Here is a 52,660-nt window from a genome sequence, read left to right as displayed (position 1 = left end):
TTTGCATTTTTAAGTTTGATGGGCTTTACAGGAATGTTCGAATATAGTCTTCCGTTACTAGGTAGTATAGGAGTGTATGTCATGATTTACTTTAGTTACTATATGTTAACGGTTCGATCGTACACAAATACAGTATTCAGCGATAGAAAATAAAAAGAAGCAAGCATGGATTTCATGATTGCTTCTTTTCGTTATTTCGTAGAAACTTCACCTTCAGTTTCTGTTTGCGGAATAAAGTATCCGACTATACCACCAATTATTGCTGGAACAATCCAGCCAATACCTAATTCATAAAAAGGAATTGCGTGTACGATATTAGCGATAAAACTTGGTATCATTCCCACATTATCAAGTGCATGAATACAGCTAATAAGGAATGCCGCAATCATCGCTCCGATATAGACAGAAGGTTTACGTTTCGTATATTTATCAATAAAGGATACGAAAATTAAAATGATTGTAATTGGATATAAAATAATTAATACGGGTAATGTAATTTTGATTAATAAACTTAATCCTAAGTTTGAAATAACGAAACTAAAAATACAAACGTATAGTACAAGCTTCTTGTATGAAACATTTGTTAATACTGTTGTGAAATAGTTAGCGAATGCACTTACAACACCGATTGCAGTCGTTAAACAAGCAAAGATAATTGCGATACTTAATAAAACATTACCGCTTGTCCCAAAGAATTGATACATAACAGTAGCTAATAGCTGACCGCCGTTTTCAAATTGTCCTAAGTTCCCGTTTGAAGCGCCGATATAACCGAGTAAGAAGTAAACAATTGTTAAGAAAAGGGCAGCAATGCTTCCGCAAATAATTGTATATTTCGCAATGGATTTCTTATCTTGTATACCGTTTTGACGAATGGCATTCACAACAATTGTTGATAATACGAGAGCACCGATTGCATCTAACGTTAAAAATCCTTCAAGAAATCCTTTGAAAAATGGAATTTCTTTATAGTCACCAACAGGTTCTGCAAATGATCCTGGTGAAAGAATCGCTTTTGTTGCCATAATTGCAATAATTACAAGTAAAATGGGTGTTAATATTTTACCGATATGATCTACTAATTTTGATGGATTTAATGATAAGAAGTAGACGACTGTAAAGAAAATCGCACTAAAGACTAACATAGAGTACCATTGATCTGGGAATAGTGGTGCAATCCCAATTTCGTAAGATACAGATCCAGTTCGTGGAATAACAAATAGTGGGCCGATTGAAAGATAAATAATGATAGCGAATATTGCTGCGAATTTTGGATGAACACGGCTTGCTAAAGTATTAAAACTACCACCAGCAAGGGCAACAGCGACGATAGCTAGTAAAGATAAACCGACATCTGTAATAATAAATCCTGTAATGGAAACCCACATATTTTCTCCGGAAGAAAGACCGAGAAGAGGCGGGAAAATCATATTACCAGCACCGAAGAAAACTGCGAATAGTAGTAAACTAATCGAAAGTATTTGCGCTGGTTTTAAAGTTGTACGCATATAAAGAAAAGCCTCCTAATGAGTGTTTTTGTCGAAAATTCAAATAATTTGTCGAGTAACTGTTATTATTTTAAAGGTCTGATGACTAGAAAGCAAGAGGGAATTTTATAAATATTAAAAAATAATGCATTAAATTGAATAAATATACTATTTATATGTTAATTAGGAAGGATTTAACTTTAAATATAAAAACACACATATCGTTACGATATGTGTGTTAAAAGAAAATCTTTTTATCACGTTCTTCCTTTAAAATTTCAACCGCTTCTCGGAAACGTTGTGAATGGACAATTTCTCGTTCACGTAAAAAGCGCAAGCTGTCGTTTATGTCGGGGTCGTCAGATAAATCAATTAGCCATTGATAAGTTGCTCGTGCTTTTTCTTCAGCGGCAATATCTTCATATAAATCTGCGATAGGGTCTCCTTTTGCTTGAATATAAGTAGCAGTAAAAGGAACGCCACCAGCATTATGATAAAACAAAGCGCTATCGTGGTTAGCATATTGTGCGTCTAATCCAGCAGCTTTCATTTGTTCTGGTGTCGCATCTTTCGTTAATTTATAAATCATTGTCGCAATCATTTCTAAATGGGCGAACTCTTCTGTACCGATATCGGTTAGTAAGCCAACGACTTTGTCAGGAATTGTATAACGTTGATTTAAGTAGCGAAGAGCAGCAGCCAGTTCGCCGTCCGCACCGCCATATTGTTCAACTAATAATTTGGCGAGTGCTGGATTACAAGTACTCACTTTAACTGGATATTGTAATTTTTTTTCATAAATCCACATAGTTTCTCTCCTTTATCCCGCTATTTGCTGCCCGTAAACTCCACTTGATTAAAGTTTTATTTTATATTTGCCATGGCCACGGTCCTTGGCTCCATTGCCATGGAGCGTTAGAATAACTATTTCCGAACTGCTGAAGTGGCCCGTATTTTTCTTCAATTTTTTGTTGTAATACTCTTCGTTTATAGGAGAAATCATTGAATTGATTTATAGCTGCAGTATCGTCGGGGTGCGTATCTAAATAGAGGGTAAGTTCAACTAATACAAAGTCTAGTTCTTGTAGTTTTTCAATCCATTTGTAATATTCATCAGGCAATGTTTGTGTCACGTTTTTATTCACCGTCCTTTTTTGTGAGGATTTTCATAAAAATCATAAAAAGCAGGCCATAAAGTCCCTTTTCTTAAAGCTTCTTTTGGTGGGAATTGGGGTAAGTTAGGTGGTTGAAAGCCCATAAATAGGTGTGGGGGAGTTGAGTAGTATTTCTTTCCAATTGGAGGGCAAGGATCATTTGGACCGTGATAAGGTATGTAAGATTTCATGAATTTATCCATGTTACACGCCTCCTTTATAAATGAAATATTCATCACTACGTATTGTATTCGTACATAATTGCAAATTATGACTCATATAGAAAACTAAAAGGGGCAGGGGGAGTGCGGATGGAAAGTGTTACAACATGTATTGTATTAGAATCTAAAAACTTAAAGGAAACATTATATTTTTATGAAGGAATTTTAGGGTTTAAACCGAGCAAGGAAAGGCCACAAATACGTGTAACAGGTGTGTGGTATGATATCGGTTCAACGAGAATTTGTTTTGTTGTAAACAGGGGGCTGGGAGAACATAGAGAGACTGTTATATCATCAGTGAAGGACCTATTGTTAAAAACTACAAATATCGAGCGGTTAAAGAAAAAGTTAGCGTTTTATCAAATATCATTTGTAGAAAAGCGCCGCGGTGAAGAAGTTAGAATAATAATTCATGATCCAGATGGTTATACACTCCAATTTATTTCAATAGAGAACATGGAAAAGAGCCTTTTACAATCTAATAATCTGAATGGTGAATGAAAAAAATATTGACAAGCCCCTCCAAATATTTTAATGTGATTGTATAAAATTGTGTATATAAAGGGGAGTAACTTATTACAGTAAAGTCGTCATTACAGGGAGAAACCCTCGGCTTTATTGGCAACGTTTCGTTGTTAGTGAGACCTTTACCAGCAATGGTAAAGGCCCCTTCTTGTCTTTTTTAGGACCCTTACCATATTTGGTAGGGTCCTTTTTGTATACAAAGAGAGGAGAAATAAAAATGAAAAAACTTATTAGTAGATTAAGAGTTGTATTTCATGTCCGCCGTTTTGTTCCATTTCTATTTGACTTTTTTACTTCAAAAGAGGTTTCCATAAAGAAGAAAATCTTATCTATTGCTTTTTTAGTTGGTTATGTAGCGATGCCGCTCGATTTAATTCCAGACTTCTTACCGTTTATCGGTATTTTAGATGATATTGGAATTGTCTTATTCATTTTGAATCGAATTGTAAAGATGGCACCAGTACAATTGCAAGAAAAGCATAATGTAAATGTAGGATAGGAGCTAAAAGTATGGAGCAAATTATTTTAGATATAATCGAGTATTTAAAGCAGTTTTCTTATTTTGGAGTTGTGTTAGCTTTAACTTTTGAATTTATTCCAGCAGAGGTAGTTTTGCCTATGGTTGGATATTGGGTATACGAGGGTGATATGAATTTTTGGCTAGCTGTATTAGCTGGAACACTTGGTGGGACGACAGGGCCTTTAACTTTATACGCGCTCGGTTATTACGGAGGGCGCCCTATATTAGTGAAGTATGGGAAATACTTCTTCATTAAAGAAGAACAAATTCAAAAAGCAGATGATTTCTTTGAGAAATATGGGCCGGTTGTAGCATTTTTAGGACGCTTCATCCCGGGAGTTCGAACGCTTATTTCCGTTCCATGTGGTATGGCGAAAATGAACATATGGAAATTTAGCATATATACATTTGTAGCAATGTTCCCATTAACGACTTTGTATATTTATTTTGGAATGAAATTAGGTCCACATTGGGAAAAAGCAGGGGCTATTGTTGGGGAGTACATGTTACCTATATTAGTAGTTGTCCTTGTAATTGTAGCTTGTATCTTAATCTATAAATATATGAAAAAGAGGGACAAAACGGAATCTATTTAAAGATAAAGGCACATAATTTTTGGTGAATATAGATGAATAATACAGGCAAAGGACTCTTAAGGACATACACATATAAGGAATAAGTAAGAGAGAGGGGAAATTTCTATGGCTTGTGAATGCTCAGGGGCGGCGTTAACTTGTTGTCCAGATAAAAATTTTGTACAAGATAAAGTGTGTAGTCCATGGTCAGGAACTGTAGTTGCTACTGCAATTACAAATGTGCTGTATAACAACAATATTAATCAAAATATGATCGGAACAGGGTTTGTTAGGTATGACGTTGGGCCAGTTCCAATCACGCTGACAGTTCTAGATGGAACAGGGGCTACAATTGACACACAAACATTAAATCCTGGAACGAGTATTGCTTTTACGTACCGTCGTTTCGAGACAATTGAAGTAACTTTACCTGCTGGAACACCTGGAACATATCAAGGAGAGTTTTGTATAACAACACGTTATCCACTTTCATAATAGAAAAGGAGAGGACTAAGATGTGCAATTCTAACTTATCATGCTGTTCCAGTAAAACACTTGTACAAGATCAGGTATGTATAGATTGGGCTGCTACTGGTGCAGTAACTGAAACGGTATATACGAATAATATTACACAAGATTTGTACGCGTCTGGCTATGTAAAATATGATGTAGGTGTAAATCCAATTACAGTAAACTTTCTAGTAGGAGCGACAGTAGTTAATACGATTACTGTACAACCACAAAGTAGTGGATCGTTTACAGTAAGGTATTTTACTACAATTCAAATCGTAACGACAGGGACGGCAACGAGCCAAGGGCAATTATGCCTTACGGTACGTTATCCGATTTCATAAGAAAAGGCATACCACAATGGTATGCCTTTTCTCTATGGTTTGTTGGTTCATAAATGAAGAAGAGAAAACTTATCTTATAAACAAAATGAAAATTGACAACAGTATTTCCCCTCTATATATTGGGTTGGATTATTTGGAATATTAATAATCGCAATGGATTGTAATGACTTCCCTGTGTACGACATCGTGTTGCCAGGAAAAACAGTAAAGGTATTTGTAACTTGGCCGACAATTTGAACAGTGACTTCTCCTGTACTACTAGTACTATTATATATAGAAATCGTACCGGATATCTTAAGCACGCCATCCCCTTCCCAAAGTGGTAATGTACGGAAGGGATTTGGATTCTCTTTGGGAGGTAGTGGAATTTCATTGGTTATGAAAAAATTACCGGCAAATTCATTCATAACTAATTCACAGCCTGGTGGTTCTGGTGGATTAGGCGGATCATAGGGAGGACAGATGATAGATAAAGGAGCATAGCAGCCGATATTTTTTTTACAAGCCATTAATAGTTCCTCCCTTCATAGCTACTATTTATTACTATTAAATGTTGTAAAGCGATAGGTTGTGTTAATAAAGGGGTGAAAAATTTCACGAAAGATGTTTAATAGGCTTACAGCTCGTAATAAGTTATGAGAGTCTGTAAGACAAAAGGTGGTTGTATAAGATAATACAAGTAATGTGGGATGTCACACGAAATTGACTGTATATTTACAAAAAATAAATAAAATTCATTCTTAATTTAAACGAAGTTAATATGAGTTCGATACAATAACCATTGTAATTAATTCATTATATGAGGAGGATTCACGTGGAAAGAACTGCTTTACAAAAAGTAAAAGGCCTTATTGGATTATTGATGGTTTTTGTATTAGCTTTTGTATCATTGCCGTGGAATACACCAATCAAAGCGGAAGAGAAAAAACAAGAAAAGTCGCCAAGTGAGAAGAAACTGGTTTTTCCAGTTGTAAGTGATGTGCATATTAAAGATAGTGGAACAGATGATACGTTCCGCTGGAAAAGAGCGATTGAGCAATTTAATACGCTTGCACCAAAGCAAGATGCATTTGTCATTGTAGGTGATTTTACGAATTTCGGCTTAGCGCCAGAATATGATCGTTTCATGCAAGTGTATAACGAAAATGCAAATAAAGACGCGGTACGAATGACTTCTTTAGGTAACCATGATTATTGGAATGGTTTATCTGTAGAGGGAGCGCAGAAGCGTTTCTTAGAAAAGACAGGAATGGAATCGATTTATTATCATAAAGTGGTAAAAGGTTATCATTTCCTTGTTATGTCTCCAGAGGATGGGACAACTCATGGATATTATTCAGACAAGCAAATTAACTGGTTAAAAGAAGAAATGGCAAAGGCGCAAAAAGATGATCCAGAAAAACCGATTTTTGTGTTTTTACATCAACATATTAAAGATACAGTGTACGGTAGTCAAGAATGGGGAACGAAAGATAGTGCAAAAATTAATGCGGTATTAAAAGAATACCCACAAGTAATTACGTTTTCAGGTCATTCACATTATCCGTTAGATGATCCAAGATCGATTCATCAAAAAGACTTTACGTCTGTTGGAACATCTTCTGTAAGCTATATGGAAGTGGAAGGCGGTAAAGTACAAGGGAATATCCCGCCAGGAGCTAGTACATTAAGCCAAGGTTTATTAGTAGAGGTAGATGACAAAGAGGTAACAATTAATCGCCGTGATTTCCATACAAATTCTTGGACAGGCGATCCATGGAAAATTAAATTACCAACGAAAAAAGAAGGATTCAACTATGTAGAAGATCGTGATAAAGAAAAGCCATACTTTGCGAAGGATGCAAAGCTTGCTGTATCAAATGTAACGGAAAATGCGGCAACAGTAACATTCCCGCAAGCGTTGGACAACCTTCTTGTTCATTCTTATCGCTTGCAAGCAAAGGATAAAGAAACAGGTGAGATTAAAAATAAGCTATTAGCGTTCTCTGAGTTTTATCGTGATCCAGTGCCGAAAGAGCTTACATTTACGCTTGCTGGATTAGATGGCGGGAAAACATATACACTTGAAGTAGTTGCAATTGATTCGTTTGGCAATGAAAGTGCGCAACCGTTAACTGCAGAAATCACAACGAAAAAAGATAATATTGATCCGAATGTGAAAGTACCAAAGGCAGACGTTTTTGATGTGAATTTCTTAGATGGTACATTTAAAGATAACTCACCGTTTGGAACAAAAGGTGATGTGAAAGGCAATGTATCTATTGAATATGATAAAGCATTGAAAAAGAATGTTATGAAGTTAAACGGAAAAGCAAATACATTTGGGTACCTTCCATTTTCAGCAACACAAAAAGAAAAAGTAGCAAATTCATTTACGTTAGAAACTGTATTTTCGATGAATGAAATTCGTGGACAAGGGATTTTGCAAAATACGGAGAGCGGTGGAATTGGCTTTGAGTCTACAGGCGATGGAAATGTAGAATTGTGGGCTCATATCGGTGGTAGTTATAAGCGTGTTGGAACTAAATTAGAAGCAAATAAAACGTATCATTTAACAGGAACGTATAACGGAAGTGAAGTAGCAATTTATGTAGATGGTAAAAAAGTAAATAGCCAGCCAGCTCAAGGGAAAGTGTATCATCCGAATGTGCCATTTGCCCTTGGTGCAGATCCAGATAGCAATGGCAATGGTGGTATTCCGTTAAACGGACAAATTGCATTAGCAAAATTATACAGTAAAGCATTAAGTTCTTCAGAAGTATTAGCAGCGTACAACGAGTTTTCTAGTCGTACAAAATTAGAGCAAGTAAATGCATTATATGAAGAGGTTGGAAAAGTGAAAGAAGTATTGGCAGGTACTTATGAATTTGGTGAGAAGCCAGGTCAATATTCTCAAGAAGCTTTTAAAGAATTACAAAAAATCTATGATAATGCTAAGAAAGTGTTTGAAAATATGGCAAGTACGGGAGACCAAATTGTTCAAACATATAACGAATTAAAAACAGCAAACCAAACATTTGTACAATCTAAAGTAGCAGAAGAACAACCGAAAACACCGAAAGAAAAATTACAAATCAATATTGAAACTGCAAAAACAGTAGTGAAAAAAGCGCAAGCTACAAATGTAACGGACGGTTCAGTGAAATCATTGAGTCAAAAAATCACTGTTGCAGAAGCTGTGTTAAAAGATAAAAATGTAAAAGATGAGTATGTAGAATCAATGAATCGTACGTTAGAGCATGCTATTTCATTGGTTGAAAAAAGTATCAACAAGTAAGGTATAAGAAAAAGAAGCTTATCATGATAGGCTTCTTTTTTGTTATACTAAAAGTAGTATAGAAAAAGGGAGCGAATAATTTGGAACAGAAAAAGCTAAAAAGAATTCTTGAATATGTATGGATCGCCGTTGTGCTCCTTGTAGGATATTATTTATTAAAAGATAAAAGTATATGGGTTCTATTTCTAATGACATTTTTATTAGCGGGATTAGGAACGCTATTTATTAACTTTTTCTTTGATAGTGTAAACGCGTGGAGAAAGAAAAAGAAAGAGACGAAGTAAGTGGATAAGTATGCAAAGGTTGAAGCCTATGTGGGCAGCGGTATATTTTGCAATTTACAATCGTTAACGAAAAAACATAATAAAACATGAAAATAGCTCGCCGTTTCATCGGCGAGCTATTTTGTTATGCTTCTTTCGTCTCATCATTTGTTTTTTCATTAGCTAGATGACTATGTTTTCTAGAGTAGAAGAAATAGACACATAAACCGATTATAAGCCAGACTGCAAAGCTGATCCATGTCGTTTTAGACAAATTAATCATTAAATATAAACAACAAAGAATAGCGACAACTGGTAGTACAGGTACGAGTGGTGCACGGAATCCGCGTTTTAAATCAGGGTGGGTTTTCCGTAAAATAAGCACAGCGCAGCAAACGAATGTGAAGGCTGTTAATGTGCCGATGTTTACTAAATTAGCTAGTAAATGTAAGTCTAAAAGTCCTGCTAATAAAGCTGCAAAGCCCCCAGTAATCCATGTGTTTAGTAAAGGGATTTTTACTTTTTTATTTACGCGTGATAACGCTTTTGGGAGTAAGCCGTCTCGGCTCATCGCATAAGAAACACGAACTTGTCCATACATAACGACTAAAAGAACAGTTGTCATTCCTGTCATCGCACCAACTGCAAGCAGCCCCGCAATTGTATCTTCACCAACGAAATGTAGTGCAAATGCAACAGGATCAGAAACGTCTAATTGCGTATAAGGGACCATGCCTGTTAAAACAAAAGATACGATCATGTATAAAACTGTACAAATAAGAAGGGAACCGATAATGCCAATTGGTAAATCACGCTGCGGTTTTTTCGTTTCTTCTGCCGCGGTTGCGATTGCATCAAAACCTAAAAAGGCGAAGAAGACAGTGGCAGCTCCAGTAATAATACCGTCGTACCCGAATGGAATGAACGGTGTCCAATTTTCAGGCTTTACATATTTTGCACCTGCTACGATAAAGGCGATAATAACTGCTAATTTTATAAGGACCATAATATTATTAATGCGTGCGCTTTCGCGTATACCAAAACTTAAAAGCCCAGTAATGAGAAGTAAAATACAAACAGCGGGTAAATCAATGAGACCACCTTTTCCTGTTCCAGGGGCCGAGGAAATAATGGTGGGAAGGTGTATATTGAACCCTTGAAGTAATGATTGTAAATATCCAGACCAGCCAACAGCTACGGCTGCAACAGCGAGTAAATATTCGAGCATTAAACACCAACCAACGATAAAGGCGACAACTTCTCCGACAGTCATGTATGCATAAGTGTAAACACTGCCTGAGACTGGTATAGAAGAAGCGAATTCGGCATAACAAAAGGCTACACAAGCACAAGTAAATGCAGCAATAAGGAATGATAGCATAATACCAGGGCCAGAATGTTTTGCCGCTACGATACCTGTTAATACAAAAATCCCTGTCCCAATTACGGCGCCGATTCCTAAAAACGTTAAATCGAGTGCCGTTAATGTTCGATCTAGCTGCCTTGGTGATTCAGTACTAAGCGCTTTTTTTCGTAATAATGACTTCATTTTGGACTCTCCTCCCGTTTTTCATCTCCATAACTGCGAATAGTGTGAATCCATTGGAAAAGAGTACGTAAGTGAATGAAGGTACAGTTATGGTATGTAGTTTTTTGAAATTTCTGGATTAATTTTAATATAATTCAGAATATTTTGTCAAATAAAAATGTGACAAATAAAATGCGAATGAACAGGGGAAACTACTTGCAGAAATGGACGAGGGTTAACGGAGTGATAAAACCATTCATTAAAGTTTCACTTTATAAAGTAGGAGAAGATGCTATGTTATTTTATTTTGAACTTGTCGTCATTTTACTTTGTACGAAATTAGCTGGTGATATTAGTGTGAGACTCGGCCAGCCTTCTGTACTTGGTAAATTGATTGTTGGTATTATTATCGGTCCTGCTGTACTCAGTATTATTAATAGTTCAGAACTTATCGATGAGCTGAGTGAAATTGGTGTTTTACTACTTATGTTTATGGCAGGGCTTGAAACAGATTTAGAAGAGTTAAATCGGAATTTGAAATCTGCATTCGCAGTAGCGATGGGAGGAATTATTTTCCCATTCCTTGGTGGGTATTTAGCAGGACTTGCGTTTGGAATGTTACAGTCGCATGCGATCTTTTTAGGGTTATTACTTTGTGCCACTTCGGTTAGTATTTCTGTTCAAACACTAAGAGATTTAGGAAAAATGAATACGAGAGAAAGTACGACGATTTTAGGGGCAGCTGTATTTGATGATGTAATTGTTGTTATTTTATTAGCATTTGTGATGAGTTTTTTAGGTACACAAGATGTAAATGTAACGCTTGTCATTGTAAAGAAAATTATCTTTTTTGTAAGTATCGTTTTCATCTCTTGGAAAGTTGTTCCATGGATTATGAAAATGCTCGTACCACTTCGCGTAACAGAAGCATTAATTAGTGCAGCTCTTATTATTTGTTTCTCATTTTCGTATTACAGTGAAATGATGGGCATTGCAGGTATTATTGGAGCATTTGCAGCCGGAATTGCAATTTCTCAAACAGAGTATAAGCATGAAGTAGAACATAAAATTGAACCGATTGCGTATGCGATATTTGTTCCAGTGTTCTTCGTAAGTATTGGAATGGAAATTACATTTCAAGGTATCGGAAGCCAGCTTTGGTTCATTATTATTATGACGCTCATTGCGATTTTTACAAAGTTAATTGGATCAGGTTTAGGAGCGAGACTAACGGGGTTCAATCTTCAATCTTCTATTAGTATCGGTGCGGGGATGGTATCACGCGGAGAAGTAGCGCTTATCATCGCGGCGAATGGACTTACGGCGAATTTATTAGCGAAAGAAAATTTCACAGCGATTGTAATTGTTGTTATATTGACGACGATTATTACGCCGCCGCTTTTGAAGAAGTATTTTGTATAGTGAGGAAGGGCTTATCTGATGTAGATAAGCTCTTTTTTTATTGGAAAAAAGCAATAGTCATATAGCGTGAATAGGTTGTAATTATGGTAAAATCTACGTATATGATAAGTCGAGGAGAGAAATGTGTGAGGATTACGAAGGGGAAGGTTATAGGTGTAATCATACTTATTGCATTATGTATACCATTTACCGTATGGAAAGAATCAAAAGTGAAAGATTTTCCGGTTTCTATTTTTTCTTCCTATGTAGAAGACGAAAACCCGAAAGATTATAAGTACACTGCTTTTGTACCTGACTTTGCAATTTGGATACATGGATGGGAAAAACAGCGATCTGAAGGTGAAATAACGTCATATAAAAAAGGGAATCGAACTGTAATTGTTCACCATCCACCTGGTAATGATGGTTTTTATCTATATGATACAAATGATATTAGAGAATATACGCAACCGTAAGAAGTGGAGGTTAAATAGTGAAAGCTTCAACATTACTATTTAAAATTGAAAGTAATATGGATCAATTTTCACCAGCTGAAAAGAAGGTTGCCATGTACATAATGGAGAATGCAGAGATTGTTCCGAACTTAACGACGAAAGAAGTGTCAACAAATGCAGGCGCAAGTGAGGCGAGTGTTGTTCGCTTTTGTAAATCGATTGGGATTGGAAGCTTTAAAGCATTTAAAATCGCACTCGTTCGTGAATTAACGATTGCTGATTATAATATTAATGATTTTTCAGTGATGAATACGGAAGATGGACCGTACGATTTGTTTAATAAAGTTACATATGTGAATAAAGCTGCAATTGAGGCGAGCGTTACGGCTATAGATAAAAAGGAACTTGAGAAAGCAGCGGACCTTATTGTAAATGCAGATAAAATTATATTTTACGGGGTAGGCGGATCAGCTACTCCGGCGATGGATGGGGCTTATAAATTTACAAGGCTCGGATTTACAGCGATGATGCTATCTGATTTTCATATGATGTTGCCCCTTGTGACGAATTTAAAAGAAGGCGATATATTTGTTGCGATTTCAACATCTGGTCGTACGAAAGATGTACTTGAAATGGCGCAATATGCGAAGAGACAAGGTGCAACTGTTATCGGAATTACGAAGCTCGATCAATCGTCACCGTTATACAAAGAGGCAGACATTCGTCTTTGTATGCCAGATGTAGAACAAGATTATCGTATTGCAAGTATTGCTTCGAGAATGACACAGCTGAATATGATAGATGCTTTATATGTGATTACTTTTAATCGTATTGGTAATAAAGTGTTGGATCAATTTATGGAGACAAGAGAAGAAGCTTTGCGGTTACGGAAGTTAAAATGAAAAGATGGGGAAACCCATCTTTTTTTGCATACTGACATAAATTCGTCATGAAAAGAAATGAAATTTCATAAAATAATAAAGTGATATCGATTTTAAATTTCTTGAAGTTATAATAAAAGTATGAAATTAAATTTCAAAGCAGGTGGTAATATGTTAGAAAATTTATCGACAGAACATCGTAATGAGAAGACGATGAATTTGGATGAGATGAGCATAAAAGAAGTGCTACAAAGTATGAATCAAGAAGATCGAACGGTTGCGTTAGCAGTTGAAAAAGAGATAGAACAGATTGAAAAAGTGGTCCAAACTGTTATTAAATCTTTTGAAGAAGAGGGCCGTTTAATTTACATTGGGGCCGGTACGAGTGGTCGTTTAGGTATTTTGGACGCGGTGGAATGCCCGCCGACATTTGGCACAGATGATAAAATGGTGCAAGGATTTATAGCAGGTGGATTGAAAGCGTTTACTAAGGCGGTAGAAGGTGCCGAAGACCGCGAAGAGTTAGCAGAAGAAGATTTAAAAAGTATTGGATTAAACGAGAAAGATACAGTGATTGGAATTGCAGCAAGTGGTCGAACACCTTATGTAATTGGTGGATTGAAATATGCAAATAGCGTGGGAGCGAGTACAGCTAGTATTTCTTGTAATAAAAATGCTGAAATAAGTAAATATGCAAAACTAAACGTGGAAGTAGAAACAGGCGCAGAAATTTTAACAGGCTCAACACGTTTGAAGGCTGGTACAGCGCAAAAATTAGTGCTTAATATGATTTCAACAGCATCTATGATTGGTGTTGGGAAAGTATATAAAAACTTAATGGTAGATGTTCAGTCTACAAATGAAAAGTTAGTAGAACGATCAAAACGAATTATTGTGGAAGCAACAGGCGCTAGTTATGAAGTAGCAGCAGAGTATTATGAAAAAGCAGAACGTAACGTGAAAGCTGCGATTGTTATGGTATTGCTACAGTGTGAGTATGGGGAATCACTGGAGAAATTAAAAGAAGCGAAAGGGTTTGTGAAGAAGGCACTATAAAATAATAGGGAGGGGGATTCTATTATGAAGAAAGAAGAGAGAATGGCCAAAGAGATTTCAGAGCAACTTGGGGGAGTAAAAAATATTCGTGGCATTGCTCATTGTATGACGAGACTGCGATTAACGCTTCATGATGAAAGTAAAGTGAATATGGACCTTTTGAAAAAGGTTGAAGGGGTTATGGGCGTTATTGAAGATGAGACGCTTCAAGTTGTTGTTGGACCAGGGACAGTAAATAAAGTAGCAGCTGAAATGGAAGGTTTAACGGGACTGCGAATTGGTGAGGTGGCAGATCATCACCTTGAAGATCTTGGGCAAGAGATGAAGTCAGAGATTAAGAAGAAAAATAATACACCAGTGAAAAACTTTTTAAGAAAAATAGGAAGTATTTTCATTCCGTTAATTCCAGGTCTTGTTGCGTCAGGTATTATAAACGGGGTTGCTAACTTTGCGAAAAACGCAGGTGCCGATCCGAATGCAACGTGGCTACAAATGCTACTACTCATTGGCGGCGGTATCTTTACATTCTTAGGAATTTTAGTCGGCTGGAATACAGCGAAAGAATTTGGCGGGACACCAGTTCTTGGGGCAATTGCTGGTATTTTAATTTTTAACCCGGCGATGGCGAATGTAAAATTATTCGGTGAAGCGCTAGTACCCGGACGGGGTGGATTGTTTGCAGTTATTTTTGCAGCGTGGCTTATGGTTGTAGTGGAAAGACAAGTTCGAAAAGCAGTGCCAAATGCAGTTGATATTATTGTAACGCCGCTTATTACTGTGTTAGTGGTAAGTATCGTAACGATGTTAGCAATTCAGCCGGTAGCAGGTTTCTTATCTGAAGGAATTACAAGCGGAATTAATGCGATTTTAAATATTGGCGGAGCGTTTGCTGGAGCAGTGCTTGCCGGAACATTTTTACCTCTCGTTATGGTCGGATTGCATCACGGTTTAACACCGATTCATATGGAGTTTATTAATCAAACACACGTAACACCTTTATTACCAGTACTTGCAATGGCTGGAGCTGGGCAAGTAGGAGCAGCGATTGCGATTTTTGTAAAAACAAAAATAAACGACTTCGTAACGTAATTAAAGGTGCATTACCAGTTGGATTTTTAGGAATTGGTGAACCGTTACTATATGGGGTTACATTACCACTTGGGAAACCGTTTCTCACTGCTTGTTTAGGGGCAGCAGTTGGTGGTGCATTCCAAGCAGTTATGCAAACAGCTGCACTCGGAATTGGCGTATCAGGATTATCATTAATTCCGTTAATTGCTGATAATAAATATTTATTATATTTCCTTGGATTAGTAGTGGCATATACGTTCGGATTCATTTTTACGTACTTCTTCGGATTCAAAGAAGAAATGGCAGAAAACATATAGAGAAAGGGATTCCTTTCTCTTTTTCTATTCATAGAAAGGGAGATTCATATGATAGGAGTTTCAATTTATCTTGCAAAAGAACGAGTAAAGAAACAAGAAGAGTGGCTAAAAGTAGCGAAGGAAAATGGATTTTCATCTATTTTTACATCACTTCATATACCAGAGGATGATCCTGGTACATATAAAGAGCTAATTCAAATACTGGGGAAACAAGCTCTCGAAAATGAAATGGAATTAATGGTCGATGTTTCTCCAAAATCGTTACACCATTTAGGGATGACGTACGAAAATGTGGAAGAGTTAGTAGAGTGGGGTATTACTGGTTTACGAATGGATTATGGCATCACGCCGAAAGAAATTGCACGCGTATCCCATAAGATGAAAGTAGCTTTAAATGCGAGTACGATTACAGAATCATTTTGGAAAGAGTTACTTACGGAAAATATACGAGTAGATCGTGTAGAAGCGTGGCATAATTTTTATCCGCGCCCAGAAACAGGACTAGCAAAGTCATTTTTACAAAAACAAAATAAGTATTTACATGAGTGCGGAATAAAAACGATGGCATTTATTCCGGGAGATGGGGAAAAGCGGGGTCCCTTATATGAAGGCTTATCAACGTTAGAAAAGCACCGCAATATGCGCTCGCTGGAAGCGTATTTAGAACTTGTGCAAGAGTGTGACGTCGATAAAGTGCTAATTGGGGATATAAGCGGGAGCATAGAAAGTGTACAAGAAATCGCAATTGCGAGTAATGGAATTATTCCAGTGCGATATCAATCATTTATAAATGATAGCGACACTGTACAACTGTTAGAACGAGTGCATACGAACCGGCTTGATCCAGCTCGTGATGTCATTCGCTCTGTAGAATCGCGCGAAGAAAATAAAGTTGTATTACAACCGATGAATACAATTTCAAGAAAGAAAGGTAGTATTACAATTGATAATGAATTGTACGGTAGATATGCTGGGGAGATGCAAGTTGTTATAAATGATTTACCTGAAGATGAGAAAGTGAATGTTGTCGGAATGGTTGTGGAAGAGGACGTGTCTTTATTGCCGTATATTGATGCTGGAAAAAAGTTTCAACTTTTTCTGTGTGATAGAGTAAAAGCTTGAATTAGCGCTATTTTGTAAAAGACATTATTCGTAAAACGAATAATGTTTTTGTTTTCTTTAAAAAAAGCATTTGACGAATGAAAAGAAATACCGTATTGTTTTGTCTTGTGAATAAATGTTCACCATAACAAAACAAAAAAGGGGAGTTCAAAATGAATCAATATATTGGGAATTTAATTATTCGTATCGTGTTAGGAGTTACGTTCTTTGCACACGGTTTAGCAAAGTTTCAATCAGGTATAGATAACGTAGCAGGATGGTTTACAAGCATCGGCTTACCAGGTGGTCTTGCATACGGCGTAGCAACAGTTGAATTAGTTGGTGGTATATTATTAATTATTGGTTTAGGTGTACGATATGTAGGATTGTTATTCGCTCTTATTTTAGCTGGAGCTATCGTAAAGGTAAATGGAGCAGCAGGATTATTAGGAGATGGAAAGAATCCAGGATATGAATTAGATCTTGCATTATTATCAATGGGTGCGTATTTATTCGTTGTAAAAGCAGAAGGATATGTAGATCGTTTCTTAAAAGAGAAAGTAATGAAAACGAAGTAAATTTTATTTATAAATTGTTGACTTAAAGAGTTGTTGTAACTATAATGGTTACAATAACGGAATTAAGAATAAAATAATTTGAATATTTTTTTACACGAGATGTAACTAATTTAGTTACATCTCGTGTAAAAAATAAATAAACGAGGGAGGAAGTACTATGCCTAAATCAAATTTAGAAATTATTCAAGGTACGTATGAAGGATCAGCTTCTTCGAATGCAAAACATTTAGCAGAAGCCCTCTCTGAAAAAGTAGAATGGACAGAGGCAAAAGGTTTCCCGTACGGCGGAACGTATATAGGTACAGAGGCTATAATGGAAAATGTATTTAGTCGTTTAGGATCGGAATGGGATGAGTATAAAGCGAGTGTAAATACGTATCATGAAGTAAACGGAAAAGATGTAATTATTGCTGAAGGTGTTTATTCAGGAGTTTATAAAGAAACGGGAAAATTGTTTGAAGCAGAATTTGTTCATATATGGCAGCTTGAAAATGGAAAAATCATAAAATTTAAGCAATATGTGGATAGTTATATTGTGCGAGAAGCGATGAAGGTTTAAAATGTAATAAGGAAACAAATGGAATCGGCTGTGCGCAGGCGATTCCATTTGTTTATGTGATTATTAGGGGAATGGGGAATACATAATATGAAAAAATGGATTATAGGGACAATTACAATGATTGTAATTGCGATAGGAGTTGTATTCGGTGTTACGAAACTCCTTAATTATATAGAAGAAGAGGAGAAGAGTCTGAAAGCACAAAATGTAACGGGGCAACAAGGGAAGAAAGAAAAGCAAGAGAAGCAACAAGCTAGTGAAGATGAAATTATTTCTACCATGCATAGGATGGTACATCAAAAAGTGAAATCCTCTGAAAAATGGGGATTTATTGAAATGACAAATAAGGAAATTCGTAGTGCGAAGGAAGCAGTAGAAAGCAGTACAAATTTTAAAAATAAATCAAAGTTACTTGCTACTTTGGAGCGCTGGGAGAAAGGGGATTTTTCACAAACGGTTGAGGAGCATAACTTTTTGTGGGAAATTCAAGGTGGTGATACTGGAAAGGCAACAGAACGTTTATCGCCAGAAGAAGAAAAGAAGTATGTGAAAGAAATGAAAGGTAAATGAAAACATCGCCACTTTGGTGGCGATGTTTTTCAGGCTGTGGAGAAAGTCTTCTCCACAGCCTGTTTTTGTGTCTGAACCTCTTTTTATGTGTCAACACTGATAAAAAAGAGGAAAAGGAGAGATTTCTTATGATGGGTGCTTTAAAAAATCATCGCGATGAACGTGTATCTGTTTCTGTAGAAGAGTTAGTTCCACAAGATCATTTCCTTCGTGCGATTGAAGCGACAATTCGTTTTGATTTTATTGAGGAGAAGTTACGCCCTTATTACTGTGAAAACAATGGACGTCCGTCAATCCATCCTATCGTTTTATTCAAAATGATGTTTATTGGATATTTTTATGGTATTCGTTCTGAGCGTCAATTGGAAAAGGAGATTAAAACGAATATCGCCTACCGTTGGTTTTTAGGGTTTTCTCTATCAGATACTATTCCAGATCATTCTACAATCAGTTGGAATCGCCGTACCCGTTTTATTCATACAAATATTTTCGAAGAAATTTTTGATGAGATTGTGAGGCAAGCGACGGAGAACCGGATGGTGGGAGGACGTGCACTGATGACAGATTCTACACATATTAAGGCCAATGCTAATAAAAATAAATTTGTACATAAATATAAAAAAGAAAAGGCAAAGTTTTATATAGATGAACTAGAAGCTGCGGTAATCGAAGATCGTGAGGTACACGGAAAAAAGAATTAAAACCTAGAAAGGAAAGTGATACCCCTACTAAAAAAACTCGTATAAGCACTACGGATCCAGATAGTGGATTTTTAATGAGAGATGGAAAACCGAACGGTTTTCATTTCTTAGATCATCGTACAACTGATGCGAAGTACAATATCATTACAGATACCTATATAACGGCTGGAAATATGGCAGATTCCGAGCCGTATTTAGCACGTCTACAAGCTCAAATTAATAAATTCGGATTTAAGGTGGAAGCTGTAGCTCTTGATGCAGGCTATTTTACAGGTTATATCTGTAAGAAATTATCAGAAAGAAATATATTTATGGTGATGGGGTATCGCCGATTTGGAAAGCGAAATAAAGAAGTACCGAAAAGCCAATTTAAATATGTAGAAGAAATGAATGCATTTGCTTGTCCGATGGGATGTATTTTAGAGTATGCGACAACGGATCGCGAAGGATATCGTCAATATAAATCGAATCCAGAAGACTGCGCTGTTTGTCCGCTACGTGAGGTGTGCTTTTCAAAGAAACAGAAACAAAAGTTATCACTCATCATGTATGGGAGAAATATAAAGATATCGCTAGAAAAAACAAGCTAACAGTTACAGGGAAAAAGTTGTATAAAGTACGCTGTTCAACTATAGAGCGAAGCTTTGCGGACGCCAAAGAACTCCATGGCTATCGATATGCTCGGTTTCGGGGGCTGAAGTCTGTCCAAATGCAGGCTTATCTCACCTCAGCTTGTCAAAATATGAAAAAAATAGCCCTCCATCTGACCAAAAAGGGTCTGGTGGAGGGCTATTTTTCTAAATTCTATTATTTTATGTTGTTTTCATTTGCTAAAATCAAAAAGATTTCAGAGTGTTGGGAACCCTAAAGGGTTTCCCAACACTCTGGAAAACATCGCCACTTTGGTGGCGATGTTTTTTTGATTAAGAATGTCTTCGCATTAAAGCTCTAGTTGGCTGAACAGTAACAGTTTTGAAATGGGAAAATAAATAACATCCTGTAACGACGATAATTGTACCGAAAATTTGAATCCATGTTAGTTCTTCTCCAAGGAAAATAAATGCTAAAATCGCTGTAAAAATGGGATTGAAGTTTAGAAAAATACCTGATGTTGTAGCTCCTAATTTTTGTACGCCAATATTCCAAAACACCATACAAAGAACTGTAGAAATAATTCCTGTATATAAAAGTGATGTAATGAAAGAAGAATTAATATTGGAAACAGTGAAGCTACCTATGTTAAATGGCAGTAATAAAATAACGCCGAAAATACCAGAATATAATGTTGCCATGAGTGGTGTAGTTGTTTTTGTAGCCCATTTACTGCAAACAGAATAGATTCCCCAAATACAAACTGCCGCCATCATCCATAAATCTCCGCTATTAAAATGTAGTGAAAATAAAAGTGAGAAATCACCTTTTAATAAGACAAGAACCACCCCGAAGAATGAAAGAATCATGGATAAAATTTGAAGTGTATTTACTTTTTCTTTTAGAAATAACACAGAAAATAATGCGATGGAAATCGCGTTTAATGTAGAAATAAGACCTACATTTGTAGCTGATGTTTTTTCTAATGCTAAAAATTGAAAGATGTTAAAGAGGGCGACCCCTGAAATTCCCATCAGTATTAACGGAAGTATTGCAGCGCGCGGCGGAATAATTTTCTTTTCTTTAAACCATACCATCGGTAATAAACAAACAATCGCAATCATCCATCTTAAATTTGTCAGTGTCATTGGTGATGCATGATCAACGAGCGATTTCCCAACGACGAAATTTCCTCCCCATAGTAAGCTCGTTAATAATAGTAAAAAGACGTAAAAATAAGGCATGTTAAAATCCCCTTTGTTGAAATAAGAATGAACTGTAAATAATTTTAGCATTTTTCTTTATTATCTAATATATTCTTTTGTATAATGGTAAAAATTCGATAAAATGTTTCGTTAGAAATCTTATTTACAGAAAAACATTTAGTTTTATATAAGTTATGAGGTGTTTCTTCGAATAATCGTCGGTAAGAAAAAAGGGGGGATTTTGATGGAGTCATCTGTTATTAAGGTGCTAGATGATTTGGATATACAAATTTTAGATATATTACAAAAGGAGTCGCAAGTAAGCAATGCGGAACTTGCACGCCGCGTTAATCTATCACCGGCTGCTATGCATGCAAGAATAAAAAGGTTAGATGGGGAAGGTTTCATTGATAAGCAAGTGGCGATCTTAAATCAAGAAAAGCTTGGATTTGATCTGTTATGCTTCATTTTTATGAGCACAAATATTCATCAGTCTGAAAAGCTTGAAGTGCTAGAAAGAGAATTAGAATCTATGCCTGAAGTATTAGAATGTCACTGTTTAACAGGAGAGTATGATTATTTATTGAAGGTTGCAAATCGTGATCGTAAAGAACTGGAGCAGTTTATTAGAAAGCTGAATAAGCTTGGTATTACACGTATACAGACGAGTTTAGCACTTCGTGAAATTAAATATTCGACGGTATTGCCGATACGAAATGAGGAACCGAGCATTGATTAGATTGCTTGGTTTTTTGTTTGGGTAAAATTCAGAAAAGTGATTGACGGAGAGAAAAGAGAAATGTATTATTATATAAAATTATGAATTAAAATTCATTTGGTATTATAAATATTAACACTGGGGGCAAGGGGATATAATATGAAAATCTTTAATGCGGTTACAAGTGATGTGAAAGAAATTTATAATCTCATTGAAATGTATGCAAAAGAAGGAGTTGTTTTGCCGCGTTCTCTTTTGTCTCTCTATCAATATTTACAATGTTTATATGTTATGAAAGAAGGAGAGGAAGTCGTTGGAGTTGCTGGTTTACATGTGTTAGGAGAGGATCTTGCAGAAGTACGATCGTTAGTAGTTTCGCATACATATGCAGGAAAAGGGATAGGGCGTAAGTTAGTGAATCATGTAATGAATGAGGCGGCAAAGATAAAAGTGAACAGGGTAATCTCTTTAACATATGAAACGGAATTTTTTCAAAAGTGCGGGTTTGATTTTGTGAATAGAGAAGCATTACCAGAAAAAGTGTGGATTGATTGTAGACATTGTCCAAAAGTTGATTATTGTGATGAGGTGGCGATGATACGGTATGTTGGGTGAAATTTTTAGAGAGAAAAAGGCCCACTATTATTTAAGAAATAGTGGGTATCTATATTTTAGTAAGGAAAGAGATGTTGTTAAGAATTTGAATTCGTTTGTCTCACTGCAAAATTAAAAATGGGATTTTTAAGCTCATAGTTATAAGTAGAACCATCGACAAGTCCTACAACTTTATCGCTATCATAAAGGTCGAGCATAAATTCTGCCATTTGTTTTGCAGTGTGGAATTTTGGTACAACATTATCGTATTGGAATTCATCAATATCAAATGAGCGTTTCGCGAACTCTGTTTCAGTTGCAGCAGGAGCTAAAACTTTTGCTTTTAATTTTGCACCTTGTTCTTTCAGTTCGTGAGATAATCCTTCTGTAAATGCACTTACATAGAATTTTGTAGCGCAATACGTAACAGCATCAGCCACAATCGTATATCCACCGCCTGATGAAACGTTAATAAGCTGTGTTCCCTCAATCATTGAATAATCTCGAACGAAAAGGGAAGATAGTATTGTTAGTGCTTCTATATTTACATGTAACATCGTTTCTATCTTGTTTAAATTTTGTTCAGCAATTGAGGCAAAATTTCCAAAACCTGCGTTGTTAATCCACGTTTCAATTTGAAAACTTTGTAGACTTTCATACAGTTTATAAACTTCTTCAGTGACGGATAAATCAGTTTTTCGAATGACAACATCCAACTCTGGATGCATTTCGTTAATTTTTAATTTTAATCCGTCTAATTCTTTTTGTCTTCGAGCTACAAGTATTAAATTTTTTCCGCGAGATGCAAAGGCTAAAGCTGCTTCATAGCCAATTCCGGAACTGGCACCAGTAATAACAGTATATTTCATATAAAATCCCCCTAAGTTCAAATTAATTTAGTATGGTTAGATTTTATTTGTTAGAGTATACTCTAAGTCAAATGTTTTTTATAAAGCAGTCAAATATATGATGGTAAATGGCAAGTGGAGGGAGTATGAGTATGTACACAATTAGTGAGGTAGCTAAATTATTAGGAGTGAGCACACATACATTACGTTATTATGAAAAAGAGAACATATTAATTGCAAATCGCGATACAAATGGGAATCGAATGTATGAAGAATCACATATAAAGTGGTTGCAGTTTGTAATGAAGTTAAAACAAACGCAAATGCCAATAGCGAAAATAAGGGAATACGCTAGATTATATACAGAAGGAGAGCACACAACGGAAGCTCGTTTACAACTTTTAGAAGATCATAAAAAATCTATTCAAACTCAAAGAGAAAACTTAGTAATTACAGAGAAGATGCTTGAAAATAAAATTATTGCATACAAAGACTCGTTGGAAAGTAAATAGCGTACAAAATATTTCGTTCTTTGTTGCATGTTGAAAAGGGAGTACAGGTCTTTGTTTTGGAGTTTATCTATGAGTATTTTATTATAATGTGCCGATAAATTAAAAAAGAGCAGTTAGCTAAAAGCAACTGCTCGATTCAAAGGGATCTCCAAGGGGGAATGGAGAAAATATTATGTTACTACCATTATTAACAGATTATTGAGAAATATACATATGGATTTAAGAAATTTAAAATATTATTTGGTTAATAGAATCCGGGTGTTGACACTTTATCAATTGGTCATGTAGAATATTTATGAATGACATTCAGTCATTTTTATATGAAAGGGTGTAGATAAGCAACTTTTATATGTAGTTAGCTTAATAACGGAACAAATATAAGGATAAATGAGGATGATATTGGTTTTTTAAATAGTAGTTAGCGTGAGATTATATTTTTTAATTAAAAATGACTGACGGTCAGTCAGTAGATAATAGAAGGTGAGAGATATGAAAAATAAAGCTTGGTTATATGTCATATTAACATGTATCTTTGAAATATTTTGGGTGTTCGGTTTTAATACAGCTCATACTTGGTGGCATTGGGTCATTATTGTAGGAGTTATCGCTGTTGATTTTCACTTCCTTTCTAAAGCGTGTGAACATCTTGCGACAGGGACAGTATATGCGGTGTTTGCTGGGGCTGGTACTGTAGGTACTTTCCTAATGGATGTATTCCTTTTCGGCGGCAGTTTCAGTGTAGGAAAACTATTCTTTATCGTGATGGTCGTAGCGGGCGTTATCGGTTTAAAATTAGCTGATAATAAAGAAGAAACTGTGGAAGAAACTATGAAAGGAGCTGCTTAAAAATGGGTTGGTTTTTCGTATTTTGTGCTGCAATTAGTGAAATAGTCGGTGTGATAGGCCTTAAAATGTATAGTAAAGATAAGACGTTGACAAATGGAGCGATTTATATAGGTGGATTTGCAACTTCCTTCGCATTCTTATATACGTCTTTCTTGTTCTTACAAGTAAGTGTGGCTTATGCGGTTTGGATTGGTATTGGAACAGCAGGCGCAGTTTTATTAAATATGTTTCTGTTTGGTGAATCGAAAAGTAAGGCACGTTTGATTAGTGTAGCTCTTATCGTATGTGGAGTTACGGGATTAAAGGCTCTTTCATAAGAAATTGATATTAAAGTTGAATCTCCTAACGATTTGTTGGGAGATTTTTATTATGAAAAGTGCACTATGATTGACAGTACAGCTAGTTATTTTATAAAATGAGTGACAGTCATTCAATACGCGTGTGAAAGGGTTTAGATGATGAATAAAAAAGAAAAAATTGTCTATGCAGCTATTGAAGTGTTTCAGGAAAAGGGCGTTGAAAAAACGAAGATTTCTGATATCGTGAAATTGGCTGGCATTGCACAAGGAACTTTCTATTTATATTTTCCTTCTAAGTTATCTGTTATGCCTGCAATAGCAGAAGTGATGGTTGAGAAGATGATACTTGCAGTGAAAGAAAAAGTACAGAACGAGGCACCTTTTTCAAGTAAAGTTGAGCAAGTAATAGATGCGGTATTTAACTTTATAGCTGAATATCGTGAAATACAAGCATTAATGTATGCGGGCCTTGCATCAACTGAACATATAAAAGAATGGGAAGCTGTGTATGAGCCTCTTTATATGTGGCTAAGCGGATTTTTAAGCGAGGCAAAAGAAGCTGGTGAAATTCGTGATTCGGTTCACGCAGAGCGAACGGCCAAGTTATTTATTGCTCTTGTTGAATCAGCAGCGGAACAAGTGTATTTATACGATCACAAAGATGATGAGCAAGTTGAGCTACAAAAGGCAGAAGTACTAGATTTTTTAACACATGCATTACATATAAAGAAATAGTAAGATGAACCTGTCTGAAAAGGTAGGTTCATTTCTGCGAAAAACTGAATGATAGTCATTCACCCTGTATTTATGTATGTGTGGAAGGATAGAGTGAAATTCTAATGAGTGGGGGCATCGTCACTCATTATTAGCCCACAAATAGTAGGATAAAGAAAAAGCTTCTTAGGTATTATTTTTTGAGAGGAACTTATGGGAAGAGGTGTTAAAAATTGAAGAAACTGATAAAAGAACAAAAGATGGTATTGATCATTCTTTTGAGTAATATATTTATCGCTTTTTTAGGGATTGGGTTAATTATTCCGGTTATGCCGTCCTTTATGAATGATATGAATTTAACAGGAAAGACGATGGGCTATCTCGTTGCAGTGTTTGCGATGGCTCAGCTTATTACTTCACCAATTACAGGTCGTTGGGTCGACCTTTACGGTAGGAAGAAAATGATAATCATTGGATTATTTATTTTTGGTGTTTCGGAGCTTCTTTTTGGATTAGGAAAAGATGTGTGGATGCTTTATGTAGCGAGGATGCTAGGCGGAATTAGTGCTGCGTTTATTATGCCGGGTGTTACGGCATATGTTGCGGATATTACATCTATTCAGGAACGTCCAAAGGCAATGGGGTACTTATCTGCGGCAATCAGCACTGGATTTATTATAGGGCCTGGAATCGGCGGGTTTATTGCAGAATACGGTATACGTGTACCTTTCTTTGTGGCAGCAGTGATTGCTTTTGTCGCATGCGTGATTTCTATATTTATTTTGAAAGAGCCGTTAACGAAAGAAGAACTTGCAGAGATTTCTGCTAATACGAAAGAATCCAGTTTTATTGGAGATTTAAAGAAATCATTAAATCCAATGTATGCAATCGCATTTATTATCGTATTTGTACTCGCATTTGGATTATCGGCATATGAAACTGTGTTTAGTCTGTTTTCTGATCATAAGTTTGGTTTCGCGCCGAAAGATATTGCTGCAATTATTACAATTAGCTCAATTTTTGGGGTAGTTGTGCAAGTATTTATGTTTGGCAAATTGGTTGACATGTTCGGTGAGAAAGTATTAATTCAAATATGTTTAATTGTAGGTGCAGTTTTAGCATTCGTTTCAACTGTAGTCTTTAATTATTGGATTGTACTTCTCGTTACTTGCTTTATTTTCTTAGCATTTGATTTACTTCGTCCAGCTTTAACGACGTTTTTATCAAAAGCAGCTGGAAAAGAGCAAGGATTCGTTGCTGGTATGAACTCAACGTATACGAGTTTAGGAAATATTGCAGGACCAGCGATGGGTGGAATATTATTTGATATAAATATTCATTATCCATATGCTTTCTCAGGAGTTGTTTTAATAGTTGGTCTCGGCATTACATTTATGTGGAGAGAGAAACAGCTAGCTGAAAGTTTTGCGAAGTAATAAAACCCCTTACGACGGTAAGGGGTTTTTGTTTTATCCCGCTATTTGCGGGCAGTAAGACTCCCACCTCAAAATTCGGCGAATGCAAGGAGGGAGGTGGGAGTCGGGTTGCCCGTAAAAGCCCGATTGGTGAGGGCTGATTATAGTTTCACTTTATGAAATACGTTGAAAATCTTTACTCATACAGGACTGTTTTAGTTTTTTTGATTTGATCAAATATTTAATATCAGAGATGTTATCATATGAAAGCTGAACATGGTAATAGTTAATATACTCAAATAATGCAAAAACATAAACAAATAGAGCGAATGATAGCCCGCCTAAAGGTAAGTGGGGATACCAAATTAAAAAATCGATAATAAACATAATAAGTCCTGTGATAATCAATCCGATATTTATTTTTTTTAGTCTTTTTAAATATTGAATAATCCAAATAGGTGTAACAGATGTTTTTTCTTTTTTTAGTCTTTTCCACTTTACGTACCAGTAAAAAGTTCCTTGTAATAAGAGAAACTCTAAAAGAAGAAATGAGACCCAAAAAGAATATAGGGAATATAAATATAATGTAGGATAAGCATAATTAATTAAGTAACTTGTAAAAATAAAAGTAATGACTGAAAATAATTCACCTGTATATAGATAGGAAAGCCTTTTTTCTAGGTTGCTTTTCATGGTTCTTCTCCTTTTATAAAAAACTTTGCATTTTAACGCAGGGATGGCTGTATCCATAACTTCGCAAAATTTGCCCAACCGAATGAATCAATTGTTACGTTTTTTAAAGAAGAAGGATATGTTTTTCTTTTTAAAACGTGATAGTTAAATAAAATGATGTGTTCTGCTTGTAAAAACTCTTCGATCTCATACATGAGCTCATAACGTTTTTCTTTATTTTCTTCTAGTAAAAATGTATCTAGTAAACAATTAATTTGTTTTTCGTAGTGTGGGTCCATGAATCGATTTACGAAGCAACTTTTATTTTTAAATACATTTAAAAATGCAATTTCATGATCGGTAGCAAATACTTCTCCCATTAAAATAATATCGGCATGTTTATCAATAGAACGATCCATATAATCTGAAACGAGAAATGGGTGAAGTTCTACGTGCACTCCTAATTGTTCGCAACGTTCTTTTAGGAAGTCTGCGTCATTTGCACTATCTTTAAATGCGAAGAAGTAAATATGTATCGTCTCTCCATTATAGGTGCTCTTTTTCAAATACTCTTTTGCTTTTTCTAAAGAGTAGGATCTTCCCTGAACTTTGCGGCTTCTTTCAGGGGAAAAGCTTGATGCAGCAATTGTTCGTCGCCCCTCTATATTACGAAGTATCGTTTCAACATCATATATTTCTCTCCAAGCTTTACGAAAGTAAATGTCGTGGTGGGGACCAGGTTTTGTAAAGTTGAAGCTAGCATAAATACAGCCTATTTCTTCTATTTGTATGTCATGTCTTTCATTTTCATTCTCATTTGGTAATTCATAATCAGAATGTATTTTCACATGATCTGGAATACGCCAAAACTCAATACGATCTAGTAATGCACGTTCTTTAAAATAATGCGTGAAAGCTTCTAGTACGATATTATCTTCAGAATAATGATTAAGTTTAAAAGGCCCAGTACCTATATAGTGATGATTTTGGATTACCGTATCATAGGGCAAAATTGCGAGTTGTATTGAACTTACATAATGTAAGAAAAACAAATTCGGTTTTGCTAAATGGAACCGTACTTGCAGTGGTGACGGTGTTTCAATTTGGACAATTTCCTGTGTTAACCATGCGTAAGGAGATTGAGCTTGCTGCAATCTTTTAAATGAAAATTGAACATCTTTAGAAGTTAAAAGAGTTTCATTATGAAAATGTATATCTTTTCGTAAATAAAACGTCCACGTAAGTTGATCCGGACTTAATTCCCACGTATGAGCAATGTGCGGTTCCATCTTTTCTGTAATATCGTTATAAATGACTAATGTATCAAAAATTTGGCTAATAAGATGACCCTCTGTTGTTACAGCCGTAAAAGCGGGATCTAATGGTAATATCTTTCTTGATATAGGGATCTTCAATATGTCATACATATCATTTGAAGGTTCGTATCCAAAATGATGATGTAGTTTATTTTCTATCTTTTTTTGAATTGCAAGAGGAAGGGGCTCTTTTAAAAGAAGAAAGACATCTTTTAATTTCTCTTGAGTTAACAGTTCATTTGTATAGGATTCAATCGCTTCTGCTAAAGTATGTGCAAATATAATTTCTGTTTTATTTCCGCGACCACGCCCTGGTGTCCACTTAATGAATTGTTCCACACTCATTTTCTTTAATAAAATCTTCACGTTTTTTGTACTGCAATATAAAACATCTGCTAATTCTTGTAAGCTATTTCGTATATGTTGTTGGTCTTGTGCATGCAACCTTAGTCTAATATAATAATCCATAATTTTCATATGTATACACTTCCTTCTATGATAAAAGGGGAAACTCTTTAGAATATTCTAACCTTTTTCTTCCTCTTTTTCAAAGTAAAATGAATAAGCATAAGGAGGGGGAAACAATGGGTTTTTGGAGTATGCATCGAAATATAAAAATTAGAATTATAACTTCGTTTTTAACACGTACTGTGTCCACGATGATTTTTCCATTTATGGCGATTTATTTTTCAATAAAGTTGGGTAGCGCGATTGCGGGTGCTTTACTATTAATTAATGTAATAGCTGCATTAGTAATCGGTTTATATGGCGGGTATATTGGCGATCGACTTGGGCGTAAAAAAGTAATGATTATCGGTCAAAGTATACAAGTTGTTTCTATTGCTTGTATGGGAATTGCGAACTCAGATTATGTAGATTCACCGTGGCTAACATTTGTATTTATGCTAGTGAACAGCTTAGGATCTGGGCTTATGAATCCAGCAACCGAGGCGATGTTAATAGATGTGAGTACACCTGGAAATCGAAAGGTCATGTACAGCATTAACTACTGGGCTATTAACTTATCCATTGCAATTGGAGCGATATTTGGTGGGCTACTTTTTGAAAACTATAGATTACAATTGTTTATCGTATTAACGGTTGTTGCGATCATTACTTTATATGTGATGGCTGTATATATGGAAGAAGTGTATGTGGCTCGGAAAACAGAAGAGAAGAAAAATGTGTTAAGAGATATGGCGGATAGTTATAAAGTTGTTATGAAAGACCGGGCGTTTTTAATTTTTTGTGCAGCAAGTATATGTACATTATCTTTAGAGTTTCAAATTAATAATTACTTAGGAGTACGCTTGCAGAAAGAATTTGAAACGGTGCACTTTTTATTCGGAAATGGTTTTACATTTGATTTAACTGGTATTCGAATGCTCAGCTGGATATCGGCAGAGAATACAATTTTGGTTGTGTTATGTTCAGCAATTCTTATTAAAATGCTGAAAAGCTTCAACGATTTGAAAATTTTATATGTAGGCTTATTCATTTATACAATTGGATTTACAATACTCGGAGTGAGCAATAGCTTATGGATCTTATTAATTGCAGGGCTTTTCCAAACTGTAGGAGAGATGATGTATGTGCCGGTTCGTCAATCTATAATGGCGGACATGGTACCAAATGAGGCAAGAGGTTCATATATGGCAATCAATGGAATGGTCTTTCAATTGGCGAAAATGAACGGTGCATTAGGAGTTATGTTAGGTTCATTTATTGCATCTTGGGGCATGAGTGCTCTATATTTCATCGTTGGTATGAGCAGTATTTTATTATTTATGAAGGCGATTGGGAAAGAGAAGTATCAGAATGAAGGAAATGTTTCTCAAATTGGATGAAACTATATAAAAAGCGAGCTAGTTATACTGGGACTCGCTTTTTATATAATTTTTAAAATGGATCAACTTCAGCTAAATTAGGATTGGTGTTAGGGTTTGTTAATAAGGTTTTCAGCTCACCTACTTCTGAGAGAGCGACGAGGATATAACCACTAATAAGGACGATGAGTCCGATGACACGTAATGTTTGCAGTGTAATATCACGGCTATTGTTTTCGGAGTTATCTTGGGGCGGAGAAGGTGGATTGTTGTTCATAGTTAGGCTCCCGTCTGTTTTATTTATATGTGTAAAATCATTATTTAACTTATGGATAGGAATTATATAGTCATTTTCACTATATGAGAACTGCCTATGAAAAGTGATTAGAAATTTTGGGACGAAAAAAGAGGCTGTGATGTGCAGCCTCTTTTTCGTTAAAATGAAGAAATTCTCTTCTTCGTTTTTGTTACGATAATAAATTTAATCCAAAGTACTCCGATTACCATAATAATCAAAGCATGTAGTAATTGTCCTGTAGCAATAAGTATAACAACTGAAAATACAACTAATTGAATGCTTATTAATATAAAAATTAAGTTGAGAAATTGATTCATTCTTTCATCGGTGTTAATCGGATATAATGCTACAATAATATTTCCCGAAAAATATTTCCACAGAGAACGAAGCTGCATAGAAATCATATATAGGATGATATAAGCGATAGCACCTTTTACGTATATATTCGGAATGAAATATAGAATGAAAGCGCCGATTAACCCCAAGCGAATATATATACCGAAATAATCATTACCACGTAAAAATGCTAGTGTATGTAAATAGAAGAAAGTTGCTCGTTTTTTATGTAATAAAGGTTCGATCCAATTTGTAAGCCATTTTCTTTTGTTTACTTGTTTTTTAATTTGCGGAACATCGGTGAAGATGCTAGCGAATTGATAGAAGCGTATGTCCATTTTTTCTTCTTGGTCGATTACGTATTCCCACGGTATTCGTTTTGTAGGCTGTTTTTTCGTATATAGAAGCAGGAAAGCAAGTAGTAAGAGTAATCCGGCCAATATGAGAACATTTGCTGAGTAAAACAGCATGTAAATGATTAGGGCGTTACAGGTAATACGAATAATGAACCATATATTTTTTTCATGACTATCACGCCACATCCAATGTATGTACATGTTCCAAGTTTTCGTAATCATTAAAACGATAAAGATTGTACATAAGAAAGGTACCGTTACTTGTAATGATTGCAGTGCAAGTGGAACGAGAATCAGGAACGTAAATAATAATGGGAAAAGCTGAATGATGTAATTATATAGAAGAGATTTTTTAAAATAAGATGTTAGTTTCTCTTCTAATGCAAGCAAATAGACAGCATCAGGTTTTTGAATAAATGTACGGATTGGGCATCTCGTTATAATGAATGTCAGTACAATGGTGATGAGTAGTAAAGATATTCCTTTAGAAGGAGATGTTTTTAGAAACTGAGCATAGTAGTATGCGCCAACGCATGAAATAAAGATAAAGCTATATAGTAAACCGTTAATCATACGTGCAAAGTATGTAATGATATTTTGCATATGTTGTTGGAATCGACTGCTCCATAGCGATTCAATTGACATGTTTTTCACCTCTTTGTTCTATTATATATGTTTTACAAAAGAAAAAACGAGCAAATTGCGTTATGCAACTTGCTCGTTTTTCTTTTCGTTATTTTTTTTCTGATCACGATTCATTAATGGATAGAAAGCAAATCCGATTACGAATAAACCAATTCCGAGAAGGAACGTTTTTATATCGGATGCGCCGGTTTTAATAACCCATAGTGCATAGCAAAGTGCGATCACTGCGACTATACCATCTGTAATTCTTGCCCGCATTTCATTTTTATATGTTTCACCAGTTGCAACTAGTTTTAACTGGAAGATTGGTGAAACGAGATATGGAATGAGGTAGGCCAGTGTTGATACGGTAATAACGAATGTATAAGCTTCCGCAATTGTTCCTGATAGTGTTGAGAATAAGAACACTTGCGACATAATGTTTGTTAGTCGTAATGAATAAATTGGGCTTCCTTTTTTATTTGTTTTCGTAAAGAAGGAAGGGAAGAAACCTTCTTTTGCTGCTTGGTATGGTACTTCCGAGCTTAATAAAATCCAGCCTAAGATAGAACCGAATAGGGAAGTAAGAGCAAGTAATGCCATAAGTTTCCCACCGCCGTGACCCATTGCAGCGTTTAATGCATCTGCTAATGGACGTTCAGAAGCTTGTAATTTATCAACGTGAAGTACACCCATTGTTAAAATTGTAATTCCTAAATAAATTGCAACTGTTATTAATAAACCGGCAACAGTCGCACGTTTTACCGTTTTGGGAGAAGTAGCTCGGTTTGATAAAAGAACGGCGGATTCAATCCCAATAAATGCCCAAAGCGTTGTAAGAGCCGCTAAATTCACTTGTGAAAGGAGACCGTGTGATACGCCTTCTTTATCGATCATCGGTGTGTACCATTGTCCAAACTTTGAAGCTTCGAACGCAAATAACGTAACGACAATGAATAGAAGGAATCCAGTTACTTTCGTTGTTGTTGCTAAGAAGTTTAGTTTCCCAGCTCCGCTTACACCGTTTGTTAATATTAAATGAGTTCCCCAAAGTAAGACGGAACAAATAGTAAATGTAATGAGCTTTCCAACTTCTATATCGAACGAGCCGATTGAAAATAATAGTCGCGTATCTTTCATAATCGGGAAGAAGAGTGATAAATATCCCGCGAAAGATGTAATGATGGCAACGTTACTTGCCCAGTTTGCAACCCAATATCCCCATACCATGCTGAAACCAGCCATTTTCTTTCTTTTTGGTGTTGAGAATAAAGCATATGCATGACTTTGTGGTCCTGTCGTTAAATCAGGACGACGAATTGCTAAATTACCGAAAACAAGAGCTAGCATTAAAACACCAAACCCTGTTGTTAACCAAGCTAAAGTAACACCGAGAGGGCTAGCAGTTTGTGCTAACGTACTTGGCACCATGAAAATACCAGCGCCAACCATGTTACCGACAACGAAAGCTGTTAGTACCCAAAAGCCCCATTTTTTTTGTTGCATAGAAAATACCTCCAAAGTTAGTATAACCAAGTCAAGCGAGGAGATATGTATGTCTTCCTGATAAGGAAGAGAAGGTCCAAACAAAACAAAAAAAGCACGTAATTTGCCGCTACATGCTTTCTATCTTATAAGAAACCCACGACATACCTCTCGATAGCTCTCCACAAACGAAACGTTTGTGACAGTTCTGCACTTATTAAATGCAGACCCAGCAAGCGTGCATGGTGGACACGACTTACTTCGGCAATCATTCCTTTCTCATTCCTTCATCAATGCCACTACATCTCCTGAAATGATACTCTTAATGACTGCAACCTCTACCTCACCGAGATACGAATGAGGATTTAAATATTAAATTAACGTATTTAAGAGTAACAAATGTATTTTTATACGTCAATGGATATGGTAATAATCAGATTATAGAGAAGAGTTTGTGATTAAAAGTGAGAGGGATTGTTATACAATATTTGAATTTTCGTAATATAATACATGTTATTAGCGCTAGAAGATTGAGAAGGGGATGAAGTATATGTCTGTATGTAATAAAAAATCCGTAATAGGTGTACTAGATTCAGGGGTCGGGGGATTAACAGTTGCTAGTGAGATTATGCGTCAATTGCCTAAAGAGAGCATTTACTATATTGGTGATAATGAGCGTTGTCCGTATGGGCCAAGAAGTGTAGAGGAGGTACAATCTTTCATATTTGAAATGGTTGAGTTCCTCAAACAGTTTCCATTAAAAGCTCTAGTGGTAGCATGTAATACTGGTGCAGCTGCTGCATTGACTGATTTGCAAGAAGCACTTTCCATTCCAGTTATTGGCGTTATACATCCGGGAGCAAGAGCTGCAATTAAAGTGACAAAGAAAGGGAAAATAGGGGTAATTGGAACTGTAGGTACGATAAAATCTAACATGTACGAAAAAGCATTACACGAGCTTGATACATATTTGGAAGTGCATAGTCATGCGTGTCCGACTTTAGCTACAGTTGTAGAAAATCACTTAGAAGATACAGCATATGTAACGCAGCAAGTGAAACAAGCTTTACTGCCATTAACGAAAGAAGATATAGATACGTTAATTCTTGGGTGTACGCATTATCCACTTTTAGAGTCCTATATAAAAAAGGAGTTAGGAGAGGCTGTGACAATTATTAGCTCTGCAGAAGAAACAGCGATAGAGTTAAGTACCATTTTACAGCACAAAGGAATTTTGTCTGACAATCTTAATCCGAAGCATCGATTTTTTACAACAGGCTCTGTTTTATCGTTTGAACATATTGCTGAGCGTTGGCTAGGGTATCAAATTTCTGTAGAATGTGTGAATTTACCTATGGAAAAACAACTCGTGAACTAAATTGTATAAAAAGAAGCTGATCCAAAATTAGATCAGCTTCTACATATAAGATTAAACTAAGTTTAATACAGTTACTTTTTCACGTGTCATAGACTCAAGGCTCTTACGAATACCTTGTGTGCCCATACCTGAACCTTTTACACCGATGAATGGGAAGTGGTCAGGGCCGCGCTCTGTGCGTCCATTAATTTGAACAGAACCAGTTTCGATTTTGTTAGCAATTGCAAATGCTTTGTTAATGTCTTTTGTGAAGACACTTGCTTGTAAGCCGAACTCTGATTTGTTAGCAATTTCAATTGCTTGCTCATCTGAAGAAACACGGATGATTGGAAGGATTGGGCCGAATGGCTCTTCCCAAGCAACTTTCATTTCTTCTGTTACGTGGTCGATTAATGTTGGGTAAATTAAGTTACGCTCACGTTTGTTACCGATAACAATTGTTGCACCTTTTTCAACAGCGTCATCAACTAAGCCTTGAACGAAGTCAGCAGACTTGTCGTCGATTAATGGAACGATTGTGCTGTCTTGTTCTGGAGATCCAACTGATAGCTCAGCTACTTGCGCTTTTAATAAGCTAACAAGTTCGTCCGCTACGTTTTCGTGTACCAGTACACGTTTAATAGCTGTACAACGTTGACCAGAGTAAGAGAATGCACCGCTTACGATATGGTTTGCAGCATCTTGTAAGTCAGCATCTTCACGAACGATACCAGGGTCTTTACCACCAAGTTCTAATACAAGTGGAATCATTGCAGCTTTTTTCGCTAAATGTTTACCTGTGTTTGTACCACCTGTGAACGATACCATATTGATGCCAGCATGCTCTACTAAGTAGTCACCAATTACAGAACCGCGTCCGGTTGCTACGTTTACAAGACCTTTTGGAAGGCCAGCTTTATGAAGTGCTTCAACCATTTTAATACCGCTAATTGCACCTTGAGTTGCTGGTTTGAAAATAACCGCGTTACCCATAATTAATGCTGGTGCAAGTTTTGCAGCAGATAAGTTTACTGGGTAGTTAAATGGTGCGATTGCTAATACAACACCAAGTGGTGCGCGTTGGATAATCGCAAGTTTAGATTTCGTTCCGCCAGGGAAGCTATCGCCCATCATGCTTTCTCCGTGCATATGTAAAGCTTCTTCAATTGTGTAACGAATGAAATCAGCTGTACGAACAACTTCTTTCTTCGCATCTTTATATCCTTTACCGACTTCTTTCATAATGATATCGGCAATTTCATCTTGCATATTTACGAGCTCATCAGCCCATTTATATAAGTATTTTGCGCGATCTTGTAGAGAAGCTTCTGCCCATGATTTTTGAGCTTCTTTTGCAGATGCAATTGCTTCATCTACTTCTCCGCGAGTAATTGCTTGTACTTGTCCAATTACTTCGTGTAAGTATGGAGATGGAATTTCGATTGTTTCTCCTGAAGAGCTTTCTCTCCATTCTCCGTTTAAATAAAATTTGTACGTATTGCTAGTTGTCATGATTAGTCCTCCTAAAATAGCAACTTGTAAGAGTGAGTATAAGGTGATTGTAGGGGGTTTGATAACATTTTTCAAATGAAATGTTTGTGAAAACGATTTCTTATTCTTTTTTTATTTTGTATGCCCTTTCTTACAGAAGATTCCCTTATTTCAAACTGAATTATAAGTAGAATGCATCACTTTCATTTTTTGTGATAAAAGATTATTTTATTCTAAAGCGAAAAAAACAATTGACAGAATACTCAATAAAGTTGTAAGATTATAAATGGAAAATAAATGAAGGGGGTGTGCGTAATGATTGTAATCGTAAATGTAATGGGCTTAGCTGTATTGAACGGCGGAAAACATTTATATCATTACGCAACCCGTGCGGATATATAGGACTTTTTTGTCTTATGAGAAGCGTACGTTGCGTATATCGTAACGTACGCTTTTATGCATTCTTTTGCATATCGTCAAGCGGCGGTATGCTTTTTTTTGTTTATCCCGCATTAACGGGCAGTAAGACTCCCGCCTCAAAATTCAGCTGGAGCAAAGAAGTTGGGACGGGAGTCGGGCTGCCCGTAAACGCCCGATTGGTGAAGGCTAATAATCAGTGGGGAATGAACAAAACCCCCACTGATTAAAGTTTCACTTTATTTTCCTTGTTACTATAAAAAATCAGAATTTGGAAGGTGGAAAAATGTGATGAAATTGTATGGCTTACGAAATGTAAATGTGATGGGTTTGGATAGCGGATAAAGAAATGTGAATTAAACGAGAACGAGAAAGGAGAGATTATATTGTTTTCAGTATTACTAAAGTTAAAATGGTTTTTTAGGGAGCATTGGAAAAGGTATAGTATCGCAATTGGGGTACTTTTAATTGTAAACGTGATAGAGGTAATTCCTCCGAAAGTATTAGGAATTACAATTGATAACATTAAAACAGGAGCCTTAACGAACGATGCGATTATGCAATATATTTTTATTTTACTTGGGGTAACGATTGGTGGGTACGTGCTTACTTTCATTTGGCAGCACCAACTATTTGGCGGTGCGTTCGTACTTGAGAAAACGATGCGTTCAAAATTTATGGGGCATTTACTCGAGATGACACCAACGTTTTATCAAAAAAATCGTACTGGCGATTTAATGGCGAGAGCGACAAATGATTTAAAAGCAATCTCCATGACAGCTGGTTTTGGTATATTAACGCTCGTTGATTCTAGTCTATATATGCTTACAATCGTTTGTATGATGGGCTTTTCAATTAGTTGGCAGTTAACATTTGCTGCGCTTATACCGCTTCCGATTATGGCGTTTGCAATGAATAGGTACGGAAAGAAATTGCATGAACGATTTACAGTTGCGCAAGATGCGTTCGGAGATATGAACGATAAGGTGTTGGAATCAATCGCCGGTGTACGCGTTATTCGTGCGTATGTACAGGAGGGTGCTGATCAAGAAAGGTTTCATCATTTAGGAGATGACGTATACGAGAAAAATATGAGAGTAGCAAGAATCGATGCATTATTCCAACCGACTGTGAAAATGCTTGTCGGTCTTAGTTATTTAATTGGTTTAGTGTACGGTGCATATCTCGTATTCCAATCAAAAGTGACACTTGGGGAGCTCGTTTCTTTTAACGTCTATTTAGGAATGATGATTTGGCCGATGTTTGCAATTGGTGAATTGATTAATGTTATGCAAAGAGGAAATGCTTCGCTCGATCGTGTAAATGAAACGTTAGCTTATGAACCGGATGTAAAGAATCCGAAAAATCCAAAGGTTGTACAAGAGCCAGATTACATTCAATTTGATAACGTTACTTTTTCATATCCTTCATCAAATGAAACGAATTTGAAAAATGTTTCGTTCTCATTAAAACAAGGAGAGACACTTGGAGTTGTTGGGAAAACAGGGAGCGGGAAAACGACGCTCGTACGTCAGCTTCTTCGTCAATATCCACTTGGAGACGGGGATATTGCAGTTTCTGATGTAAAGCTAGATAAAATTCCGAATGATAACGTACTTGGCTGGATTGGGTATGTACCGCAGGAACACATTTTATTTTCAAAAACAGCGAAGGAAAATATTTTATTCGGAAACAGAGAAGCGACTGAAGAAGAACTTGAAAAAGCAATTGAAATAGCTGCGTTTAAAAAGGATTTAGAGTTTTTACCGGAAGGTTTAGAAACGCTCGTTGGAGAGAAAGGTGTTTCTTTATCAGGTGGACAAAAGCAAAGGATTTCAATTGCAAGGGCTGTTATTCAAAATCCGGAAATTTTAATTTTGGACGATTCTTTATCAGCTGTTGATGCTCGTACGGAAGCAGCGATTATTGAAAATATAAGAACAGAAAGAAGCGGGAAGACGACGATTATAACAACGCATCGTTTGTCAGCAGTGCAGCATGCTGATTGGATTCTCGTTATGGATAACGGTGAGGTTATTGAAGAAGGTTCGCATGAAGCGCTCATTCGAAATGGGGGCTGGTATGCAGAGCAGTTCGAAAGACAACAAGGTGAAAATGAAAGTGCGGATAGTGGGGTGAAAATATGAGTGTTTCAAAACGATTGTTTCAATACGCGATGAAAGTAAAAGGGCCGATTTTTGCAGCAATGGCGATGCTATTTGTTTTCGTTATCGCAGAACTCGCGGGTCCTTTCGTCGCAAAAACGATGATTGATGAGCATATCGTTGGAATAGAGAGACCTTGGTATGAAACAGAAAAGAGTAAGGATGCTGTTTCATATAATGGCGCCTTGTATAAGCGAAGTGATCGCTTTGAGGAAGGTGAGAAAAAAGGGAAAGAGGTTCGGGTTATTCAAGTTGGTTTTCAGTACTATTTTGTACCGAATAAAATAACGCTTGAAGGAACTCGTTCTGTTAAGGGTGATGTGCTTACAGTCCAAAGTGGTAAGGCAGTGCAGGTTTATAAAGCGAAAGCCTTAACGAAAGAGGAAGTATTTGCGTTTTATAAACCAGAAATAAATCGATTATTACTACTCGGCGGTGGATATTTCGCTTTATTAGTAGTTGTATCATTATTTGCATACGGAAAGCAGTTTTTCTTACAGAAGGCAGCAAACAAAATTATTCAAATTATGAGGGAGGATGTCTTTTCTCATATACAAACGTTACCAATTCGTTATTTCGATCATTTACCAGCAGGGAAAATTGTATCGCGTGTAACGAATGACACAGAAGCGATTCGTGATTTATATGTGACAGTACTTGCAACATTCGTCTCTAGCATCATCTATATCATCGGGATTTTCGCTGCGCTATTTTTACTGGATGTAAAACTGGCGGCGCTATGCTTACTCATCATTCCAATTTTAATTGTTTGGGCGATTATGTATAGAAAGTATGCGTCTGTATACAATCATAAAATGCGTTCTCGTTTATCGGATATTAACGGAACGGTGAATGAATCGATTCAAGGTATGCCAATTATTCAAGCATTTCGCCAAGAACGTGAAACGAAGAAGGAATTTGAAGAACTCAATGGCGATTATTTTAAATATCAAAATAAAATTTTGAATTTAAATGCAGCAACTTCGCATAACTTAGTGTCTGTATTAAGAAATATCGCTTTTACAGGTGTAATTTGGTATTTCGGTGGTGCTTCATTAAGTGCTTCTGGCATCCTTTCTCTAGGGATACTATATGCTTTCGTCGATTATTTAACGAGATTATTCTCGCCAATTACGAATATGGTGAACCAACTTGCAAACTTAGAGCAAGCGCGCGTTGCATCAGAACGTGTCTTTGAATTGCTAGAGGAAAAGGGAGAGGCAGTAGAAGAAGAGCGTATGCCTCGCTTAAACGGAAATGTGAAATTCGATAATGTTTCGTTTTCTTACAATGGAAAAGATGAAGTGTTAAAAAATATTTCTTTCGAAGCGAAGCAAGGAGAGACAGTGGCACTTGTTGGTCATACTGGGTCAGGAAAAAGTTCCATTATGAATGTGCTCTTTCAGTTTTATGAATTTCAAAAAGGAAAGCTTACAATTGATGGTCACGATGTAACAGAGATGCCGAAACAAGCAACTCGTGAACACATGGGAATTGTACTGCAAGATCCGTTTCTATTTAGCGGGACAGTGGCATCCAATGTTAGCTTAGAGAATGAAAAAATTTCAAAAGATCGCATTGTAAAGGCGTTACGTGACGTTGGTGCTGAAAGGTTTGCAAACAATATAGATGAAGAAATTACGGAGAAAGGAAGTACACTTTCAACGGGAGAACGACAGCTTATATCGTTTGCTAGGGCGCTTGCTTTTGATCCGGCGATTTTAATTTTAGATGAAGCGACTTCTAGTATTGATACGGAGACTGAAGCGATGATTCAACAAGCGCTAGAAGTTGTGAAGAAAGGACGAACGACGTTTATTATTGCTCATCGCCTTTCAACAATTAAAAGTGCAGATCAAATTATTGTACTTGATAGAGGAACGATTTTGGAAAAAGGATCTCATGATGAATTAATGAAAAAGCGCGGGCGTTATTACGATATGTACAAAACGCAAATGGAAGGAAACCAGAGCGCTTAATATGTAGAGAGGAGAACTTGCGATTTTCGCAAGTTCTTTTTTGATTAGATTGTTCGCTCAGAAATTAATATATTTCACCGGCAGGAAAATTTATAAATAAGTAAGTATTGTTTTACCTTTTTCTATATAAATGCTATATTAAAAAATGTTACTTATTTTTTGTATGTAGCATTATTTTTCCACTTTGTTTGATTATGAAGAAAAAGGATAAACTAAATAAGAACATTTTCATTGAAAAATTGTTCGAAATTGCATACAATCAATATAGTTTTTAAATTCCTATCAGAATACTTGGAGGACTACTATCATGAAAAAATTATTTTCAGTGCTTGCAGTAACTACATTAGCGATTGGGATTGTAGCGGGCTGCGGCAAAGAAGAGAAAAAAGATACAGCTAGTCAAGATGCATTACAAAAGATAAAACAAAGTGGTGAACTTGTAATTGGAACAGAAGGTACATACCCACCGTTCACATTCCACGATTCAAGCAATAAATTAACTGGATTTGATGTTGAGCTATCAGAAGAAGTTGCAAAACGTTTAGGTGTAAAGCCTGTATTTAAAGAAACACAATGGGATAGCTTACTTGCTGGCCTAGATGCAAAACGTTTCGATATGGTTGCAAACGAAGTTGGTATTCGTGAAGATCGTCAAAAGAAATACGATTTCTCTAAACCATACATTTCATCTTCAGCGGCATTAGTTATCGCAAAAGATAAAGATAAGCCTGCTACATTTGCTGATGTAAAAGGGTTAAAAGGAGCACAATCTTTAACGAGTAACTATGCAGATATTGCTAAGAAAAACGGTGCAGAAATCGAAGGTGTAGAAGGATTTAGCCAAGCGGCAGAATTATTAGCTTCAGGACGCGTTGATTTCACAATTAATGATAAGTTATCAGTATTAAATTATTTAGAAACGAAAAAAGATGCAAAAATTAAAATTGTAGATACAGAAAAAGAAGCTTCACAAAGTGGGTTCTTATTCCGTAAAGGTAGCGACAAACTTGTACAAGAAGTAAATAAAGCGTTAGAAGATATGAAAAAAGATGGTACGTACGATAAAATAACGAAAAAATGGTTCGGTGAAAATGTTTCTAAGTAGTGTAGTGGTCTCAGATCGACTGTCTACTTGGATAGATATTATGCAGTCTTCCTTCATGCCTATGCTGAAGGAAGCTGTATTTACGACAATTCCGTTAACGCTTATTACATTTATTATCGGTATTATACTTGCGACGCTAACAGCGCTCGCGCGTATTTCAGGTAGTCGTATTTTACAATGGATTGCTCGTATCTATGTATCTATCATTCGCGGAACGCCACTTCTTGTACAGTTATTTATTATTTTCTATGGTCTTCCAACTCTTAATATTGAGGTTGAGCCATATACAGCAGCAATTATTGGTTTTTCATTAAATGTTGGTGCATATGCATCTGAAATTATTCGTGCTTCTATTCTTTCTATTCCGAAAGGACAGTGGGAAGCAGCTTACACAATTGGGATGACATATCCGCAAGCATTAAAACGTGTTATTTTACCGCAAGCAACGCGTGTATCTATTCCGCCGCTTTCGAATACATTTATTAGTTTAGTGAAGGATACGTCATTAGCGTCATTAATTTTAGTAACAGAAATGTTCCGAAAAGCGCAGGAAATTGCGGCAATGAACTATGAGTTTTTAATTGTTTATTTCGAAGCAGGTCTAATTTATTGGGTAATTTGCTTCTTATTATCTATCGTGCAACAAATATTAGAAAAACGTTCAGAACGTTATACTCTAAAATAACCCTTTCATAAAAGGAGTTTTTGTTTTTATGATTTCAATTCAACATTTACAAAAAAGTTTCGGAGATAATACCGTACTAAAGCATATAGATTTATCAGTTGAGAAGGGCGAAGTGGTTGTTATTATCGGGCCATCTGGATCTGGTAAAACGACGTTCTTGCGTTGCCTCAACGTGTTAGAAACGCCGAATGCTGGTAACATTCGTATCGGCAATGAAGAGCTTAATTTCTCTCAAAAAGTATCGAAGAAAGATATTGTAAATCTTCGCACGCAAACAGGTATGGTATTCCAGCACCATAATCTATTTCCCCATTTAACAGCACTTCAAAATGTAATGGAAGGGCTCGTTACAGTGAAAAAGATGGAGAAAGAAGAAGCGAAGAAAAAAGCAAACTATTTCCTTGAAAAAGTTGGTCTTGCGGATAAGGTAGACTTATATCCATTCCAATTATCAGGCGGACAACAACAGCGCGTTGGAATCGCTCGTGCGCTTGCGATGGAACCGGAAGTTTTACTATTTGATGAACCAACGTCAGCACTTGATCCTGAGCTAGTTCAAGAAGTTTTAAAGGTTATGAAAGAACTTGCTAAAGAAGGAATGACGATGGTCATTGTAACGCATGAAATGCGCTTTGCTCATCAAATTGCGAACCGTGTTATTTTCATGGATGGCGGTGTCGTTGTCGAACAAGGTACACCGGAAGATGTATTTACAAATCCAAAAGAAGAACGAACGAAGAAGTTTTTACAAATGTTGCAATAAATTAAGGAAGGTCTCAAGGCATATGCCTTGAGACCTTTTTTGCCATATATATTTATTTTTGGAATCCGCCAAGGCTTTGCTCAGCCATTGCAACTAAACGTTTTGTAATTTCTCCACCAACAGAACCGTTAGCGCGAGCCGTAGAATCTGCTCCTAATTGTACACCAAATTCTTGAGCGATTTCGTACTTCATTTGATCGATTGCAGCTGTTGCTCCTGGTACTACTAATTGATTGTAAGAACTTTGGTTTGCCATAGGAATATATCCTCCTTAGAGTTATAAAAATTTTTTTGGTTGGACTAGCTGGATTTGAACCAGATTATCGCCCCGTTTGGCGCTAATCCATCGGTAATTAAGTTTGTACTCATAGTATGGATGTTACCTAGAAAGATATACAAAATAATAATTTGTAAATTTTGTAAAAAAATCTTCGCTATTTTGTAAATTATGAAATAAGAGTAATCGTTGTATTTTTAAGAAAGAAGGCTAAACTAAGAGCGAAATCATCTACGTTTAAATTCTATATATAATCAGCTGTGCTTACAGCTTAGTAAAATAAAAATTAAATTGGTATTAACTTCATAGTTCTGTTTTAATCCGGGATGGGGCAGGAAAAGGTACTGACTGACCGCTCCTATGCACGGCTAGAATCTAAAAAGGATAACATATGGAGGAATCACTATGGGAATTTGCCCGCTTTGCAATGCATTAGAATCACAAACATATTCTTGTCAAAATTGCCAAGGAATACTCCAAGATTATGGGAAAGCTGTAGATTACATAGATGATTACAGTGCATATATGGATCAGGAATTATTAAGTGCGGTAGATGGTTTAACACATAATAATTCAAATGAATATTGTAATCATATTTTTTATTGCGGAGTATGTAATGTGGAAACGGAAGTTGTAGTGAAGTTTATATAAAGTGGAACTTTAATCAGTGGGGGTTTTGTTCACCCCCACTGATTATTAGCCCGTACCAATCGGGCGTTTACGGGCACCCTGACTCCCGCCTAATTTCTTTGCTCCAGCCGAATTTTGAGGTGGGAGTTTTACTGCCCACAAATAGCGGGATAAATAGAAAACTTCCACCTTATGAGTGAGGTGGAAGTTTTTGTTTTTTTATTTGTGAGTTAATCATAGGGGACGGGATATTTTCAGTGTTAGGTGCAGGATTTGATTGTATTTGAGATATTTTTTCTTTCGAATCGCGCAAAGAATGTTCAGTTAAATAGATGGCATATTCATAAAATAATTGGCGCGTAAGCTCGCTTTGTTCTTTTAACTTTTCATCTTGGAATACAGTTCGCCCCGGTTTAGAATTGGCTTCAAATAGCCATGGTTTTTCCATCGTATCTAAACCGATATCGAAACCAATCTCTCCAATGTTCCCGGTTACTTGTTGATCAAGTGCATAACTGATCTGTAAGGCTGTTTGTTTTAGTTTATTTTCAATTTGAACTTGCTTTGTTGAATCAGGAAATAGTTCCTGAAGTAATTTCGTATCACCGCCGCTATTTACATGAGTTGTTAAGCTACCTTTGCCGGCGATTTTTGCGACGATTGCACTGACTACCCAATTACCAAAATGGTTTTTATTTGTATGAATGCGAAAATCGACGGGTTGCCCTTCGAAGCGGAGCAGTGAGATACCTTGTTGTACGATAAATTTTTTTAAATCATGTCCTTTTAACACATGGTTAAGAAGTGCTTCTAATGATTGATACTTTCTTAGTTTATTTTGGTCATTTTCACGATAACGACAATAGTAGCAATTCTCCGTTTGGGAATAGAGTATTTGATGAATATTTCTTCCGAAGCTACCATGTATCGGTTTCATATAAATATATTTATACGTACCAAGGAGTCGTTCTACTTGTTCAAAATGTTGAAATGCCTCTGTTTTTGGTAAGAATGGTTTAATCGAATCTTCTTTTATTAGAAGTTGATGAACTTCCCATTTGTTGAAAAACCCTGGATTAAACCATGGGATTGCATAGTCACCTTGTAATCGTTTCTTTGCTCTTACGATCGGTTTGTAATTTTCTGCTTGGCGATTCGGCAATCGGTCGTAAATGACATTTGGTAAAGGGACTTTGTTTCTTACCCATTTTCCTTCTTGAAAGAAGTACCCTTCAATGGTTTCTTCCTCCCAATTTATATGTTGAACGCCAAAGACAAATACAAATGGTCGTAATGTGAATGGCGGTGTTAGTAACTCGCCGAGAGAAGTTGAACGATTTCCTAAAGGTGTAGGTGATTCATCGTTAAAACCAGTTGTGAAAATCCCGATTAATGGGCCGAAAATGATTGTTTCATTTTGTGTGAGGGCATGGATTGTTGTGGAGTCTGGAAGTAAAAGTTTTTCTGCAATTTGTTTTCCGATAATGATTTCTCGAGTAAATGAATAATGAATTTTAATATTTTCACATGTGATATAACGTACACCAAAGGAAAGTGATGTAATTGGTGGTGTAATAGAAAAAACGTAAGGTAAAGTGATACTATTTGGATACTCATCTGAAATGCTTAATGTATATATGTGCTCTTTCAACGGGGATTCGCCTCCTTTCGTTATGGTGTAAATCGGCTAAACTTTAATGGACCATGAAAAATTTGTTCAGCTAACTGGTCGTTGTACTTGGTATAAATTTCGTATGACGGCATTGTATTGACGTACATAAGCCAAATGGCACCTTTTTGATCCATAATGGTAGAAAGCTCTAATTCAAATAATGAAGAATAGGACTGATCAAGTGTTTTAAAAACTTCAGTTACAACGTCATGTAAAGCATCTTTCAATAATTGAACGCCAGTTGAGGAAAGTAAATATTTAATTTTAGAAAATGGATGTAACATAGAACGTTCTGTTACTGAAAGTAAAAATTGTGTAGGGAAGGTATCCCTTTGTATAAATTGACCGAGTACTTCCCAATTCTGTTCTTTATTTTTTTGCATAATGGTTCGAATATGAATTGGATATGATAGTTGATTTGGAGGTTGTAACATTGGATGGATCATATAACGGGATGCGTGTATGTGAAATTTGCACCATGATATAAATTCATCTGTCCGTTTGAATTGAGTAGAAGTATGATGCTGTTCATTTATTGTATCGATATGAAATGTTTTATGTTTGTAAGTGACGCGATATAAATTTTCATTAGAGTGTATATTGAGAGGGCGTATAACAATATCTCTTGTTTCTAGTAGTAATTTAAAAATTCCTTGTACCGTTCCTTTTTTATTTTTGGAATGTAAGGAGAAAGACGTTTATTAGTAAGAAAAAGATTGTGTAAATCACTTGGATTAATAAGTGTGTTATTTAAAAAAGTAGTCGAGGAACGTTTGCGTAATGAATGAATAATCGATTTTGCTTGTTGGAATTCTTTATCTTCTTTGAAATGACAGCGATCATATATGTATGAAGGAATGGGAAAGGTTTGATCTATCCAATTTCCTGTATCTGTATCGTAAATAAGACCAGAAACAAGATCTGTCTTTGAATCAATGCTAAACGGTGTGAATTGAGCAACGACGTTATGATACAGACGAGCTCGCTTAGCGATTTCGGTGTAATACATTTGCTCGTGATGAAATTTAGAAGTTAAAAGACCAAGAACCAACGAAATCACTCCTTTATTAACAAGATGTTTGCATAATAGGCGAAGCTATATATTGCAAATACATTTTTATACCATTATACTTTTGTCCGTATGACGATATGCTATAGTTTTGGAGAAGTGAAAGGTTGATTATGATGAATATATGGTTGAATATGTTAACAACGACAGGACTCGGGGCGATTATTGGAGGATATACAAATCATTTAGCAATAAAAATGTTATTCCGTCCTCATCGTCCGATTTATATTGGAAAGTTTCAAGTTCCATTTACGCCAGGGTTAATTCCGAAGCGTCGCGAGGAGCTTGCTGTTCAATTAGGCAAAATGGTTGTAGAACATTTGTTAACACCAGAAGGAATCGGAAAGAAATTAACAAATGAAGAGTTTCAAGCCAGTTTAATTCGCTGGACACAAGTGGAAGTTGATAAAGTAATTACAAATGAACAGTCGTTACGGGATATGTTAGAAAAATGGAACTTGGCACATGTAGAAGAAGAGGCAACCGGGAAAATTGAACATGTGATTACAGAAAAAATTCAGGAATTTTTAGCAGAGTACTATACATATACATGGGAACAAGCTTTACCTCATTCTATACATGAAAAAGTAGAGAATGCGATTCCGAATGTATCGGCGTTTATTTTAGACCGGGGAATTCGCTTTTTTGAAAGTGAAGAAGGGAAAGGTCGTCTTTCAAAAATGATTGATGATTTCTTTGCTTCTAGGGGAACGCTACTTAACTTAGTCGGAATGTTTTTAGGGAATGTCAGTTTAGTGGATCGAGTACAGCCAGAAGTCATTAAGTTTTTAGGGCAAGATGGCACGAAAAAGCTTTTAACTGATGTACTGCAAAAAGAGTGGGAAAAGTTAAAAGGAAGAGATGTAAAAGAATTAGAAACGTTTGTAGAGAAAGAAATGATTGTGAAATCCATACTGTCAGCAGTTAAAGTAGAGGAAACAGTGAGTAAATTTTTAAATCAGTCTGTTCAGCAAGTATGTGAACCGGTCCGAGAAACAATCATTGAAAAAATCGTCCCAAGTGCAGTAACGAAAGGCTTGAAGTGGGGAACAGAAAATGTAGAGAGCATATTAAACAATCTACACCTTGCGGAAATTGTCCAGCAAGAAGTGTCTACATTTTCAACGGAGAGACTAGAAGATCTTGTATTGTCCATTACAAAAAATGAGTTAAAAATGATTACATATTTAGGGGCGTTATTAGGAGGAACCATTGGATTTATTCAAGGCTTGTTACTCTTGTTCCTTAAGTAATAATGATGGGTGTATAGAAATAAAAGTGAAATTTCTTCACATCTCTTGCATAGTTTGATATGGTAAGAAGAGGTGCGTATGTAAATGCACTTAAAAGGTAGTGCGCATGAAAAGCGCTAGCCTTCTAAAGGAGGAAAATAAAATGACAAAAAACATTCATGATGTTGCATATGAATTACAAAAAACAATCGCTGAAAACGAAGATTTCCAAACACTAAAAGCAAGCTACGCAGCAGTACAAGGAGATGCAGAGTCAAAGAACTTATTCGATGAGTTCCGTACAATGCAACTTGGCCTACAACAAAAAATGATGCAAGGTCAAGAAATCACTGAAGAAGATAACCAAAAAGCACAAGAAGTTGTAGCTCGTATTCAACAAGATGCTAAAATCACAAAGTTAATGGAAACTGAGCAACGTTTAAACATCGTTATCACTGACGTTAACAAAATTATCATGAAGCCACTTGAAGAATTATATAACGCGCAACAAGCGTAATGATGGAAGACGCTCCTAGTATAGGGGGTGTCTTTTTTATTGAAGAAAAATGTAAGGGTTTTCCCTTCGTTTGTCAAAAAACTGTCAAATTCATATCGTTGGAAAAATAATGCATTTGTAATATAATGATAAATGATACTTCACCACGTTAATTAACTAGGTGAAATTAAAAATCTTTATTACACACATTATGAAATAAAGGGATGATTAGTTTGAGTACAGGTGTAAAAGCAAACGACGTGAAAACAAAAACAAGAGGAGCAGATCTTGTTGTTGATTGTTTAATTAAACAAGGTGTTACACATGTTTTCGGTATTCCAGGAGCGAAGATTGACTCTGTATTTGATGTACTGCAAGAAAGAGGACCAGAGTTAATTGTTTGTCGTCATGAACAAAACGCAGCATTTATGGCAGCTGCTATTGGTAGATTAACAGGGAAACCGGGTGTGTGTCTTGTAACTTCAGGACCAGGGACATCGAATTTAGCGACAGGTCTTGTTACTGCGAATGCGGAGAGTGATCCCGTTGTTGCTTTAGCTGGTGCGGTTCCACGTACGGATCGATTAAAACGTACGCACCAATCTATGGATAATGCTGCACTATTCGAACCAATCACAAAATATAGCGTAGAAGTAGAGCATCCTGATAATGTGCCAGAAGCGCTATCAAATGCATTCCGAAGTGCGACTTCGACAAATCCAGGAGCTACTTTAGTAAGTCTTCCGCAAGACGTTATGACTGCGGAAACGACTGTAGAGTCTATCGGTGCACTTTCTAAGCCACAGCTTGGAATCGCTCCCACACATGAAATTACATATGTAGTAGAAAAAATAAAATCAGCGAAATTACCAGTTATTTTACTCGGTATGAGAGCGAGCACGAATGCAGTAACGAAAGCGGTTCGTGAATTAATTGCTGATACAGAGCTTCCTGTCGTTGAAACATATCAAGCAGCTGGCGCGATTTCACGTGAGTTAGAAGATCATTTCTTCGGCCGCGTTGGATTATTCCGTAATCAACCAGGTGATATTTTACTAGAAGAAGCAGATCTTGTTATTTCTATCGGTTATGACCCAATTGAGTATGATCCGAAATTCTGGAATAAACTTGGAGACAGAACGATTATTCATCTTGATGATCATCAAGCAGATATCGACCATGATTACCAACCAGAGCGTGAATTAATTGGTGATATTGCTTTAACAGTAAATAGCATTGCAGAAAAATTACCGAAACTTGTATTAAGTTCGAAATCAGAAGCAGTTTTAGAACGATTACGCTCGAAATTATCAGAGCAAGCAGAAGTTCCAAACCGTGCTTCAGAAGGTGTTACGCATCCACTTCAAGTCATTCGTACACTTCGTTCTTTAATTAGTGACGATACAACCGTTACATGTGACATCGGTTCACATTCTATTTGGATGGCAAGATGTTTCCGTTCTTATGAACCACGTAGACTATTATTTAGTAACGGTATGCAAACGTTAGGTGTTGCACTACCTTGGGCAATTGCCGCTACTTTAGTTGAACCGGGCAAGAAAGTTGTTTCCGTGTCAGGTGATGGTGGTTTCTTATTCTCTTCGATGGAATTAGAAACAGCGGTACGTTTAAATGCGCCTGTTGTCCATCTCGTATGGAGAGACGGTACGTACGATATGGTTGCGTTCCAACAAATGATGAAATACGGCAGAACATCAGCTACAGAATTTGGGGATGTTGATCTTGTGAAATATGCGGAAAGTTTCGGGGCGTTAGGTCTTCGTGTCAATACACCAGATGAATTAGAAGATGTATTGAAAACGGCATTAGAAGCAGACGGTCCTGTCATTATTGATATTCCAATCGATTACCGTGACAACATTAAGTTAAGTGAAAAACTATTACCAAACCAATTAAACTAATGGAGGCAGACTTGTGATGAGTGTTGCGCAATTAATTAATATTGATGCAAAAAGAACGAAAACGAGTAATGAAGTATATCAAACATCTACAATGCTTGCACTATTAGATGGTATATATGATGGTGTGATTAGCTTTGAGGAATTGAAAAAACGTGGTGATTTCGGCATCGGTACATTTGATCAATTAGATGGTGAAATGATCGCATTTGATAATGAGTTTTACCATTTACGTTCAGACGGTTCAGCAGAAAAAGTAGAGCCAGAAGAAACAACACCGTTTGCGACTGTAACGTTTTTTGAAAAAGAAATGAGTTATACGGTAGAGCGTCCGATGAATCGTGAAGAAGTGGAAGCATTATTACATGAATTAATGCCGAGCAAAAACTTATTTTATGCGATTCGAATGGATGGTACGTTCCGTGAAGTAAGAACGAGGACTGTTCCAAGACAAGAAAAACCGTATACACCACTCGTTGAAGTGACGAAATCACAACCGATTTTTTCATTTAAAAATACAGAAGGTACACTTGCTGGATTTTGGACACCAGATTACGCGCAAGGTATTGGTGTAGCTGGTTTCCACTTACATTATATTGATGATGAAAGAAGCGGGGGCGGACATGTTTTCGACTATGTTATCGAAAACTGTACGATCCAAATTTGTCAAAAAGCTCATATGCATTTAGCACTTCCTGAAACAGCTGATTTTATGGCAGCTGAATTATCAAGAGAAAACTTAGAGAATGATATTGCGACCGCGGAAGGTGCGGAGTAAAAAGGAATCGAAATTATGTATTCTCTATATAAAGAACCGAAGTCTTGTTGTGAAGTGACCCCAAAAAGTTAGACATATTGTTTTATTAGGCAGCCCCTGTGGTATGTGTTCGGTATTGCACCGGGCTCATACCTTTTAATTTTGCCTTAATTCGTTTGTGATTATAATATTCTACATACTTAGCCAACTCTTGTATAAAATGTTCTACACTTTCAAATTCTTGTAGGTAAAGAAGTTCAGATTTCATGATGCCAAAGAAATTCTCAATCACTGCGTTGTCGTAACAATTCCCTTTTCGTGACATGCTTTGTCTAATGCCATGTTTTGTAAGGAAACAACGGTATTTATCCATTTGATAATGCCAACCTTGATCAGAATGGATAAGGGGCCTATCGGCCTCTGCTAAACGTTCCAAAGCTTGATTTAACATGTTGGAAACCAGTGAATAGGTTGGTTTGGAAGAGATGGTATACGTTATAATTTCTCCATTAAATAAATCCAACATGGGTGACATATATAACTTTTCTCCAAGTATTTTAAACTCTGTGATATCCGTAGCCCATTTTTCATTTGGTTTTTCCGCTTGAAAATTACGATCTAAAATATTAGAAGCAACCTTGCCAACATTTCCTTTATAAGAGCGATATTTTTTCACACGAACGAGACAGGATAAGCCCAACTCTTTCATGATACGTTGTACCTTTTTATGATTGATCTGATACCCACGATTCATAAGCTCATCACGAATACGTCGGTAACCATAACGTCCTTTATGTTCATTATAAATGGTTTGAATGAGTGTTTTTAATTCGGCATCTTTGTCAGGGACATTCCATTTTTTTACCCAGTAGTAATATGTACTACGTGGAATGCAGG

51 protein-coding genes, 3 pseudogenes and 1 riboswitch are annotated in these 52,660 nt (G+C 36.3%); of the genes and pseudogenes, 36 read left to right on the top strand and 18 right to left on the bottom strand.

Annotated features, from left to right (window positions below; genetic code table 11):
- Positions 1 to 191: 191 nt before the first annotated feature.
- The 4 genes from brnQ2 to CDB3_RS20100 all read right to left on the bottom strand — a co-directional run bounded on the left by brnQ2 (position 192) and on the right by CDB3_RS20100 (position 2,844).
- The gene (gene brnQ2 / locus CDB3_RS20115) at positions 192 to 1,508 is read right to left on the bottom strand and encodes a branched-chain amino acid transport system II carrier protein BrnQ2 (protein WP_098499504.1); all 1,317 of its coding nucleotides are present in this window, start codon (positions 1,506 to 1,508) and stop codon (positions 192 to 194) included.
- A gap of 217 nt (positions 1,509 to 1,725) precedes the next feature.
- Positions 1,726 to 2,295: a spore coat protein CotJC gene (gene cotJC / locus CDB3_RS20110; protein WP_000265283.1), complete on the bottom strand. Its 570-nt coding sequence runs from the start codon at positions 2,293 to 2,295 to the stop codon at positions 1,726 to 1,728.
- A 61-nt stretch (positions 2,296 to 2,356) separates the two neighbouring features.
- A complete protein-coding gene (locus CDB3_RS20105; RefSeq protein ID WP_063219332.1) occupies positions 2,357 to 2,620 on the bottom strand; it encodes a spore coat protein CotJB in 264 nt (87 codons plus the stop codon).
- Positions 2,621 to 2,628: 8 nt separating this feature from the next.
- Positions 2,629 to 2,844: a spore coat associated protein CotJA gene (locus CDB3_RS20100; RefSeq protein ID WP_000357170.1), complete on the bottom strand. Its 216-nt coding sequence runs from the start codon at positions 2,842 to 2,844 to the stop codon at positions 2,629 to 2,631.
- Positions 2,845 to 2,952: 108 nt separating this feature from the next.
- Here CDB3_RS20100 and CDB3_RS20095 point away from each other — a divergent pair, with 108 nt between their 5' ends.
- The 5 genes from CDB3_RS20095 (at position 2,953) to CDB3_RS20075 (ending at position 5,336) form a co-directional block, all read left to right on the top strand.
- Positions 2,953 to 3,363 carry a VOC family protein gene (locus CDB3_RS20095; protein ID WP_128855719.1) on the top strand — a complete coding sequence of 137 codons (411 nt, stop codon included), beginning with the start codon at positions 2,953 to 2,955 and terminating at the stop codon, positions 3,361 to 3,363.
- A 241-nt stretch (positions 3,364 to 3,604) separates the two neighbouring features.
- The gene (locus CDB3_RS20090; RefSeq protein ID WP_000733844.1) at positions 3,605 to 3,886 is read left to right on the top strand and encodes a YkvA family protein; all 282 of its coding nucleotides are present in this window, start codon (positions 3,605 to 3,607) and stop codon (positions 3,884 to 3,886) included.
- Positions 3,887 to 3,897: 11 nt separating this feature from the next.
- Positions 3,898 to 4,503 (top strand): DedA family protein, encoded by a 606-nt coding sequence (locus tag CDB3_RS20085; protein WP_128855718.1) that lies wholly within the window; start codon positions 3,898 to 3,900, stop codon positions 4,501 to 4,503.
- A 105-nt stretch (positions 4,504 to 4,608) separates the two neighbouring features.
- Positions 4,609 to 4,977 carry a DUF3992 domain-containing protein gene (locus CDB3_RS20080; RefSeq protein ID WP_128855717.1) on the top strand — a complete coding sequence of 123 codons (369 nt, stop codon included), beginning with the start codon at positions 4,609 to 4,611 and terminating at the stop codon, positions 4,975 to 4,977.
- 20 nt (positions 4,978 to 4,997) lie between these two features.
- Positions 4,998 to 5,336, top strand: a complete 339-nt coding sequence (locus CDB3_RS20075) for a DUF3992 domain-containing protein (RefSeq protein WP_016094718.1) — start codon at positions 4,998 to 5,000, stop codon at positions 5,334 to 5,336.
- Positions 5,337 to 5,410: 74 nt separating this feature from the next.
- Here CDB3_RS20075 and CDB3_RS20070 read toward each other — a convergent pair whose 3' ends face one another.
- The gene (locus tag CDB3_RS20070) at positions 5,411 to 5,845 is read right to left on the bottom strand and encodes an S-Ena type endospore appendage (RefSeq protein WP_128855716.1); all 435 of its coding nucleotides are present in this window, start codon (positions 5,843 to 5,845) and stop codon (positions 5,411 to 5,413) included.
- Between the two features lie 305 nt (positions 5,846 to 6,150).
- Here CDB3_RS20070 and CDB3_RS20065 point away from each other — a divergent pair, with 305 nt between their 5' ends.
- Together CDB3_RS20065 and CDB3_RS20060 are read left to right on the top strand one after the other, a co-directional pair.
- Positions 6,151 to 8,613: a LamG-like jellyroll fold domain-containing protein gene (locus CDB3_RS20065; protein WP_128855715.1), complete on the top strand. Its 2,463-nt coding sequence runs from the start codon at positions 6,151 to 6,153 to the stop codon at positions 8,611 to 8,613.
- 80 nt (positions 8,614 to 8,693) lie between these two features.
- A complete protein-coding gene (locus tag CDB3_RS20060) occupies positions 8,694 to 8,897 on the top strand; it encodes a hypothetical protein (protein ID WP_002116445.1) in 204 nt (67 codons plus the stop codon).
- 124 nt (positions 8,898 to 9,021) lie between these two features.
- Here the strand turns inward: CDB3_RS20060 and bcaP are convergent, their stop codons facing one another.
- Entirely contained in the window at positions 9,022 to 10,425 is a 1,404-nt protein-coding gene (bcaP, locus tag CDB3_RS20055) for a branched-chain amino acid transporter BcaP (RefSeq protein WP_128855714.1), read from the bottom strand.
- A gap of 177 nt (positions 10,426 to 10,602) precedes the next feature.
- Here bcaP and CDB3_RS20050 point away from each other — a divergent pair, with 177 nt between their 5' ends.
- The 10 genes and pseudogenes from CDB3_RS20050 (at position 10,603) to CDB3_RS20005 (ending at position 19,962) form a co-directional block, all read left to right on the top strand.
- A complete protein-coding gene (locus CDB3_RS20050) occupies positions 10,603 to 11,826 on the top strand; it encodes a cation:proton antiporter (protein ID WP_128855713.1) in 1,224 nt (407 codons plus the stop codon).
- Positions 11,827 to 11,951: 125 nt separating this feature from the next.
- Entirely contained in the window at positions 11,952 to 12,281 is a 330-nt protein-coding gene (locus tag CDB3_RS20045) for an outer surface protein (protein ID WP_128855712.1), read from the top strand.
- A gap of 17 nt (positions 12,282 to 12,298) precedes the next feature.
- Positions 12,299 to 13,162 carry a MurR/RpiR family transcriptional regulator gene (locus CDB3_RS20040; RefSeq protein ID WP_128855711.1) on the top strand — a complete coding sequence of 288 codons (864 nt, stop codon included), beginning with the start codon at positions 12,299 to 12,301 and terminating at the stop codon, positions 13,160 to 13,162.
- A 150-nt stretch (positions 13,163 to 13,312) separates the two neighbouring features.
- Positions 13,313 to 14,197: an N-acetylmuramic acid 6-phosphate etherase gene (gene murQ, locus CDB3_RS20035; protein ID WP_128855721.1), complete on the top strand. Its 885-nt coding sequence runs from the start codon at positions 13,313 to 13,315 to the stop codon at positions 14,195 to 14,197.
- A 24-nt stretch (positions 14,198 to 14,221) separates the two neighbouring features.
- Positions 14,222 to 15,585: pseudogene (locus CDB3_RS20030) on the top strand (PTS transporter subunit EIIC).
- Between the two features lie 48 nt (positions 15,586 to 15,633).
- Entirely contained in the window at positions 15,634 to 16,707 is a 1,074-nt protein-coding gene (locus CDB3_RS20025; protein WP_128855710.1) for a DUF871 domain-containing protein, read from the top strand.
- Between the two features lie 152 nt (positions 16,708 to 16,859).
- Complete coding sequence (locus CDB3_RS20020; RefSeq protein WP_001077751.1) at positions 16,860 to 17,264, top strand: DoxX family protein; 405 nt, start codon at positions 16,860 to 16,862, stop codon at positions 17,262 to 17,264.
- Between the two features lie 157 nt (positions 17,265 to 17,421).
- Positions 17,422 to 17,823, top strand: a complete 402-nt coding sequence (locus CDB3_RS20015) for a nuclear transport factor 2 family protein (RefSeq protein WP_128855709.1) — start codon at positions 17,422 to 17,424, stop codon at positions 17,821 to 17,823.
- 87 nt (positions 17,824 to 17,910) lie between these two features.
- Complete coding sequence (locus CDB3_RS20010; protein ID WP_128855708.1) at positions 17,911 to 18,393, top strand: PRK06770 family protein; 483 nt, start codon at positions 17,911 to 17,913, stop codon at positions 18,391 to 18,393.
- Between the two features lie 128 nt (positions 18,394 to 18,521).
- Positions 18,522 to 19,962, top strand: a pseudogene (locus CDB3_RS20005) (IS1182 family transposase).
- Between the two features lie 55 nt (positions 19,963 to 20,017).
- On the opposite strand, the gene CDB3_RS20000 reads toward CDB3_RS20005, so the two are convergent.
- The gene (locus tag CDB3_RS20000) at positions 20,018 to 20,929 is read right to left on the bottom strand and encodes a DMT family transporter (RefSeq protein WP_128855707.1); all 912 of its coding nucleotides are present in this window, start codon (positions 20,927 to 20,929) and stop codon (positions 20,018 to 20,020) included.
- Between the two features lie 205 nt (positions 20,930 to 21,134).
- Between CDB3_RS20000 and CDB3_RS19995 the strand changes: the two genes are divergently transcribed.
- Both CDB3_RS19995 and CDB3_RS19990 read left to right on the top strand, forming a co-directional pair.
- Positions 21,135 to 21,629 (top strand): Lrp/AsnC family transcriptional regulator, encoded by a 495-nt coding sequence (locus tag CDB3_RS19995; protein ID WP_128855706.1) that lies wholly within the window; start codon positions 21,135 to 21,137, stop codon positions 21,627 to 21,629.
- Positions 21,630 to 21,767: 138 nt separating this feature from the next.
- Positions 21,768 to 22,223, top strand: coding sequence for an N-acetyltransferase (locus tag CDB3_RS19990; RefSeq protein ID WP_128855705.1), 456 nt, complete (start codon positions 21,768 to 21,770; stop codon positions 22,221 to 22,223).
- 77 nt (positions 22,224 to 22,300) lie between these two features.
- On the opposite strand, the gene CDB3_RS19985 is transcribed toward CDB3_RS19990, so the two are convergent.
- Positions 22,301 to 23,071, bottom strand: a complete 771-nt coding sequence (locus CDB3_RS19985) for an SDR family NAD(P)-dependent oxidoreductase (RefSeq protein ID WP_128855704.1) — start codon at positions 23,069 to 23,071, stop codon at positions 22,301 to 22,303.
- A 131-nt stretch (positions 23,072 to 23,202) separates the two neighbouring features.
- On the opposite strand from CDB3_RS19985, the gene CDB3_RS19980 reads away from it, so the two are divergent.
- From CDB3_RS19980 to CDB3_RS19960, 5 genes are all read left to right on the top strand, one after another.
- Positions 23,203 to 23,562 (top strand): MerR family transcriptional regulator, encoded by a 360-nt coding sequence (locus CDB3_RS19980; RefSeq protein ID WP_097831260.1) that lies wholly within the window; start codon positions 23,203 to 23,205, stop codon positions 23,560 to 23,562.
- A gap of 489 nt (positions 23,563 to 24,051) precedes the next feature.
- A complete protein-coding gene (locus tag CDB3_RS19975) occupies positions 24,052 to 24,408 on the top strand; it encodes a DMT family transporter (RefSeq protein ID WP_128855703.1) in 357 nt (118 codons plus the stop codon).
- 2 nt (positions 24,409 to 24,410) lie between these two features.
- Positions 24,411 to 24,725, top strand: a complete 315-nt coding sequence (locus tag CDB3_RS19970) for a DMT family transporter (RefSeq protein WP_097809534.1) — start codon at positions 24,411 to 24,413, stop codon at positions 24,723 to 24,725.
- A gap of 138 nt (positions 24,726 to 24,863) precedes the next feature.
- Positions 24,864 to 25,442 (top strand): TetR/AcrR family transcriptional regulator, encoded by a 579-nt coding sequence (locus CDB3_RS19965; RefSeq protein ID WP_128855702.1) that lies wholly within the window; start codon positions 24,864 to 24,866, stop codon positions 25,440 to 25,442.
- 212 nt (positions 25,443 to 25,654) lie between these two features.
- Entirely contained in the window at positions 25,655 to 26,857 is a 1,203-nt protein-coding gene (locus CDB3_RS19960) for an MFS transporter (RefSeq protein ID WP_128855701.1), read from the top strand.
- Between the two features lie 153 nt (positions 26,858 to 27,010).
- Here the strand turns inward: CDB3_RS19960 and CDB3_RS19955 are convergent, their stop codons facing one another.
- Together CDB3_RS19955 and CDB3_RS19950 are read right to left on the bottom strand one after the other, a co-directional pair.
- On the bottom strand, positions 27,011 to 27,529 hold the full coding sequence (locus CDB3_RS19955; RefSeq protein WP_128855700.1) for a general stress protein: 519 nt from the start codon (positions 27,527 to 27,529) through the stop codon (positions 27,011 to 27,013).
- A gap of 32 nt (positions 27,530 to 27,561) precedes the next feature.
- Positions 27,562 to 29,301: an SgrR family transcriptional regulator gene (locus tag CDB3_RS19950; protein WP_128855699.1), complete on the bottom strand. Its 1,740-nt coding sequence runs from the start codon at positions 29,299 to 29,301 to the stop codon at positions 27,562 to 27,564.
- A 107-nt stretch (positions 29,302 to 29,408) separates the two neighbouring features.
- On the opposite strand from CDB3_RS19950, the gene CDB3_RS19945 reads away from it, so the two are divergent.
- Positions 29,409 to 30,671, top strand: coding sequence for an MDR family MFS transporter (locus CDB3_RS19945; protein ID WP_256869891.1), 1,263 nt, complete (start codon positions 29,409 to 29,411; stop codon positions 30,669 to 30,671).
- A 52-nt stretch (positions 30,672 to 30,723) separates the two neighbouring features.
- Here CDB3_RS19945 and CDB3_RS19940 read toward each other — a convergent pair whose 3' ends face one another.
- The 3 genes from CDB3_RS19940 to CDB3_RS19930 form a co-directional block, all read right to left on the bottom strand.
- Positions 30,724 to 30,927: a hypothetical protein gene (locus tag CDB3_RS19940; protein ID WP_128855697.1), complete on the bottom strand. Its 204-nt coding sequence runs from the start codon at positions 30,925 to 30,927 to the stop codon at positions 30,724 to 30,726.
- Positions 30,928 to 31,085: 158 nt separating this feature from the next.
- On the bottom strand, positions 31,086 to 32,285 hold the full coding sequence (locus CDB3_RS19935) for an ABC transporter permease (RefSeq protein WP_128855696.1): 1,200 nt from the start codon (positions 32,283 to 32,285) through the stop codon (positions 31,086 to 31,088).
- 60 nt (positions 32,286 to 32,345) lie between these two features.
- Positions 32,346 to 33,770 carry an amino acid permease gene (locus tag CDB3_RS19930; RefSeq protein WP_097831248.1) on the bottom strand — a complete coding sequence of 475 codons (1,425 nt, stop codon included), beginning with the start codon at positions 33,768 to 33,770 and terminating at the stop codon, positions 32,346 to 32,348.
- A gap of 146 nt (positions 33,771 to 33,916) precedes the next feature.
- Positions 33,917 to 34,098, bottom strand: a riboswitch (Lysine riboswitch).
- 201 nt (positions 34,099 to 34,299) lie between these two features.
- On the opposite strand from CDB3_RS19930, the gene racE reads away from it, so the two are divergent.
- Positions 34,300 to 35,127, top strand: a complete 828-nt coding sequence (gene racE / locus CDB3_RS19925; protein ID WP_071151040.1) for a glutamate racemase — start codon at positions 34,300 to 34,302, stop codon at positions 35,125 to 35,127.
- Between the two features lie 51 nt (positions 35,128 to 35,178).
- On the opposite strand, the gene gapN is transcribed toward racE, so the two are convergent.
- Positions 35,179 to 36,618 (bottom strand): NADP-dependent glyceraldehyde-3-phosphate dehydrogenase, encoded by a 1,440-nt coding sequence (gene gapN / locus CDB3_RS19920; protein WP_128855695.1) that lies wholly within the window; start codon positions 36,616 to 36,618, stop codon positions 35,179 to 35,181.
- 782 nt (positions 36,619 to 37,400) lie between these two features.
- Between gapN and CDB3_RS19905 the strand changes: the two genes are divergently transcribed.
- The 5 genes from CDB3_RS19905 to CDB3_RS19885 all read left to right on the top strand — a co-directional run bounded on the left by CDB3_RS19905 (position 37,401) and on the right by CDB3_RS19885 (position 43,711).
- Positions 37,401 to 39,161 (top strand): ABC transporter ATP-binding protein, encoded by a 1,761-nt coding sequence (locus CDB3_RS19905; protein WP_128855694.1) that lies wholly within the window; start codon positions 37,401 to 37,403, stop codon positions 39,159 to 39,161.
- On the top strand, positions 39,158 to 41,158 hold the full coding sequence (locus CDB3_RS19900; RefSeq protein ID WP_128855693.1) for an ABC transporter ATP-binding protein: 2,001 nt from the start codon (positions 39,158 to 39,160) through the stop codon (positions 41,156 to 41,158). Before CDB3_RS19905 ends, CDB3_RS19900 begins: the two co-directional genes overlap by 4 nt.
- A gap of 307 nt (positions 41,159 to 41,465) precedes the next feature.
- A complete protein-coding gene (locus CDB3_RS19895; RefSeq protein WP_128855692.1) occupies positions 41,466 to 42,263 on the top strand; it encodes an amino acid ABC transporter substrate-binding protein in 798 nt (265 codons plus the stop codon).
- A complete protein-coding gene (locus tag CDB3_RS19890) occupies positions 42,250 to 42,948 on the top strand; it encodes an amino acid ABC transporter permease (protein WP_071747859.1) in 699 nt (232 codons plus the stop codon). Before CDB3_RS19895 ends, CDB3_RS19890 begins: the two co-directional genes overlap by 14 nt.
- A 28-nt stretch (positions 42,949 to 42,976) precedes the next feature.
- Complete coding sequence (locus CDB3_RS19885) at positions 42,977 to 43,711, top strand: amino acid ABC transporter ATP-binding protein (RefSeq protein ID WP_128855691.1); 735 nt, start codon at positions 42,977 to 42,979, stop codon at positions 43,709 to 43,711.
- A gap of 52 nt (positions 43,712 to 43,763) precedes the next feature.
- Here CDB3_RS19885 and sasP read toward each other — a convergent pair whose 3' ends face one another.
- Entirely contained in the window at positions 43,764 to 43,967 is a 204-nt protein-coding gene (gene sasP / locus CDB3_RS19880) for a small acid-soluble spore protein, SasP family (RefSeq protein ID WP_000013349.1), read from the bottom strand.
- Positions 43,968 to 44,393: 426 nt separating this feature from the next.
- Here sasP and CDB3_RS19875 point away from each other — a divergent pair, with 426 nt between their 5' ends.
- Positions 44,394 to 44,639, top strand: coding sequence for a hypothetical protein (locus tag CDB3_RS19875; protein WP_128855690.1), 246 nt, complete (start codon positions 44,394 to 44,396; stop codon positions 44,637 to 44,639).
- A 169-nt stretch (positions 44,640 to 44,808) separates the two neighbouring features.
- Here CDB3_RS19875 and CDB3_RS19870 read toward each other — a convergent pair whose 3' ends face one another.
- Positions 44,809 to 46,269, bottom strand: coding sequence for a YheC/YheD family endospore coat-associated protein (locus CDB3_RS19870; protein ID WP_128855689.1), 1,461 nt, complete (start codon positions 46,267 to 46,269; stop codon positions 44,809 to 44,811).
- Positions 46,270 to 46,289: 20 nt separating this feature from the next.
- Positions 46,290 to 47,341: pseudogene (locus tag CDB3_RS19865) on the bottom strand (YheC/YheD family protein).
- 125 nt (positions 47,342 to 47,466) lie between these two features.
- On the opposite strand from CDB3_RS19865, the gene CDB3_RS19860 reads away from it, so the two are divergent.
- From CDB3_RS19860 to alsD, 4 genes are all read left to right on the top strand, one after another.
- Positions 47,467 to 48,612 carry a DUF445 domain-containing protein gene (locus tag CDB3_RS19860; RefSeq protein ID WP_128855688.1) on the top strand — a complete coding sequence of 382 codons (1,146 nt, stop codon included), beginning with the start codon at positions 47,467 to 47,469 and terminating at the stop codon, positions 48,610 to 48,612.
- A gap of 142 nt (positions 48,613 to 48,754) precedes the next feature.
- Entirely contained in the window at positions 48,755 to 49,108 is a 354-nt protein-coding gene (locus tag CDB3_RS19855) for a YlbF/YmcA family competence regulator (RefSeq protein ID WP_128855687.1), read from the top strand.
- Between the two features lie 212 nt (positions 49,109 to 49,320).
- Positions 49,321 to 51,009, top strand: a complete 1,689-nt coding sequence (gene alsS, locus CDB3_RS19850; protein WP_128855686.1) for an acetolactate synthase AlsS — start codon at positions 49,321 to 49,323, stop codon at positions 51,007 to 51,009.
- A gap of 16 nt (positions 51,010 to 51,025) precedes the next feature.
- A complete protein-coding gene (alsD, locus tag CDB3_RS19845; protein WP_128855720.1) occupies positions 51,026 to 51,784 on the top strand; it encodes an alpha-acetolactate decarboxylase in 759 nt (252 codons plus the stop codon).
- Positions 51,785 to 51,869: 85 nt separating this feature from the next.
- Here the strand turns inward: alsD and CDB3_RS19840 are convergent.
- Positions 51,870 to 52,660: IS3 family transposase (locus CDB3_RS19840; RefSeq protein ID WP_128855685.1), on the bottom strand; the 791-nt coding region annotated here is incomplete at its 5' end.

Origin of the sequence: Bacillus sp. CDB3 (genome assembly GCF_002081505.1) — a bacterium.
Taxonomy (GTDB): Bacteria; Bacillota; Bacilli; order Bacillales; family Bacillaceae_G; genus Bacillus_A; species Bacillus_A cereus_AT.
The sequence above is the reverse complement of the archived record's forward strand: the minus strand, read 5'-3'. Positions and strand labels throughout refer to the sequence as shown.

Excerpts from the sequence above, each read along its gene's own strand:
- CDB3_RS19945 (WP_256869891.1), top strand. The coding sequence starts at position 29,409 with ATGGGTTTTTGGAGTATGCATCGAAATATAAAAATTAGAATTATAACT.
- alsD (WP_128855720.1), top strand. The coding sequence starts at position 51,026 with ATGAGTGTTGCGCAATTAATTAATATTGATGCAAAAAGAACGAAAACG.
- CDB3_RS20000 (WP_128855707.1), bottom strand. The coding sequence starts at position 20,929 with ATGCCTTATTTTTACGTCTTTTTACTATTATTAACGAGCTTACTATGG.
- CDB3_RS19995 (WP_128855706.1), top strand. The coding sequence starts at position 21,135 with ATGGAGTCATCTGTTATTAAGGTGCTAGATGATTTGGATATACAAATT.
- CDB3_RS20100 (WP_000357170.1), bottom strand. The coding sequence starts at position 2,844 with ATGGATAAATTCATGAAATCTTACATACCTTATCACGGTCCAAATGAT.
- CDB3_RS20075 (WP_016094718.1), top strand. The coding sequence starts at position 4,998 with ATGTGCAATTCTAACTTATCATGCTGTTCCAGTAAAACACTTGTACAA.
- racE (WP_071151040.1), top strand. The coding sequence starts at position 34,300 with ATGTCTGTATGTAATAAAAAATCCGTAATAGGTGTACTAGATTCAGGG.
- CDB3_RS20085 (WP_128855718.1), top strand. The coding sequence starts at position 3,898 with ATGGAGCAAATTATTTTAGATATAATCGAGTATTTAAAGCAGTTTTCT.
- CDB3_RS19935 (WP_128855696.1), bottom strand. The coding sequence starts at position 32,285 with ATGTCAATTGAATCGCTATGGAGCAGTCGATTCCAACAACATATGCAA.
- CDB3_RS19975 (WP_128855703.1), top strand. The coding sequence starts at position 24,052 with ATGAAAAATAAAGCTTGGTTATATGTCATATTAACATGTATCTTTGAA.
- CDB3_RS20020 (WP_001077751.1), top strand. The coding sequence starts at position 16,860 with ATGAATCAATATATTGGGAATTTAATTATTCGTATCGTGTTAGGAGTT.
- CDB3_RS19930 (WP_097831248.1), bottom strand. The coding sequence starts at position 33,770 with ATGCAACAAAAAAAATGGGGCTTTTGGGTACTAACAGCTTTCGTTGTC.
- CDB3_RS19950 (WP_128855699.1), bottom strand. The coding sequence starts at position 29,301 with ATGAAAATTATGGATTATTATATTAGACTAAGGTTGCATGCACAAGAC.
- CDB3_RS19875 (WP_128855690.1), top strand. The coding sequence starts at position 44,394 with ATGGGAATTTGCCCGCTTTGCAATGCATTAGAATCACAAACATATTCT.
- CDB3_RS20095 (WP_128855719.1), top strand. The coding sequence starts at position 2,953 with ATGGAAAGTGTTACAACATGTATTGTATTAGAATCTAAAAACTTAAAG.
- CDB3_RS19885 (WP_128855691.1), top strand. The coding sequence starts at position 42,977 with ATGATTTCAATTCAACATTTACAAAAAAGTTTCGGAGATAATACCGTA.
- CDB3_RS19965 (WP_128855702.1), top strand. The coding sequence starts at position 24,864 with ATGATGAATAAAAAAGAAAAAATTGTCTATGCAGCTATTGAAGTGTTT.
- CDB3_RS19890 (WP_071747859.1), top strand. The coding sequence starts at position 42,250 with ATGTTTCTAAGTAGTGTAGTGGTCTCAGATCGACTGTCTACTTGGATA.
- murQ (WP_128855721.1), top strand. The coding sequence starts at position 13,313 with ATGTTAGAAAATTTATCGACAGAACATCGTAATGAGAAGACGATGAAT.
- CDB3_RS19900 (WP_128855693.1), top strand. The coding sequence starts at position 39,158 with ATGAGTGTTTCAAAACGATTGTTTCAATACGCGATGAAAGTAAAAGGG.
- CDB3_RS20080 (WP_128855717.1), top strand. The coding sequence starts at position 4,609 with ATGGCTTGTGAATGCTCAGGGGCGGCGTTAACTTGTTGTCCAGATAAA.
- CDB3_RS20015 (WP_128855709.1), top strand. The coding sequence starts at position 17,422 with ATGCCTAAATCAAATTTAGAAATTATTCAAGGTACGTATGAAGGATCA.
- CDB3_RS20050 (WP_128855713.1), top strand. The coding sequence starts at position 10,603 with ATGAACAGGGGAAACTACTTGCAGAAATGGACGAGGGTTAACGGAGTG.
- brnQ2 (WP_098499504.1), bottom strand. The coding sequence starts at position 1,508 with ATGCGTACAACTTTAAAACCAGCGCAAATACTTTCGATTAGTTTACTA.
- CDB3_RS19970 (WP_097809534.1), top strand. The coding sequence starts at position 24,411 with ATGGGTTGGTTTTTCGTATTTTGTGCTGCAATTAGTGAAATAGTCGGT.
- CDB3_RS19895 (WP_128855692.1), top strand. The coding sequence starts at position 41,466 with ATGAAAAAATTATTTTCAGTGCTTGCAGTAACTACATTAGCGATTGGG.
- CDB3_RS19980 (WP_097831260.1), top strand. The coding sequence starts at position 23,203 with ATGTACACAATTAGTGAGGTAGCTAAATTATTAGGAGTGAGCACACAT.
- CDB3_RS20025 (WP_128855710.1), top strand. The coding sequence starts at position 15,634 with ATGATAGGAGTTTCAATTTATCTTGCAAAAGAACGAGTAAAGAAACAA.
- CDB3_RS20090 (WP_000733844.1), top strand. The coding sequence starts at position 3,605 with ATGAAAAAACTTATTAGTAGATTAAGAGTTGTATTTCATGTCCGCCGT.
- CDB3_RS19940 (WP_128855697.1), bottom strand. The coding sequence starts at position 30,927 with ATGAACAACAATCCACCTTCTCCGCCCCAAGATAACTCCGAAAACAAT.
- sasP (WP_000013349.1), bottom strand. The coding sequence starts at position 43,967 with ATGGCAAACCAAAGTTCTTACAATCAATTAGTAGTACCAGGAGCAACA.
- CDB3_RS20010 (WP_128855708.1), top strand. The coding sequence starts at position 17,911 with ATGAAAAAATGGATTATAGGGACAATTACAATGATTGTAATTGCGATA.
- cotJC (WP_000265283.1), bottom strand. The coding sequence starts at position 2,295 with ATGTGGATTTATGAAAAAAAATTACAATATCCAGTTAAAGTGAGTACT.
- CDB3_RS19990 (WP_128855705.1), top strand. The coding sequence starts at position 21,768 with ATGAAAATCTTTAATGCGGTTACAAGTGATGTGAAAGAAATTTATAAT.
- CDB3_RS19855 (WP_128855687.1), top strand. The coding sequence starts at position 48,755 with ATGACAAAAAACATTCATGATGTTGCATATGAATTACAAAAAACAATC.
- CDB3_RS20070 (WP_128855716.1), bottom strand. The coding sequence starts at position 5,845 with ATGGCTTGTAAAAAAAATATCGGCTGCTATGCTCCTTTATCTATCATC.
- CDB3_RS19955 (WP_128855700.1), bottom strand. The coding sequence starts at position 27,529 with ATGAAAAGCAACCTAGAAAAAAGGCTTTCCTATCTATATACAGGTGAA.
- gapN (WP_128855695.1), bottom strand. The coding sequence starts at position 36,618 with ATGACAACTAGCAATACGTACAAATTTTATTTAAACGGAGAATGGAGA.
- bcaP (WP_128855714.1), bottom strand. The coding sequence starts at position 10,425 with ATGAAGTCATTATTACGAAAAAAAGCGCTTAGTACTGAATCACCAAGG.
- CDB3_RS19985 (WP_128855704.1), bottom strand. The coding sequence starts at position 23,071 with ATGAAATATACTGTTATTACTGGTGCCAGTTCCGGAATTGGCTATGAA.